This is a genomic window from Kocuria sp. CH-021, from assembly GCF_049716185.1.
Classification (GTDB): Bacteria; Actinomycetota; Actinomycetes; order Actinomycetales; family Micrococcaceae; genus Kocuria; species Kocuria cellulosilytica.
In genome coordinates this window covers 19,177-68,954 of record NZ_JBNAFK010000020.1, presented here as the reverse complement: position 1 = coordinate 68,954, position 49,778 = coordinate 19,177, and the positions used below count along the sequence as shown (strand labels likewise).

The following is a 49,778-nucleotide window of genomic DNA, read 5'->3' as shown; positions in this document are numbered from 1 at the left end:
ACCCGGATCGGACCGCTCGGCCTTGCTCCCGTCATTTAGCTCTGTCAGAAGCACGCCACTTATCGCTGCGGGTCACAACCCGACCGCATCCGCGGACGAGTAGTGGCGACGTGGTCTTACCGCAACGTGCTATCAGTGGTATTCGAGAATTGCGTCGAAGCACCCATCAACGCAACGAGACGGATCCACGAGTTGAGTCGGGGCTACGCCTTAGCCTGTAGCTATGGCTACCCTCCCCGCCCCAAGGCCCTCCATCATCCCCCAGTTGATCGCGGAGTCTGAGGAGCTCGAAAGACGAATGTCTTTGCTCCAAGGGGACGAAGAACCAAGCCATGCCGACATTACGGGTCTGCGTCGCGACTATCGCGCCTGGCATGCCCGCGCCCGCAATGTTCTGCCGGCGGACGTAGCCAAGAAGTTCGACGAACACCGAGATGGAAACTTGTTCAAGTCTGGGATCACCCAGTATCTCGGCGATCCACGCAAGGAGTCCGTCTTCCGGGCGGAGGACGGCACATTTCCCTTGGGCCGGTGGCAGTACAACTTCGATGGCGTGCGAGGCCAATTGGAGAAGCAGCGCAACCTCCTCATAGAGGCTGAGCCTGAGGAGTCGCCCTCCGAACGTGTGGCCACAGATCTTGCCGCCGTGCTACGCAGGTTGCCGGAGTTTCTCCGCGTTCTGCAGCAACGTCGACCAGAGTGGCCCGTCGGTGAGGCCATTAAAGATGAGCGGGAACTACAGGTGGTTGTTGAGGCGTTGCTGCGTACGCTCTTCGACGATGTTCGACCGGAGGACTACGTGCCATCTCGAGGCGGCGCGAACTCACGTGTTGACTTCGTGCTCCCTGAGGTCGGTGTCGTTGTCGAGACCAAAATGACCCGAGCAAGCATGAGTGCTCAAAAGTTGGGCGAAGAACTTCTTATTGACGCCGGTCGATACCCTACCCACCCCGACTGCGATGCCGTCCTCGCCTATGTCTACGACCCAGACCGGCGCCTTGATAACCCTCGAGGCATCGAGCGCGATCTCACTATGAGGACCACATCCGGGCTCTCATTCCTCTGCGTCATCTCCTGAGCGAAGGGACTGAAGGGCTCGAAAGAGCTGGCGAACCAAGCGCACCGGGAAGCCCGCCAACGTATTAGGGCGCCATTAGGGGCATTTTACAAAGAAATGGTCCTTACTGTGTCGACCGACGGCCTAGGTACCAACGGGTGTACGCATTCATATCGGCGTCCGGTGAGAGTACCGTTGCAAGTTCCTGCCGGAGCAGACTGGCGTCGGAGTCGGTGATCCGGAGTAGAGGACGTCGGAGCCGCGCCGACCAGGCGGTATCTGCCCCTTCAAATGCAGCAAGTCTCGTTACCAGGGGTCGCAACTCCACCCCTGCCCCGAACGGAGCCAGCTCTCCAATCCTCAATGGGCATCCCACGGGGAACTCGCGATCGGCGAATCGGACTGGCTCATCAAGCTGTGTTACACGCTCTACAACCTGAGCCGTGCCAATGATTCGACCCCGATGCCGAGCCGGGTTCTTAAATGCTTCACGCGTGGTGTAGATGAAGAGCTCGTCCCCTGGCTTGAGGGCTGCAACCTCAGCACGTTGAGCCCGCGGGAAGGCCATGCGGCTAGTCGTGAGGATCCATCCAAGAGCTTCTCGATCGCTAATCACGAGCAAGTACGCGGTCATAGCACTCAGGGTGACAGGAGATACGGCCCAGGGACCACTAGGTATTAGGGCTAGTTCGGAAGTGGCCGGGTGGGCGCCCTCTACGCGATGTCCGGCTAGCACATGTACTGCCCAGGCAGGCACATGCTCTGGGGCCGCGCCACCCAGTTCGACGCTTCCGAATCGGAACACGCGCTCAGGGCTTTTGGCAGACGGGTCACCTCCCTCGGCAGCCAAGCCTGCGCCCGATCGACGTACAACCTCAGTAAGGACTGAACCTCCTACTGCATAGCCATAGACCTCGCCCGGGCTCGGTAGGCCAGATGTCGTTCCGCGGCACCCTACCCCTCGTAAAAGTTGGACCTGGTTCTTACAAGACGACGCTCGAGTAGGGCGAGCCGTGCTCCGCGAAGCGTGTCCATGACTTCCGGTGTCAGATCTTGGATGAGTGTCCCCACCATGGAGTCTGTGGCTTGAATGAGATCGTTCCCATTCGATGAGGCTCGATAGGCCGCGTCGAGTGCAGGCAGGTAACGGTGCGCCTCAGAAGAGATGGGAACGAGCAGGGAAGCGACCTCACTAGGTACAAGTTCAAGCACACCTCCGCCGAAGCTCCTGCCTTCGATCTCCGCAGACAAGAGCGTTAGCGAGTTGTGGAAGGTAGCGGTGAGGTCGTCAGCGGTGACGCCGCTGTGAGCGACCATCTTGCCCTTGTAGATGGTGTCTGTGGTGATTGCCCCAGCATGGTTGGCGACCATGCGAGGGAACTCGTTCGAGCGCTTTGAGAGTAGTAGGTCGCCGGCGGGGACGATAGGAACCCGATACCACGGTGTACGGATGCGTGTCTTGAACCTCGTGTGGATGCTCGTTGCTTCACCCTCATGGATATAGCGGAGTGCTTTTGGATTGCTCGACGGGTCCGGTCGATTCGCTGCGAAGCTCAGAATCCATGCTGGTTGTGCCCCTCTGGTCAGTTCCTCATGATCCTCGTTGAGGAACACGAGTCCTTTCGCCTGACGAGAACGTCCAAGAAGCGGCAAGGCCCACGCTTCAAGATTATGTTCACGAACTTCACTGCTTGGGAGACAGAAGTATGCGTTCGCTCCAGTGACGGTAGATACAGTAAATCGAGCGAGGGAACTCAGAAGCCGAACAGATTTGCGTGACTGAGCAAAGTGGTAAGCCTCCACCTCACGTGGTGTCAGTAAGTATGCAGTCCACGTCTTCGCATTGGCGTTGATCGAGTGTTCCCAGGTGTGAGTTCCACCATTATGGTCAGTGAACGTGATGCTTGTGCCTGGGTTGGCATGTACGCGCCGACCCGACATCACGAGCACTTCCTGGAGCACGGCAGGGAAAGAACCAGGCTTGAAGAGGTCGATCGAAAGATCTGTCGTGTTGGCAAGTAGCCATGAACGTACTTGAGCTGCGGATACTCCGGTGAGGAATTCTGTGGGAAGTATGACCGAGAACACCCCGCCGTCTCTCAGGGAGTCGAGTGACAAAAGGAAAACTGGAATCCACAGGTTTGAGACCGATGAGCCGGATACACCCAGTTGAGAACTGAGGTCCTTTGCTCTTTGCTTATCTGCATCGTCGATGAACTGGAATCGGACGTAGGGGGGATTCGCGACCACTACGTCGTAGTCGTGCCGGCTAGATGCGCCGTACCACTCAAGTACGTTCTGGTTGACCACTCGGCCGGGGAGGTTCGAGTGCTCCACCGCGGTGGCCAGCTTGGCCGCTTCGGTGTCGAGCAGTTCAACGGCTTCGATGTGTTGTGTCCGTGAGGCAAGAGGATGCGTGGCGAGACCTCTAACGAAGGCTCCGTCTCCGGCTGCTGGCTCAAGGATGCGCAGCTGCTCACGACCGTCGAGGAGCGCCTGAACCCGGTCGAGGCAGAGGCTGACCAGGACATCGGGTGAGTAGAATCCACCTCGCAGTTTTTCTGGACTTACGGCGTCCCGAGTGCGCACTTTGCCATCCTTAGATTGCTTCAGCTACTGAAGCAACTATCCTATCTCATCGACTCGCTCCTAACCGACACCGCGTGCGATCCTTTGCGAATGAAACTGAGATTCGTGGCGCAGCCATTTGATGACGAGAAGAATCTCGCTGACTTTGTGGAGCATGTCACTCGAGGCGGCTTCACTGATGTCCAGGTCGCCGTCGCGTGGGCCAAACGCTCAGGCTTGGGCCGAGTGCGTGATCAAATCGAAGCGTTCCGCGACTCAGGCGGCAAGCTCACCATGATTGTGGGAGTCAGCGAAGGTGGTGCGACGAAGGAAGGCTTGGAGCTGGCGTTAGAACTGGCCTCGGAAGCCTACGTTTTTCATGATCCTCGACGCACATTCCATCCGAAGGTCTATCTCGCTGTCGGGGACTCTCAACAGTCTCTGCTCGTCGGATCCAGCAATCTGACGGCAGGTGGTCTTGCGTGGAACTATGAAGCGTCGCTCTGGCTTGATTGGTCAGGCGTGGAGCCGGACAGCACGGTCGTTGAAGTGCAGGCATGGTTCGAACGCCTTAGGAGTGAAGACAGCGCCTGTAGGCCACTGACCAGCGAACTGATAGAGAAGATGGTGGCCAGTCGCGACATCGTCATCAACTCGGAATTCCGTGCTCGTCGCGTTGTGCGGAAAAATGAAGACGCGCCGGAAGACACGGACGGCACTGAGGTCGGGTCGATCGACGGGCTGTTTACTGGGCTAGCTGCATCACAGTTACGTCAGCTCCCAAAGCTGAGCCCGAAGTCACAGGTTCTGTCACGCGCAAGAGACATAGACGTAGAGGAGATGGGAGAGGCTGGCTCTTCCGAAAAGGGCAGCGATGAGCTGCCACTGAAGGATCAGCGCGTTCTCCGTCGGTGGTACCGAGAGTTGGGCCACACGCAGGCTCAGCAAAAGCGCACCCCAAATACACAGCTCAAAGGCTCTATGACGCTGACGCAGGCGGAAAGCGAAATTGATCACCTAACTTACTTCCATGATTCCTTCTTTGCCGATCTACCATGGTCACCCGTCCCCGATAAGGAAGATCAACTGGAAGTGGAAGTCGCCTTCCATGTGTGGATTGATGGGCATGATCTTGGGGTGCACAATATTCGCATTAGCCATGCGCCACACCGTGCTTCCTCGCAGGGAAACGTCCCCACCTGGCTACACTGGAACACCTTGAATGCATATCTTCGAGCGACGAATTATGTGGGATATTATTCAACGCTAGAAAGATTGCAGAATAACGAGTTCCGGCTGATCATCGCCCCCGAACCGGCCGGACGCTACCTGCTGTAGGCTCTGATGCAACGGCACTAGACCACGTGAATTAAGCTGTCCCAGACTTCCTTGATTCCATCACCGGAATTATGGCCAGCTTCAATTTCTACCCTGCCCCGTGGCTTACTGACCCCGCGGGGCGAGCAAACCACGGGGCAGGGCATTCTGAGACAAATGATCACGACATTAAGGAAAGGTGCTGTGATGGCCCAGAGCGTACAGATCATTTTGGAGGACGACCTTGAGGGCGGCCCTGCGGATGAGACCGTCCAGTTCGGCCTGGACGGCCGGCAGTACGAGATTGACCTGTCAGCCGCCAATGCGGAGAAGCTGCGGGAGGCTCTGCGCCCCTACGCCACCGCCGGCCGGCGAGCCCAAAGCAAGAGCGTCCGGGCCAATGGGACCCGGTCCTCATCCGGTAGCTCGGAGACGGCGAAGATCCGGGCCTGGGCGAAGGAGAACGGATACGAGGTCTCCGACCGCGGCCGCGTCCACCAGTCCGTCAAGAACGCCTACTACGCCGCCCAGTAGACCCCGACTCCCCCACCCGGACAGCACTCGGCCTTCCTAATGTTCGTGACGGAGGGTCCGGTGCTGGCCGGCTATCGCCGGGACATGGCGTGGGAGCGTCTCGGGCTGGGCTCGAGCAGGCGGGCCGTCACCGCGGTGCTTTCCCAGGGGAAGCAGCCAGTGTCGGGCCGATAGTCCTGATCCGGCACAGGGTCGCCCGCTGGTCTACATGTCCCCTCATGCGATTGCACCCTATTTACTCCATTAAATTAATGGAGTAAATGGGGTGTACGGATCCTCAGCTAGTACTTGGGAGGGCGGCCACGGGTCACGGTGCCTGCACCGCCGAAGGGTCGTCCGTCATTGATCTCGTCGCGGTACTGGTGGATCCGGTCGGTGATGATGCCGGCGACGAAGTCGCTGAGGGTCTGCCCGCGCTGGGCGACGTGGTTGTAGGCCGAGCGCAGTTCGGCCAGATCGTCGATGTCCATCTGGACCTGGAGGCGACGGCGGGTGTCCGTGGCGTTCCCCGCCTTCTTCTCGCCCTTCTGCTGCTCGGCCGCGGGCGCCGGCGCCGTCTCCTGTGGTGCGGCGGGTGCTGCGGCATCCGGTGCCGGTACGGGGGCGGTGGTGTCGGTGATGGAGGGGGCGACGGCGTCTTGGCCGGTGAGGAAGGTGGATTTCCGGCGGCGTCCTGTGGTGCTCATGGTCGGGGTCGTTCCTTTCGTGCCGGCGGGTCTCAGCGGCTGGTGATCTTGGCCAGGTGGCGGGTGTAGAGCTCGGCCATGGACTGGCCGCCCTTGATGCGGTCCAGGGCGTCGCCGGTCTCGATGGCGTCGCGGATCACCGCGCGTTTGGGGATGGGCGGGTCCAGCAGCTGCTCCCCCAGGGCTTCTTGGAGGGTCAGGCGCCATTCGCGCCCGGCCAGGGTCGTCGGCTCCCACTTGTTGAGCAGCACCCCGCGGATCGTGAGGTCGGGGTTGTAGTGCTGCTGGACGGAGCCGATGGTGTCGCGCATCAACGCCACCCCGTCGGCGGCGAACAGGCCGGCCTCGGTGACCAGCACGGCCCCGTGGGCGGCCACCAGGGCGTTGACGGTGAGCATGCCCAGGTTCGGGGGGCAGTCGATGATGACCAGGTCGTAGCGCTCCCCCACGCCCTGAAGGGCGCGCTGGAGGGTCCGTGCGCGGTCTTCGGTGCGGGGGGCCTGGGTGAGTTCTTGTTCGATGATCGCCAGGGCCCGCCCCACGGTGGGGGCCAGGTCGACGCCGGGCCAGATGGTCGCCACGATGACATCGGCCAGGGTGACTGGGTCGTCCCCCGGTGCCTGCTGGGGGTTGATGACATCGGCCAGGCTGACCTCGTCCAGGGGCAGCCGTTCGGGGGTCAGGGCGGTGGTGAGGTTGCCCTGCGGGTCCATGTCGATGGCAAGCACGCGCTTGTCCGCGCGTTGGGCGGCGCGGATGAGGTGGTAGGCCGTGGTGGTCTTGCCCACGCCACCCTTCTGCAGCACGGTGGCAAGGATGTCCATACGGTGCCTCCTTTGAGTGTTTGCCTCAGTTTAGTAAATGGAGGCGTTAAGTAAATGGAATGCAGGGGTGTGTCGACGGGTCTCAGGCGGTGATGGAGAAGTACACGCGGTAGAGGTCGTCCCGGGCGCGGCAGGCGGTGGAAGTGACCTCGGCCAGGTGTTCCCCGTCGAGGTGGTCGGCGTTGAGGCACGCCTCGGTGGCGGCATCGGCGAGGCGCTGGGCCTTCCGCGCCAGCACCTCGAGGCGCTGGGCGTGGCGGGTGAGCCACTGGGTGCACTTTTCGCTGTCGGCGGCGGCCTGGGCGGCCGCGCGCAGCTTTTCGATCTCGGCCAGGACCTCCTGGGCGGCGCGGGCCGCTTCTTGGGCGGTCGCCCGGTGCTTGCTGGTTGGGTGTTCGGGCTGGATGGTCATGGCGTCCTCCTGGGGGGCGGGTGGACTTCACGGGGTCCGGGCGTGGGGGGTGCCGTGGATCTACGGGCGACGGGTCAGGTCAGCTGGGCGCGCTGTCGCACCAGGGCGTAGAGCTTGTCCGGGCGCAGGCCGTGCCAGTGGTCGCAGACGGTGCCGACGTCGTCGCGGACGACGGTCACGGGCACTCCCTGGTAGCCCAGGCCGCGGAGGAAGTCGGCGGCCGCGGGCAGGGAGGCGACATTGATCAGGCCGAAGGGGATGTCCTTGCGGTCCATGGCCTGGCCGGCGGCCTGGCAGTCAACACACCCGGGAAGGGTGTAGAGGGTGATGGTGGTCATGATGCCCTCCTGGGCTCAGGGGAAGAGTGGGTCTTGGACGTAGAAGGTGCGCGCCGCGACGGTGCCGTCGTCGTGGAGGTCGGCACCGATTGCGGCGGTGTCGGCATTGAGAACACCGTGGGGATAGGAGCACGTGGGCGACGTCGAAGTTTTGGGACTATCCTCGCCAACCGGTCTGACTTCGGTACTTTTACTTGTAGTTTGCTCCATTACATGAATGGAGTAAATGGCGTTAATGGATGATTTTGAGGATTTGAGAGGATGTTTGGGAATGGCCGGGCGGACAAAAGCTCCCAGCGACGACTAGTCGGCAGGGGGCGTCAGCATCAGCGTGGACACCACGCGGAAGGGTGGCCGTCTAAGAGTCCCTGCGAACGTGGAGCCGCTCGAATCCCTCGGATATGGACGCGAGCAGCTGCACGCGGGCGGCAACGTATTCCTCGCCCTTGGCTTCAACCTCTTGAGTCGCCGTGGATTGGATCATGCCGACGACTTTCATGTTGGGCTCATTCTTCGTGCAGCGACATGCTCACCCTGCTAAAGCTCCAGCAGGGCACACATGCGTCGACGCGCGCGAGGATGCCAACTCACCCCACTCTGCTGCTTCTCGTGGACCCCGGTGCCCACAGAGCGACTGAGTCGTCGACGCTCAGAGGACTGAGCGGACTCCCAAGGCTTCCATCTTCCTTGGACATCTTCACCCCTTCACGCCACACAATCGGAGGATTCACCTCCATTTATTCCAAAACGTCCTTTTATTCCACCACTGTTGTATGCCACCTCGACCGCAAGCAAGGTGCTGGTAGGGATCGCGGTCCAGTCCGGGCTCGGAGGTTCCCGCGGCTTCCCTTCGGCAATCATTTTGGAGGCCCGCCAGGGCCGAGGAAATGTGCGGCAGCCATGGTCTGCCGACACAGCCCCAAGGAGGACTGTCGCCTTGACCTAGTGGGGGAGTAGGTCAGTTCTAGTGCGGACCAGCCAAGAAGCATGTGTCTAGGAGACGGTGCGGAGTTCGTTCCAGTCGGTGGTGTAGCGCGGGGAGAGATCGGCTTGGCGGTTGGACCAGGGAGCGGGGGAGTGGGCACCGAGTCGGCCCAAGGCGAGGGTGCCGGTACCGAAGCGGCGGTTCACCGCATCGATCAGTTCCCCGATCGGGGCCGGCTGCTCGAGCACCCCGGGCAGAACCGGCACCGCGCCTTCGGGGGCGAGGTCCGTGCAGAGGATGCCAGCGCGCATGTACTGCATCCCGTGCATCAGCTTGGGCACCAGGGCCGCCCGGGCCGCGGTCACCAGGGGAGTGGGCTCGTTGGTGGGCACGGCCAGCCGCACCTGGGCGGAGACGTTGTGGGTGGGTCCGGGCCGGTGGGGGGAGGTGCTGGCGAAGACGGTGAGGCGCCCGGCGACTTCGCCTTCCTTCCGTAGCCGGCGGGAGGCGCGTTGGGCGAACTCGGCCACCGCCTGCCCCACGATTTCCGGATCCCAGATCGGGTCCGGGAAGGACCGGGAGACCAGGATCTGGGCCTTGGTCGCGACCTCGTCCTCGACGGGGATGGCGGGGAACCCGTTGAGCTCGAGCACGGTGCGCATCTGCACCACGGAGAACCTGTCCCGGATAGCCACCGGGTCGGCATCACGCAGCTGCGCGATCGTCTCGATTCCTATCGCCTCCAGGCGCTGGGTCAGCCGCCCGGCGATCCCCCAGACCTCGGTGACCGGCAGGGCCTCCATGAGCCGGTCCCAGTACCCGTCGGGGGCCTGGTCCCAGTGCACGACCCCACCGGTGGCGGGCAGCTTCTTCGCGGCCTCGGTCGCGATCTTCGCCCGCGTCTTGGAGCTGGCGATCCCGATGCTCACCGGCAGCCCGACGTTGCGGGCCACGGTGGCTTGCAACCGGCGCGCCCACCGCACCTGTTCTGCGGGTGTGCCGACGGGTGGGAGGAGGAAGCACTCGTCGATGGAGTACACCTCCTGGCCCATCGCGTGGCGGGCCAGGAGCAGCATCACCCGCTCCGACAGGTCCGCATACAACTGGTAGTTAGAGGAACGCTTTTCCAGCCGCCACCGTTTCGCGTCGGCGCGCAGCTGGAACCAGGGATCACCCATCTTGATCCCCAGAGCCTTGGCTTCGGGGGAGCGGGCGACGACACAGCCGTCGTTGTTGGAGAGCACCACCAGTGGCTTGCCGGTCAGGGAGGGCTCGAAGAGGGCCTCGCAGGAGGCGTAGAAGTTGTTCACGTCGACCAGGGCGATCACTGCAGAGCACCGTCCTAGTGCAGCTTCCGCTGGTTGATGTGGCGGATGCCGTAGACCACGACACCCCAGATGTGCAGGGTCGACAGGGAGGGGACCTCCACGTCCGGGTAGGCCGGGTTCTCCGGGTGCAGCACGACCCGGTCGGGGTGGACGTGGAGGGTCTTGATGGTGAAGTCCCCGTCGAGGACGGCGATCACCACGCTGCCGTCTTTGGGGGTCAGGGAGCGGTCCACGAGGACTTCGTCGCCGTGGTAGATCCCGATGCCTTCCATGGAGTCTCCGGTGACGCGGAGGATGAAGGTGGAGGTGACGTCTCTGATCAGGACCTCGTTGAGGTCGATCCGGCCGTCGTCGAAGCTGTCCTGGGCAGGGGAGGGGAAGCCAGCCGGGACTCGGACCAGGACCGCAGAGACCAGCACGGGGCGGTCAATAGTGAGCGGGACTGGATGTCTCATGCCGCCAGGATAGAACACATATTCTAAAGCTCAGCCCATAAACACAATAAACCCGTACACATATACGGGTTGGCTAGTGCCGATGCTGCGGATTCTCCCGGCCCGGCCGGACACGCCAAGGGGCCCGGCTACGGAGCCGAGACGGCCGCACCAGCCGCTTCGTTCTGGCCGGCGGCGATCTGGGCGGCCCAGCGTTGCCGGAACGGCCGGCGGGGGCCAGGCGCAGGGAAGGACGCTGGGGCGGCCGCGGCGGCAGCCGTCCGGGCGGCGTAGCGTTCGGCGGCCGCCCGTGCTGCCGCGCGGCGCTGGGCGGCTTCGGCGGCGACCCGCTGGTCGCGGGACCGCAGGGGTGTGCCGTCGGGGTGGGTCCAGGCGCGCATCCGGGCGCCCAGCCAGGCGGCGGGGTTGTCGATGCCCTCCACGGTGAGGAAGCCGTAGCGGGTGCCCTGAGGCGTCCAGTCCAGGGCGGTGAGCACGTCGGCGATGGTCCATCCGGCCTCGAAGAACGGCTTGCACACGCTCACGACGTGGGCGGTGGTGAGCTGGCGCAGCACGATCGCCTCGTGCTGGAGCTCCAGGGCAGCCGCCCGCTGAGTCTCCTTCCGCGCCCGACGGGTCACCCGCCTCGTCAAAGGCTCCGTCGTTGCATGACGGGGCCACAGCGGGGCTGTACGACGGCTCAGGGCGGCGACCACCTCGCGCCGCTGCGCGGCGCCCTTTCGGGTGCGTCGCGGCGCAGCCGCGTCCTTCGGGGAAAACTCTTCGCGCGCGTGCGGGGAAAGACTCTCCCACTTCGTGGGGACCGGGGTGTCAGTTAGTTCCACAGGCTCAACTGCCGGCTGGACGGTGCTGTGGATGAGTGCGTAGACGGGGGCCTCGCCCTGGGTGCGGCCGGTGGAGCGCGGGGTGCGGGCCGCGCTACGGCCGGTGGCCACCACGGCCAGCAGCCCGCAGTCGCGCAGGTGGCGGATCGCCCGCGCCACGGTGGAGCGGGAGCGGTCGATCTTGTTGGCCACCCAGTCCCAGGTCGTGCGCCAGGTGCGCGAGGCGGGGTCCTGCTGGCGGCAGATGATCTCTACCACGGCCAGCAGGTTCGCTCGGGCATCGGCACGGATCAACTCCAGGCTGGGGTGCTCCAGGACGGCCCGGCGCCAGGCGGCGGCGTGCTTGGCGAGCTGGCACCCCTTGGGCACAGCCCGCAGCACGACGGCCTTGGACTGCTCGTGCTCCACCCGCACCCGCCGGCGGCGTGAGGGGAACTCCCCAGCGGCCTCGAGAGCAGCGTCAGGGGCGGAATGTGACCGAAAATCGGCGTGACTGAGTGAAGAGGGGTCCATTTGCGGACGCGCCTCAGGTACACTAGGGGACACAACAGTCCCCTGGTATTGGATTCATGACAGGTTCCGATTCAGTTAGCTGTTGGAACGGCTGTCGCGAGTTTGGCGACCTGAGACAGCCGAATGACTTCGACGGCCCGCCCTGCCAGGCGGGTCGTCAGTCGTTTAAGCGGAATTAGCCAGCGGTAGGCGCGGCTCCTCCCTGTTGTCGAGCTTGTTGGACCTTCCAGCGTCGCGGTCGATCAAGGCACCGATGTACTCGGCCATGCTGAGCCCCGCCTGATGCGATGCTTCGATCGCCGCGCGGTGTTGTTCTGGAGACACACGCGCCATCAGGGCCACCTTGTGGCCCTGCAACTTCGGCTGCTGGTACTCGGTCATGGGTCGATCATGGCATATCGACACTGCTACCGATAGCGGTATCAGGTGTGTCTCGGTGATTTTTCATCCCTCCGGTACACGAAGCAAGCAGCGATGGCCTGAGTCATCTACGGCCGGGCGCAAAGTGTCGCGCGGCATGCATCCACCCTAATACATGTTGAACATGTTCAACATAAACATGTTCAAGTTCCGGGTAGCCTGGAGGGCATGTCTTGGCTAGGGGGAACAGTTTCCCGTTCCGACTCCGATGTGCTGGCTGAGCTGCCGGACCATCTCACCTGGGAGGGTCTTCATCTAGAGGTGCAACGTCGGCACGGCAAGCCCATCCACATCGAGCCGGCGCCGGCGTGGTTGGGTCAGGACGTCACGGGGTTGTGGTTGGAGAAGGCTGAGCAGTCCTGGATTTTCCATGCTGCCGGTGAGAGCGAGCTGCTGCGCCGGCACGTGATCCTGCACGAGTACGGACACATCCTCCTCATGCACAGTGGCTGCGAGCTGACGCTGGGGAACGCCTTCGCCCACATCGGGGGCTCCCGGCGGATCAAGACCCTTCTCGGGCGTTCCTCGACCTGGACGGCCCAGGAGATCGCGGCAGAGAACGCCGCCACGAGGTTGGCCGCCCGACTGATCCAGCAGGTGGATCCTCTGTTCGAGGCCTTCTGATGAGCCTCGGAGCGGTGTTGAGTCTGCTCAAGGCCGTGGCGTTCCTCTTCGCCGCCGTGGCAGTGGTCGTTCGTCTGCCACGGGTGGCGCGGCGACGCCGAGTGGACTTCGTTTGGGTGGGCACGGCGTTGGCGGCGCTGGCCTTCTCGGCCAATGGGGTCATGGTTTCCGAACGGACCGTGGATGCGTGGCTGGGCGGGGAGAACATCTTCCATTTGGTGCGCAACCTGCTCGCACTCAGCGCCGTATGGTGCCTGCGGTCGGCCCTCGTGCAGTCTCTGCAGCGCAGGGACTGGAGCCGGTCGCGGACATTGCGGGAGGCCGCCATAGGTAGCGCCTTGCTGCTGGGACTGACGGCAGCGTTCTTCTCGATCGACCGGGGCCCGACCTCGGGAGCGTTCATCCCGGACCACCTTGCCCAGGGCGGCACCCTGGTCTACACGCTGCTCATCATGGTGATGGGAGCCTGGAACGCTGCCGATGTTGCCCGTGTCGCCTTCCGGGAACTCACCCTGCGCCAGCACGGGCACGATCGCCTGCTGTGGCCGGGGCTGCTCGGCCTGGGCGTGGGAGGTTCTCTGCTCGTGCTCGGCTGCACGCTCGAGGCCGGCTACGCAGTCCTCGGGTATTCAGGCACGTGGGATGCTGTAGCTGTGGCCCTGCGGGCCTCGTTCGGCCCGGTCTTCCTGCCCGGGGCCGTGCTGGTGTGCTTGGCCGTGGCGTGGCTGGGTGTCTACGCCCAAGGCCGGCGCCTGAAGATGGGTCTGCGCATGGACATCCTGAGGATCGCCCCGGTGTGGGCCCAACTCGGCGCGGACCGGTGGAGCCCTGGTGGACGCCCTCCGGGCTGGTCCAGCGCTCTGTCGGCCGATCCCCAGCAGGTTCTCTACAGTGCCGTCATTGCCGTCGAAGACGCCCTGCGGGCCGAAAACGCGGGCCTGTCGGAAAAGCAACGGTGTGCCCTGCAGGCCGCCGAGAGGAGATTTGAACTCACATCATGAGCACCTCGATCGTCGTCCCCCGCTGGGAGAGAACCGCCACGGAAGCCTTCCAGCCTCCGGTGCTGCTGGCGGCACTGCTCATCGCGCTGCCCTGGGGGGCGAACCCATCTGCGGCCTCGCTGTGGTGGGGAATCAGCGCGGCCCTGATCGTGTGCGGGGTTCCGCTGGCCGTGGTCCTCATGCTGGTGCGCCGAGGGGTGCTCACCGACCACCACGTGAGCGTGAAGGAGCACCGCCGACCGGTGATGGCCGGGGTGCTGGTGCTGGTCCTCAGCTACCTCGCGGCGGCGATCCTGCTGCAGGGACCGATCGAGATCGTGGCGCTGCTCGTGGCCACGTTCCTGGCCGGACTGGTGATCGCTGTGGTGAGTCCGTGGTGGAAGATCTCCGGGCACGGCATGATGATGGGCGGAACTATTGTTGCCCTGACAACATCCTGGGGTGTTGTCGGGCTGCTGTTTGTTCCGGTGGGCCTGGCGGTGTGCTGGAGCCGCATCCGACTCCAGGACCACACCGGTCCGCAGGTGATTTCAGGCTTCATCTACGGGCTGGCCTTCCTGGGCAGCATCTACGCCTGGATCGTGACATGAGGAGAAACCACGTGGGGGACGCCAACCGGGAACGCTCAGCCCAGATCTTGGCCGACAAGATCAACCTGCTGTTGGATACCCTGCGCACCGAAGCCGGCCAGCCCTACGACTTCACCACGATCCAGCAAGGCCTCAAAGACCGCGGCGTGGCCATCTCACGGACGAAATGGCATTACCTGAAAACAGCCGACATCCGGGTGCGTCCCGACGAGAAACTGCTCCGGACGCTGGGGGAAGTGTTCGGGGTGGACCCGAGATACCTCGTGCAGGAAGATGGGCCGCTCCCTCAGCAGGTTGAGCAAGAACTCCACACGGTCCGCGCCCTCCGGCGAGCCGAGGTCCGCAACTTCGCCGCCCGGGCCCTCGGTCAGATCGATCCTGAAGGGCTTCAGGCGATCCTGGACGTCATCGAGAAGAAGGAAAGTTCCTCTCAGGACGACTCCACACAGTAGGTAAAGGAGGCTGGCCCCGCCACAACGGCAGGGCCGGCCTCCTTCGTTCATCTACCTACTCGGCGTCACCCATGTCGCGGGACTGATGGCCGACGACTTCCCACTGGCCGTCGTGCTCCTCAAGGTAGAGGGCGACCTGCCGACGACCCGTTTCGTGGACGGTGGCCCCGTCGCGGGTATTCCAGGTCCATTCCACGGTGTAGGCGCGGATGGCCTTGTCCGGAGCGACGTCCTGATTGACGTCGCCGTGGACGGGGACGATGGTGGGTGCGCTGTACCCCTGGTGCTCAGCGGCCGCGAGCCACGGGGCACCTGCTGCGTTGCGTTCGGGCTCGACCTGATGCGCGGCCCAGTCGGCGGACATCAGCGGCTTGGCCCGGACCGCGGCAGCGGTCTCGGTGCGATCGGTGGCGGTGTCCCAGAAGTGGAGCATCAGGGCGGCGACCTCGGCAGTGGAATCCACGTCGGTGCGGTCAGCGTCGTCCGGGGTGGCGAAAGTTCCCTCGCCCAGCTGTGGCGGAACGGTAGAGACAGTGGCTTCTGGGGAACTTTGCTGGGCCTTGCTGGGCGAGTCACAGGCGGCAAGCGGCAACGCGCACAGCAGCAGTGCTGCGGCGAGGCTGAGTTGATGGCGCATCATCTCGGCCACGCACCTTTCTCTTTGAGGATGGGCTCGGGGTCGAGGTTGTGCCCTTGGTAGGGGAAGACGAGGTCGGGGGCGCCGGGCTTGTAGATCTCAAAGTGCAGGTGGGTGGCCATGCCGAAGCGTCCGTGGTTGCCCTCGACGCCAATGATGTCCCCGCGTTTGAGCTTCTGGCCCTTGGTCACGTCCCAGGAGTGCAGGTGACAGAACGCGAAGCCGAAGTCGGGGTCGGACCCGTTCTCTTTGGCGATAACGCAGCCATCGGCGGCGTTGAACCCGGTGATTCGCAGGCTGGTGGGGGCAACGACGACTCCGCCGCTGCCGTTGCCGGCCCCAGGGGTGGCGATGTCCACGCCTACGTGCTGGTTGACCCAGGACGGGACACCGGCCAGGGCGCGGCCGCCGTAACCGGAGGTGAAGACACCGCCGGGCAGCGGGGTCGTCCATTGCCCGTCACCGAGGTCGCCGTCCCAGGCCCTCGCACCGGTAGGAGCCTTGCAGCCGGCGGAAAAATTGCCCTGGGCGCCGTCGAGGATTTTCTCGATGTACTGCTGGGTCTCCGGGTAGGGCGGGACGCCGTGGTGTTCCTGCACCGCACCGGGTCCGGCGTTGTAGGCGGCTAGGGTCAGGCGCACGAGCTCGTCCGGATCGTCCCCGGCGATGGGCTGAACTTGGCTTTTCAGGGCTGCTATGTAGCGGCCCAGGGCAGCGATGGCATCTTCGGGATCGAAGGGGTTGCCGCCGCGGCCGTAGGTGTTCCAGGTCGCGGGCATGAACTGGGCCAGGCCCTGGGCGCCGACGGGGCTGGTGGTGTCCGGATTCCACCCGGACTCCTGCGCCAGTTGTGCGGCGACCAGACTGGCTGGCAGTCCGGCCTGGTCGGCGGCCGCGTCCACGAGCGGCCCCCAGCCGTTGGGCACGGACACCACATTGGCCTTCTCGTTGGTGCCGACGGCGGTGGCCGTGCAGCTGGTGGACAAGCCTGCGGCGTCTTCATCCTCGGCCAGGGTGGCCACGAGCATGGTCAAAGCCATGGTCATGCCCACCGGCAGTCCAAGGAGCAGCAGGGCCGCGCCGCCGAGGGTTCGGGGGCGGGGTCCGGCCATCAGAAGCTCTGGGAGACCAGGGCTGCGGCGTGCAGCCAGGCCCGTCGGGTGGCGGGGCGCAGTTGTCGGTGGTGAATGCGGCCCTGCACCAGGTGCGGGTCGAAGGGGACGATGGCCACCTCACGCACGAACGGGGCGTACTCCTGGGCGATGGCGTGGGCCTTAGTGCTGTGCGAGGGCATCAGCTCGGAGATGACCACCACGGCATTGCGGGCCATTTCCCCGGCATGGGGGCCTCCGGCGTGCAGGGCTTTGAGGGCGTTGACTCCGCCCTGAGCCTTGTCGGACTCGGTGGTGGTGGCGATGACGATCTGGTCGGTGTGGGCGATCATGTGCGCCCAGTTCTCGCCCCGGGTGGAGTTGCCGCTGTCCATGATGACGAGCCGGTAGTACTTCTCGGCGACCCGGTGCAAGGCGTCCACCTCGGCCCCGGTGATTTCGTGGGTATTGGACGGCGATTCGTCGGAGCGCAGGACGTCGTAGGCATCCTGGGCTTGGTGGTGGACGAAGGCGGCCAGCTCGGCCGCTTTGGCTTCGGCGGTGAGGAAGTGATTGGCGTGGTGGAGAAGGTCCAGTGCGGTGGAGTCGTGGCCGGCGCCATCGGTGCGCCAGCCCAGGGAACCCATGGCTTCGTTGTTGTCCCAGGCGAGCACTCCGGCCCCGCCGTGGCGGGCGAACTGGGCGGCGAGCAGTGCAACGGTGGGGGTCTTGTTGGCACCGCCCTTCTGGTTGACGACCGCGATGGTGCGGGAGCCGATCCAGTGCCGTGAGACCGCGGCCAGGTCTTCTCGTTCGGCTACTTCCCCAGGCCCGGGGGGCAGGTGCATCCCGATGCGGTTGAGCATTCCGCGCCAGCCGTGGGTGGCTGGTGCGTCGGCCAGGGAGCTGTCGGTGGCGATGAAACTGGGGGCGGAGTCGATGTCCCAGACTGTCGTGTCCGATGGTTGCAGCGCCGGGGCGCTGGAGGGCGTTGACTTTGCCTGCATGGGACGGGGCTGTGACGCGTTCTCGAGAGTCGGCGTGACGATGGTGGAAGGCATCGGCTCGGCTTCCTCAAAAGAGGAACTTTCGGGCTCGGTCAGCAGTGGCTCCGGGGCCGACTCGGCGGGCACGAGATCATCGAGGCTGACCGCACGGCTGCCTCGACGCCCGGCCCGAGGTAGGGGAGTGGCCGTCCTGTCGGTGGAGACCTCCCCTTCAGGCCCAACGACCAGGTAGGTCTCCAGTTCGCTGTCCGAAGACGGGTCGATGGCTACGACTTTGACGGGCCGACTCAAGATACGCGCGGTCTCGGTTAGCTGGGCAATGGCGTCGTCCATCGAATTCAGGGGGGTCACCACACCGTCGATGGAGACTTCAACGGTGTCGTCGTCGGTGATCGTTGCGGTGCATCGCGGACGGTCGAGCGCCTGCGCCATGGGGATGCCTTTCGTATCAGTCGGTATCCCCCACTCCGAAGTTGGGCTGCTGAGAGACGTTGTAGTGAGCACGCAGGTGCTCTTTCACGTCGTCCCGGAGGATGATCCAGTGCGAGCCCAGCTGTATGGCTGGCACCCGCCCATCCCTCAGCCACCGGTAGGTCACCGTGGTGCTGGACAGCCCCAGAACCTCGGTCAGCTGGGCCACGGTGAGTCGCTCGGGCAGCCCGTTGAAGAGTCTGTCCAGCGACTCAGTCATGGAGAGCGCTCCGGCGATCACGGCGGCTCCGGTAGATCAGAGTGGGAAAAAGTTGCTTACGGTTGCACACCATAGCTCGAAACCGCCTATAGTTGAACATGTTCAATTCGTTTCCGTGGGTGACCCACGGGGATGCACCTCGGTGCATTGGATTCAACTTAGGAGCCTAGATGGGCAATCGGTGGACGGGGTTCGTCGGACCCGGCACGGGGACCCAGACGGTCTCGCTCCTGGAGGAGATTCATCCTGAGCCGCCCCCGGTGCTTTGTGGGGCGCAGGCGCCCCAGCAGGGGGTTTCCGCACCGGACGGCGACCGACGGCTCGAACGGTTCTCCACGTCCTCTGCTGGTCCGTACTGGTTAGGCGCCCATGGCGGAGCGGGAGAGACCACCTTCCGGGAGCTGCTGGGCGGTGTCGAATGCCGTCACCGTTGGCCTTCTCCCACCCCAGAGGCACCGTCTCCTGTCGTTGTCCTCCTCGCCCGACAGACGCATGGCGGGTTGGAAGCAGCTCGACGTGCCGCCCAGGACTGGGCCTCCGGCCAACACCCGGAGGTAGTGCTCGCGGGGTTGGTGATCGTGGCCGGCACCCCGGGCAAGACCCCGAAACCCCTGGCAGCAGCGACCCGCGTGATTTCCGGTGGTGTCCCCTCCACCTGGGTGGTGCCGTGGATCGAAGAACTCCGACTCACCGGAGCCACGGACTGGGAGTCCATGGCCCGTGAGCCGAGGAAAGTCCTCACCGCCCTCGGTGAGGCAGTCGATGAACTCATCTCCGAGAGGACCCCCCAATGATCGACCTCGTACTTGCCACCCAGGACACCGTGCTGGCGCTGCCGGCCAACCTGCCCGACTCCAGCCCCCTGGCCCCTCCCGGCATCGGCGACACCTGGAACCGCATGGTTGGTGTCGGCAAATGGATCGCCCTGGGCATTGCTGTGCTGGGCCTGCTGGTGGTTGGCGGAAAGATGGCCTTCGACGCCCGCCGTGGAGAGACCACTGAAGAAGTATCCGGGATCATCAAGATCGTCCTGGCCGTGGCTCTGATCTCCGGTGGAGCCTCGATCCTGACCTTCATCGCCGGGGCATAACCACCACCAGACGCAGCCCCCCACACACGAGGAGCAACACGTGACAGACCACATCGAGACCGACGACAACAGCACATGGTGGAAGACCCCCCGCTTCCTCATCTCAGCCGTTCTCGTCGCGATGCTGATCGTGCTGGGCGTGGTCCTGTGGCTGTGGCCCGACGGAGAAGAGCCCACCCAAGCCGCTCCGGCGCCAGCCACCACCGCCGAACCGGTGACGGGCGAAGAATCGGAGTGTGGTTTGGACGCCACCAGCGGCACCACTCTCACGAAAGCGCCGGAGGACGTCGAGTGGACCGCTCTCGGGGCGATCTACGCACCGTCCTCTGAGGAGCACGGACCGGGCACCGTGGACGAGTCGACGGGTGTGCGCTCCTGCTACTCCCACACTCCTGAAGGGGCATTGCTGACGACGGCGAACATGCTGGCCTCGAGCAACGATCCCCAGCTTCTGCTGGACACCCTCAAGGAGCTTGCCGTTGAGGGCCCCGGTAAGGACATCGCCGTGGGACAAGTCCAGCAGCGGGTCTCCGCAGGGGATGCTTCCACGGTCCCGGTCGAGGTTGCCGGCTTCCGACTGCTTTCGTACACGGGCGAGCGAGCCACGGTCGAGGTCGTACTGGCAGGAGACGACGGGACCGAGAAGACATACATCACCAGTAGCGCAGACCTCATGTGGCAAGACGGCGATTGGCGCTTCGCCCTGCAGGACAACGGCGACACAGGCCCCGTCTCCGGCCAGGTGTCAGACCTGAACAGGTACATCGAGTGGGGACCCCACGATGGCTGAGGAAGAGAAGTGCTTCGCACTCGATGGCTTCTGCAAGGTCAAGGAAGGAGTCAGCGACGCACTCACCGGAGCGGCCGGTGATGCGCTGGATCAGATCGCCGACGGTGTAACCGCTGCCGTGGTCGACACGATCGCCTCCCTGGGGTCAATGTGGACTCGGATCGGCAGCGCTAACCTCACCAGCAACAGTGCACCCGCCTCCCAGGCTCCGGCGCGTGGGGAGTTCAACGCCTACATCGACCTGTTGCTGAGCTACGCGAGCTGGATCGGGCTGGGGGTGTGCGTGTTCGGGGTGCTGTTCCTGGGCATCGTGTTGGCCACCAACGCCCGCCGGGGCGACGGGGCCGGCCTGGTCAACACCGCCACCCTCCTGGCCTCCGGGGCGGCACTGATCGGTGGGGCCACCAGCCTGATCGGCTTCCTCGTCCCCGCCCGAGCGAGGAACCTGTCCGGGTCGGTGGGCTTCATCCAGGACCAGACCTTCTACCTCACCCTGGCCGTGGCAGCGCTGAGCGTGATGATCGCCGGGGCCCAGATGGCCTGGACCCAGCGCGCTGAACCGGCCCGGGACCTGCTGAAGAATCTGCTCACCCTGGCCGTGGTGACCGCCTCGGGGGTGACGATCCTCAACGTCTTGGTGGCCGGCACCGACGCCTTGGCCGTGCAGATCATCGACTCCGCCATCGGGGAGGACTTCCAGACCGACGTGCTCAAGCTCCTGGCTCTGGACAACGCCACCAGCGCCGGGGCGGCGGATCCGGTGTGGTTGGGCGGCAACGTCATCCTGATCATCGTCGGTGGGGTCGTGGCGATCATCGTGAACATCATCCAGTTGATGCTGATGGTGCTGCGCACCGGGATGCTGTTTTTGATGGCCGGGATCCTCCCCTTATCCGCTGCGTTTCTGAACACCGAGACGGGGAAGAACTTCTTCCAGAAGGTCATCGCCTGGACCCTGGCCTTCGCCTTCTACAAACCGGCTGCGGCCCTGATCTACGGGCTGGCGATCAAGATGTCCACCACCGGGGTGTGGGAGGACGCCGGCAGCGGGCTGATCCAGTTCGCCGCCGGACTGATGATGATCGTCGCCTCCGTGTTCGCCCTGCCCGTGCTCATCGGGTTCCTCAGCCCCGTGCTGGGCTCGATGTCCTCCTCCGGCGGTAGCAGCGGCGGGGCGCTGGGCATCGCGGCGATGGGCGCGGCGATCCCGCAGGGAGCCTCCCACCTGGCCCGCTCGGGACGCGGGTTCGGCTCTGATTCATCCTCCGCATCGCCGTCGCAGCCCTCCGTCTCCTCGAAGGGCGGGCCGGGTTCCGCACCTGCCGGTCTGTCCTCACCTGCCGCTGGGGCCAGCGGCGCTACTGGGGCCAGTGCCACGGGCACGGCGGGCACCGCTGGTACTGCGGCGGCGGGGGCAGCAGCTGCACCGGTGGCTGCGGGCATGGCGGCCGCCAACGCCGTGCAGAAGACCGGGGAAGTCGTCTCCCAGGCCACCGAGTCCAGCGCAAAGGCTGGCACCTCCAGCACCGGCGGTAGCACCGGAGGCACTGGAGTGGCGGGCGCGTCCTCGACAGGTACCCCTGGCCAGGACGGTGCGCAGAAGTCCTCTGCGGGGACCGGGGCGCAACCGGCCCCCGGCACCGAGGCGGTCGGGGCAGCACCGTCCACCGGGGCTCGTCCCACGCCGGGGTCCGGTGCTGGTGCAGCACCGCCGCGCTCTGGGGCACGACCCACGGGACCCACCGGCCCAAGACAGGCGGCGAAGGCCGTCCAGCAACAGGCACGTGCGTTCAAGGCGCAGATCGCCAACGAGACCGGAAACGAGGGCCGCCCTGATGGCGCAGACCGAAGCTAAAACCGAGAACCGTCCGCGGGTGTACGGCAACTTCCGCACCCCCACTTCCAAGGGTCTGGCCGGGCTCTCGACCGCCGGGACCGTGTTGCTGATCGGTGGGGTGGTCGGCGGGATCCTGCTGATGATGCTCAACCTGTGGCTGGTAGCCCTGGCCTTCGAAGCGGTGATCCTGACCTTGATCGCGCTCTCGATGCAGAAGAACAAGCACGGGCGCACCCTGATCGAGCGCATCGTCCGGCGCGCCGGGTGGGCCAACGCCGTCTACGCCGGGGCCAACGTCTACCGTGCCGGCCCGATCAGCCGGGTGCCGGAGGGCACGACGAAGCTGCCCGGGGTCTCGGCACGGTCCAGGATCACCGAGCACGTCGACGGCTACGGCCGCCCCTTCGCCTTGGTCGAGGTCCCGCAGAAGCACCACTACACCGTGGTGTTCTCCTCCGAGCCCGACGGCGGGGGCATGGTCGATCAGGAGCACATCAACCGGTGGGTGGACCGCTGGGCGCACTGGCTGGGCATGCTCACCGACGAACCGGGGCTGACGGCGGCTTCGGTGACGATCGAGACCGCCCCGGACTCCGGGTACCGGCTGGCGCGGAAGATCGAGGCCCGCATGAGCCCCGACGCCCCGGCCTTCGCCCGCGACGTGATCAACGAGACCGTGCAGATGCTGCCCACCGGGGCCACCGTCACCCGGGCCTACATCGCAGTGACCTTCAAAGCCTCCGTGCGGGCCGGCGGCCGCATCCGCAACGCTCAAGAGGTCGCCGATGACCTGGCGGCGCGGTTGCCCAACCTCACCCTGTCGCTGAACGACACCGGGGCGGGTGTGGCCGCTCCGCTCACGGCCCAGCAGCTGTGCGAGGTCATCCGGGTGGCCTACGACCCGGCCGAGGCAATCCTCTTCGACCGGGCCCACGCTCAGGGGGTGGCCCCGGAACTGGACTGGAGTGAGGTCGGCCCGCAGGCCGCCGACACCTTCTGGGACTGCTACCACCACAACAACTCCTGGTCGAAGTCCTGGGCAATGTCCGTGCCCCCGCGCTCCACCGTTCAGGCCAACGTGCTGCAGGGGTTGATTGCCCCGAACCCGGAGCTGGTGCGCAAGCGCGTCACCCTGCTCTACAGCCCCATCGACCCCGCCCGGGCCGCGCAGATGGTGGAGAACGACATCAACACCGCCACCTTCAACGCCTCCTCCCGCAACCGCGCCACCGCACGGGACACCCGCGAAACCCGCGCCGCCCAGGCCACCGCCGCTGAGGAGGCCGACGGAGCCGGGCTGCTGAACTTCGGGCTCGTCGTCACCGCCACAGTCCGTTCCAAAGGCGAGCTGGATGAGGCCGAAGCCATCATCGAGAACCTCGGCACGTCGGCGAGGATCCGCCTGGAGGAGGCCTACGGGGCCCAGGACTCCACCTTCGCCGCCGGCCTCCCGCTGGGCGTGGTGATCCCGGACCACCTGGCCCTGCCTTCGACCGTGAGGAACGCCCTGTGATGAAGCAGAAGCAGCGAGACCAGATCATCCTCCCGGCCAGCCGGGGCAACGCTTCGACCACCGTGCTGGACCGGGCCTTCGCCCGGGTGAAGGGCGGCAAGGTGTTCGCCAGACCGAAGCGCACTGGCAGCACCTCTGTCACTGCCAAAGCGCTGAGTCGTCCGGGCCCGCGGGGACACAAGGGCCGGGGACTGGGCGAGGCGCAGCTGCTGCACCCGATCCGGGAAATGCGCGGCACCAACTACCAGGTGTGCGGACTGCTCCCCTTCCCCATGGGCGGGGGTTCCCCCCTCGAAGGAGTCCCTCTGGGGCGGAACCTGCTCTCGGGGGAGCCGGTGTGCTGTGACCCGATCTCCTGGTTCTTGAAGCTGCGGGTGATCTCCAACCCCTCGGCCTTCGTGATGGCCAACCCCGGGCTGGGCAAGTCTTCGCTGCTGCGCCGCATGGCGATCGGGCTGGCCGCCTTCGGGGTGTGGCCGATGGTCCTCGGAGACATCAAGGGCGAACACGTCGCCATGATCGAAGCCCTCGGCGGGGCCGTGTTGCCGCTGGGCCGCGGGGTGGGGCACATCAACCCGCTCGATGACTGCGGAGCCGTGGCGGCCGCCAAACTGCTCTCACCCGCCAGAGCCGAGGAACTGCTGGATGAGCTGCATTCGCGGCGCCGGTCGCTGATCGCCTCGTTGATTGCGATCCTGCGCAAGAAGCCGCTGGACGAGCGGGAGGAGTCGATCCTGGACCGGTGCCTCACCGTCCTCGAGGCCCGCCATGCTGAGTCGGGCACGGTGCCGGTGATGGCGGATCTGCGACAGGTGCTCAAGGACAAACCGGTCGAGGTGCGCGAGGTCGCCCTGGACCGGGGCAATGATGAGCGCTACGAGGACATCACCGAGGGGCTGGAGTCCTCGCTGAACTCCCTGTGCGGTTCCGGGGCCTTCGGGCAGATGTTCGCCCACCCCTCCACCAACCGGATCGACGCCTCCCGGCCGATGGTCTTCGACCTCTCCCGGATCTCCCAAACCGAGTCCGACCTGCGGGCCGCAACTCTGATGGCGTGCTGGTCGGCCGGGTTTGGGACCGTGACCACCTCGAACATGCTCGCTGATGACGGGGTGATCGAACGCCAGCGGTTCCTGGTGATCCTCGATGAGCTGTGGAACACCCTGGCGGCCGGGCCCGGCATCGTCGACCAGGTCAATGCCCTGACCCGCTTGAACCGGGAATGGGGGGTGGGCCAGATCATGGCCTCCCACACCCCCTCCGACCTCATGGCCGTCCGGGGAGAGGAAGACAGGGCGAAGGCCAAAGGCATCATGGACCGTTGCGGCATCAAGATCCTCGGCGGGCTGGCCAAGTCCGAGATGCCGCTGCTGACCGAATCGGTACCGCTGTCCATGCGTGAGCAGGAGCAACTGGCGATCTGGCAGGACCCGCCCGCCTGGAACCGCCGCGGCGATGAAGCCCTGGAGTACACCAACGACGATGTGTACACCCCTCGAGACGAGCTCACGGTCAACGACGCCGAGCTGCGGGCCTGGTTGGAGGACCCGGCGAACCGGGAATGGTTCTTCGATGACCGCACCACGACCCCACCGCCGGGGCAGGGGAAGTTCTTCATCAAGGTCGGCTCGAGGGCCGGGATCCCGTTCTCGATGGAGTTCACCCCCACCGAGCGTCGGTCCCAGGTCCACGACACCGAGAAGAAGTGGCATGAGGCCAAGTCCCGCGCCGCTCAGGAGAGGGGCGAACGATGAGCTCCCTGGACCGCAAGTACAAGGCCGGCGGCGGGGAAGTCGCCCTGCTGCTGACCCTGCTCCTCATTCTGGTCGGCATTCCGGCCATCCTCTACGTCCTCGCCAGCGCCGGCCACGCGTTCACCCCGCGCACCGACCCGCTGCCCACCGGCTACTGGGAACGGTCTCTGGGTGTCTTCACCGGTGACCTTCCGTGGCGCACCACCGAGATCGTCCTAGCCGCCACCCTCGGGCTGGTGGCGACGGCGCTGTTGGCGCTGTGGGGCTTCAAGCGCCACCAGAAGGCCCAGAAGATCGTCAAGCACGACCGCGCCGCACCGCGCATGGCCTCGGTGCGCGACGTCGCCCCCTTCACCGAGAAGCAGGCGCGCGCCAAAGCGGATCGCTTCGGCGTCGACACCCCGGGGGTGATGATCGGCAAGATGGTCCGGGGCGGCCACACCCTCTACGCCTCCTGGGAGGACACCCTCCTGCACATCTGGGGCACCCGCACCGGCAAGACCACCTCCCAGGCCGCCCCGTCCATCATCGAGGCCCCGGGGCCGGTGATCGCCACCTCCAACAAACGCGACCTCTCCGATCTGACCCGCGACCTCCGCGCGGAGAACGGTGACGTGTGGGTCTTCGACCCCCAGGGCGTGGCCGGGGAGGCCCCGACCTGGTGGTGGAACCCGCTGAGCTACGTCACCGACAGTGAACGGGCTGCGGAGATGGCCACGAACTTTTCCATCGGTTCCCGCCCGGCTGGGGCGAAGATGGGCGATGCGCATTTCGACTCCGCCGGCAAGGACCTGCTGGCCGGACTCCTGCTCGCCGCTGCTGTGGGTGGGGAGCCGATTGAGCGCGTGCACTACTGGCTGACCCGCTCCACCGATGACACCCCTGCCAAACTGCTCGATGAGCACGGGTGGGGCAAGGAAGCCGACTCGGTGGCCAGCACGATCCGGCAGCCCGAGAAGTACCGGGGCAGCGTCTACTCCACCGCCCTGCAGATGGCCGCGTGCCTGAAGAACGAGAAGATCGCCGCCTGGGTCAACCCCACGGGTCCCGACGATGACCGCCCGCAGTTCGAGCCGGAGGCGTTCGTGGCCGGCAAGCACACCCTCTACGCCCTCTCCAAAGAGGGTGCGGGCACCGCCGGGCCCCTGGTGACCGCTCTGACCGTGGCCACCGTGACCGCGGCCGAGGAGCACGCCGTCACCCAGGCCGGGGGCCGGCTGTCCACCCCCATGGTCTGCGTGCTCGATGAGGCCGCCAACGTGTGCCGCTGGGCGAACCTGCCCGACCTCTACAGCCACTACGGGTCCCGCGGGATCGTGGTCTCCACGTTCTTGCAGTCCTGGTCCCAGGGCGTGGACGTGTGGGGGGAGTCCGGGATGCGCAAGCTGTTCTCCACCGCCAACGTCGTCACCTACGGCGGCAACGTCAAGGAGGAGGGCTACTTGGAGATGCTTGTCGAATTGATCGGCAAGTACACCTACACCTCGGTCTCCTCCTCGAGGCAGAAGGACAGCGGGTCCACCTCCCGTCAGGACGCCACCGACGACATCTTCTCCGTCGCCGACCTCGCTGCCCTGCCCAAGGGCAGGGCGGTGATGCTCGGGTCCGGGGCTCGGGCCGTGCTGCTGCGCACCGTCCCGGTCAGTGCCCGCCCTTACGCCGACGCGGCCGCGGCCTCCGAAGCCGCACACAACGCACCCGCCGACACGCTTGCCTTAGAAGGGCATGCACCCGCGGTCCAGGCTGCTGGGCCGGGCTCGGCCGAGCCCACCGGCAACCGGTGGGCGGCTTTGGTGAAGGAGTAGACCGATGGACATCGGTACCCGCCGAACCCACAACCACGACGACATCGACGACGAGCCCCTCGAGGAAGCCAAACCGGGGGAGGGGGAGCGGGAGCTGGTCTACGCGAACGTGGCCGAGTTCGTCACCGAGCACCTGGCCTACCAGTACCGGCGCGACATCGACCTCGCCGGCCGGGCCACCACCTTCACCTGGTGCGCCCAATGGTGGCGCCACGAAGAAGCCGTCAGCCGCCTCACCGGCCTCTGGCGGGCCTGGGAGAACCTGCGCACCGACCCCACCACCGGGCTCGCGGTGTGGTGGCGCGACTACGCCGACCCCACCATGCGAGCACTTTTCGAAGAAAAGGGACCCTTCCACGGCTGCACACCCAGGACACATAGCCCGAAAGGGATACCGCTTCCGTTAGATCCGCCACCAACTGGGCTTTTCGAGTGAGCGGCCTGCCACTGCTTTCCGCCACGGTCACAGGTTCCTGAACCTCCATGTCTCGTGGGGTCATCACATCATCCATAGGTATACCTCCCAGATCGAGGAGATACACCAAAACCGTATAGTTCCGGCCGATTGGCACCTCAAGGCAAGGACTATGACCACCACCCCGACCGAGCTGGGGGAGAAGATTCTCTGGATGCGCCAGCAGTACCATTATATTGGTAGACTATCTGGCGATAAGCGACCGTGAGTAGCGCCATCCATGTGGAAAAATTATAGACACCAAGCAAAAGGACAGCGGGCCGGGACCTGCAATCAATGCCCAACAAGTTTCACTTGCTTAAGTTTTACCCCAAAAACAACAGTGAATGAACCCATGGTGATTAAAATGGTGGCGAAGCTTATCCACGCAAACTGAGTGGGCGTGCTATCGATATCGATGCTCTGCAATGTTGCCACTCCAACAGACGCTACGAAAGCGATGGCAACAGAAAGACTAGCGAAAAATTGCGATTGTCGCCAAGTGATATTTGATTCCTTCTTGGTAAAAGCCCAAATAATCGCTAATACATGCCAAAAAACAGAAGCTAAAATAATCAGCACCAGAATTGTTAGCCCAATGCCGCCTGTGGCATTCTGCGCTTGAATAGCTCCTTCGCCCACATATATAGTAGAAACTGCAGGGGCACCCATTCCGATGGTAACTCGCGTCCATGAAGACACACTGGGAAAAAGATCCTGGATTAACACATGCACCGCAGCCAAAAGGGCCAAAGCTGATACGGCGAATCCACTACCAGCTAATACGTGTTGCACTGCCGCCAGCTCGTTGGATGACGTCTCGCCCGCAATTATTGCATAAGTAAGTGAACTTATGCTCAAGCCAAGGAAAGCGGACAAAAGGAGCACCAGTGATGCCTGCCTGCGGTCTTGAGGGGGCGATTTTTCTTGTGAGCCAGCCTTGGGCGTCGAGATCCTTTCTGTGGCGATAAGAAGAATCCCGGCAAAAGCAAATCCTGCTAGGACGCCTGTGAGAGCGGAGTACAAGGATGCAACAGTAGTTGCGTTATATACTAGAGTCATTTTTAATACTAGCATTCTCGTGTGAAATTTACTTGCTCTTTGGCAATTCTGACCATGCAATAAACCAACCAAGCATGTATATCAGGAAACTTGTAGTGCCAAGCCCAAAACCGATCGTCATTACGTTCATCGTTAACTTTGCATCTTCGATCGTGCAGTGATCGGGTGACTCATTAAATGAACAAGCGTCTACCAGATTCGAGCCAATTTCGCGAGATGCCCATATGCAAAAAAGGCCGAAAGCAAATATTGTAAAAAGTAGGGCGGAGACGAGCCAAAACAGTGCACGCTGCTTGAAGCGGCTCATACTCTTGACGTCGGTTTTTTTGATCCACAATGCTCCGATTACTGTCGCTCCGAGAACGGTAGCGGAGACCCACCATGTCATGCCAGCAGTTCCGAGCATGTTGATAAATCCGAAAAGTTCCGTGCTTCGGGCAGACATGCCAAGATACTAATCGACAAACTGCAATTTTTGCTTATGTGAAGGGACAATCTCCTCATGGAGTCCTTCTTCTGGGCTCTTGATAGCAGGAGCCCAGCGTGGACCCGGGACTCGGTAGAGGCCGTCAATGGCCAGCCGCCGCCACTTAACTCGATAGGGAATGCTGCCCACATCAACGGCGAAGAGACGACAACCTCGAGGCGGAAGCCGTCCACGGTCGGTGGAATCGGGAGTGTTCCATCCGGCCGTGAGGTTTACTGTCAGATGTGCGCGGGTGAGCAAAAAACCCTGACTTAACATAATCACGATTATCGGACAACGGTCACAGGGGAGTTCTCGCATCTGATGCAAGTACTCGTCCCACTCTGCCTACGGGCGTCTGCCAGGGCCACGAAAGAGTGCGCGGCGAATCGGCTGGGTCGCTGAGCCCGCGCGTTGCGGTGCGTCCGTGCTGGTCAGCGCGGCGATCTCTCGTTTAATGAGAGATTCGCGCGCACAGCTGGGCTATGGAACGGCTCCTGGTCGTGTTCCTGGGCTCTTCGTCGACGAAGGCATCGCATGGTTGCGGGCTGAAACTCGGGCGCCCAGGACGAATGCGCGGCCGCTCCAGCGACTGGCCTGCCGGCGCAGCAGGAAACGACTCGTCCTCCCTCAACACGTCTCGCTACCGGTTCAGCCATGGGAGTTGTGGCGGGTGGCGTCGTTGACCGTAGCTGTCGTAAGTGTCCCCGGGTAGGACATCGTCTCTGTGCTGGATGTGGTTGCCTGCGGCGGAGGCGTTAGTGGATGGTTGGTTCCGACTCCTGGTCAAATCTGTAGTGATGCGAGGGGCGGGGGATGTTCTCTGCCGTCCGCCTCGAGACGGACGGCAGAGAACCAGTTTTAGTTGGGCGTGACGTAGGCGCCGGAGATTCCCCCATCCACCAGGAAGGTGGAGGCTGTCATGAAGGATGAATCGTCGCTGGCGAGAAAGGCCACTGCCGCGGCGATCTCTTCCGGTTCCGCGAACCGCCCGGCGGGCACGTGCACGAGCCGGCGCTGGGCCTGCTCCGGGTCCGCGGCGAACAGGTCCTGGAGCAGGGGGGTGTTGACCGGCCCGGGGCACAGCGCGTTGACTCGGATCCCCTCCCGGGCGAACTGCACGCCCAGCTCCCGGCTCATCGACAGCACCCCGCCCTTCGACGCGCTGTAAGAGATCTGGGAGGTCGCCGCCCCCATGATGGCGACGAAGGACGCGGTGTTGATGATCGAGCCTTTGCCTTGATCCTGCATGTAGGGCAGGGCGTACTTGCAGCAGTAGTAGACGGAGGTGAGGTTCACGTCCTGCACCTTGCGCCAGGCGTCGATGCCGGTGTCGAGGATTGAGCCGTCGTCGGTGGGGTTGATGCCAGCGTTGTTGAAGGTGATGTCGACGCTGCCAAAGGCTTTATGGGTTTCGGCGTAGAGGTTTTTGACGTCGTCGGGGTTGGTGACGTCGACCTTGACGAACAGACCGTCGACCTCGGAGGCGGCTTCCTGGCCGGTTTTTGGGTCGATGTCTGCGATGACGACGCAGGCTCCTTCGGCGGCCAGGCGCCGGGCGGTGGCCAGGCCGATGCCGCTGGCTCCTCCGGTGATGACGGCGCTGCGGCCGACCAGGCGGCGGGCGTTGACGTCCATGGAATCTCCTTAGGTCTGGTGTGGGTCGCATGCCAGGGGGCATGCGAGTGAGGGTGTGGTCAGTCAGTGGAGAGGAAAACGTTCTTGGTCTCGGTGAACGCCTGCGGGGCGTCCGGGCCGAGCTCCCGGCCGAAGCCGGACTGCTTGAAGCCGCCGAACGGCGTCCAGTAGCGCACCGAGGCGTGCGAGTTGACGGAGAGGTTCCCGGCGTCGACAGCGCGGGACACCCGTAGCGCCCGCCCGACGTCCCGGGTCCAGATCGACCCGGAGAGCCCGTACTCGGTGTCGTTGGCGATCCGGACGGCGTCCGCCTCGTCCTCGAACGGCACCACGGCGAGCACGGGGCCGAAGATCTCCTCCCGGAACACCCGGGAGTCCGGGGACGGGGTTAGCACGGTCGGTGGGAACCAGTATCCCGGGCTCGTCGGGGCCGATCCCTGGAAGGCGATAGGTGTGTTGTCGTCCAGGAACGAGGTCACCGATTCCCGGTGTGCGGCCGAGACCAGCGGGCCCATCTGGGTGTCCTCCTGCCATGGGTCACCGCAGGTGAAGTTCTTCACGGCCGGTTCCAGCAGCTCAAGGAACCGGTTTAGGGCGGAGCGCTGAACTAGGACCCGGGAGCGGGCGCAGCAGTCCTGGCCGGCGTTGTCGAAGGCACCGGCCGGAGTGGTGGCGGCGGCTTGTTCGAGGTCGGCGTCGGCGAAGACGATGTTGGAGTTCTTGCCCCCCAGCTCCAGGGTGAGGCGCTTGATCTGGTCTGCGCAGCCGGCCATGATCCGCTTGCCCACGGCGGTGGAGCCGGTGAACACGATCTTGCGGACGGCGGGGTGGGTCACGAAGCGCTCCCCCACCACCGAGCCCTTGCCAGGTAGCACGGTGAGTACGCCCTCGGGCAGCCCGGCTTGCAGGGCCAGCTCGGCCAGGCGGATGGCGGTCAACGGGGTGATTTCCGCCGGCTTGAGCACCACCGTGTTACCTGCCGCGAGGGCAGGGGCAAAACCCCAGGCGGCGATGGGCATCGGGAAATTCCAGGGGACGATGACGCCAATCACCCCCAGTGGCTCATGGAAGGTGATGTTGACTCCGCCGGGGACCGGGATCTGGCGTCCTGACAGTCGCTCCGGGGCTCCGGCGTAGTAGGTGAGCACGTCCCGGACGTTGCCGGCCTCCCAGCGGGCGTTGCCGATGGTGTGCCCGGCGTTGCGCACTTCCAGGGCTGCGAGGTTTTCTAGATCGGCCTCGACCGCGTCGGCGAAGCGGCGCAGCAGACGGGCACGGTCGGCCGGGGCGACGGTACGCCAGGTTTCGAAGGCTTGCTGAGCGCCGGCGATGGCGGCGTCGGTTTCTTCCAGGGAAGCCAGTGTGACGGTGTCGATGATTTCTTCGGTGGTGGGGTTGATGATCTGAGTGGTGGTCACGAGATGAACGTGTCCTTTCGGTCGTGGCCGATGCGGGGGCCAGCGTCTCGGTCGTCGGCGAATCGGCGGGCGACCTCGATGAACCCTTCGAACAGGCGTGGATCCTTGCGGTTTTCTTCGGGGTGGAACTGCACGCCCAGGACCCAGGGCCCGCTGGTGGTCTCCACGGCTTCGATGGTGCCGTCGGGGGCCCGGGCGGTGACCTGCAGGCCTTCGGCGACCTGGTCCAGGGCCTGGTGGTGGTAGCACGGGGACCAGGCCGTCTCTCCCAGCAGCTCATGGCACCGGCTGCCGGGTGTGGTGGTGAACTGGACCTTCCCGTACAGTCCGGGCCCGGGCCGGTGCTGGTCGGCTTCGGTGTTGACGTCCGGCAGGTGCTGGATGAGCGTGCCGCCCAGGGCGACATTGAGGATCTGGGCGCCACGGCAGATGGCGAACAACGGCAGGCCCTGGTCTAGGGCAGCCCGGGTGAGGGCGAGGTCGTGCTCGTCGCGGGAGGGCTGGGAGTAGGTCTCCTCGTGCCGGTCGGCCCCGTAGAAGTCGGGGTCGACGTCGGTGCCGCCGATGACGATGAGCCCATCGAGCAGTTTCAGCACGCTGGGATCGGTCCCGACCGGGGGCAGCAGCACAGGGGTGCCTCCCGCGGCGGCGACCGCCTCGACGTAGGCGCCCGGGACGATCGCGGCCACGGAGCTCCAGACCCCCCAAGTGCCCTCCTGGTAGTAGGTGGTCAGCCCGATCCGGGGCCGGTACCCGGTGCCGCCCGGCTCAGAGGCGCTCGAAGCCACGGCGCAGCTCCCAGTCGGTGACGGCGGCCTCGAAGGCCGCCAGCTCCACGTCGGCGTAGTGCACGTAGTGCTCCACGACGTCCTCGCCGAACAGCTCCCGGGCGAGCTCCGAGCCGGCCAGCAGGTCCCGGGCCTCGCGCATGGTCGAGGGCACCACGGGGGCGTCGGACTCGTAGGCGTTGCCCTCCATCATGGGCTCCAGTTCCATCTGGTGCTCGATGCCGTATAGGCCTGAAGCGAGCATCGCCGACAGCGCCAGGTACGGGTTCACGTCGCCGCCGGGGAGCCGGTTTTCCATCCGGGCGGACTGGCCGCTGCCGACCAAGCGCACGGCGCAGGAGCGGTTGTCGATGCCCCAGGCCACGGCGGTGGGGGCGAAGCTGCCCTCGACGAAGCGCTTGTAGGAGTTGATGTTCGGGGCGTAGAAGATAGACATCTCCCGCATGCCCTTGAGCACCCCGGCGATGAAGTGGTCGTAGGTGGCGCTGCGGGTACCCCGCTCCTGGTCCCAGAAGACCAGCTCGCCGTCGAGCCCCCGCAGGGACATGTGGATGTGGCAGGAGCTGCCCTCGCGCTGATTGGGCTTGGCCATGAAGGTGATCGACTTCCCCTGCTGATGGGCGATCTGCTTCGAGGCCAGCTTGTAGACCACGTGGTTGTCCGCGGTGACCAGGCCGTCGTTGAAACGGAACGCGATCTCGTGCTGGCCGAGGTTGCACTCGCCCTTGGCGTTCTCCACGGTCATGCCAGCTGTGTACATGGCGTTGCGGATCTCCCGCAGCAGCGGCTCGACCCGCTGGGAGCCCAGGAGGTTGTAGTCCACGTTGTACTTGTTCGCAGGGTCCAGGTTCTGGTAGTTGGAGTCCCAGGCGTCCTCGTAGCTGGTGTTGTAGATGCAGAACTCCAGCTCGGTGCCGGTGAGCATCTGGAAGCCCATGTCCCGGGCCCGGTCGAGCTGGCGGCGCAGCATGGCCCGCGGCGACATCGGGATCAGCCGGCCATCGTGGCCGGTGAGGTCGCACTGGATCATCACCTGCCCGGGGTTGTGCGGCATCAGCCGGATCGTGTCCAGATCCATGGCGAAGCTCATGTCCCCGTAGCCAGAGTCCCAGCTGCTGATGGCGTAGCCGGCCGGGGTGTTCATCTCCGTGTCCACGGCCAGCAGGTAGTTGCAACCCTCGGCGCCCTCGTCGAGCACCGAGTCTAGGAAGAACTGGCCGTGACACAGCTTGCCTTGGAGCCGGCCTTGCATGTCGGTGAAGGCCAGGACCACGGTGTCGATCTGTCCGTCCGTGATTTTTTGCCGCAGCTGCTCGACGGTGAGCATCCGGTCGTTGCGGGCGTGCTTCGGTGTTGTCGTCATCGGTTGATTCCTTGGGTGCGGGGACAGTGAAAGGTGTGACCGAGATGAGTGCGCTTCGGTCTGGTCGGTCTCCAATGGGGCTTTCTCCTAGGTGGAGTCCGTCAGGAAAGAACGGCTGGAGGACCTGAGAGATGAAGTACCTCCCCTCGCCAGCGCTGGGAGATAGCGACGCGTCGATGTGGGCCGCAATAGCTTCCTCGTGGGGACAGCGGTGAGGACTGCCCGTACCAAAAGTGCTGGCGTCTATTCCATCAGCGTGGAGGTTGGCGAACTGGTGGTCTGTGCAATCTCCCGCAGGACGGCGTCACGCAGCTCGAGCGTCGCTGCGGCCACTCCGACGCCGGAGTGGATCGACTCGACACCGTCGAAGTCGGTAAAGACTCCGCCGGCTTCGCGCATGATGACCGGCATGGGGGCTACGTCGAAGGGGGAGACCGTGAAGTCGAGCATGGCGTCGGCTTGTCCGGCGGCCACGAGGGCGTATCCGAACCCGTCTCCCCAGGTGCGGATGACACCGTCTTGATTTTGGAGACGGTTGATGAGTTCCAGTGGCCAGTCCTCGAGCCAGGTGGACAGGACGTAGGCGTCGTGAACTTCCCTGCGCTCTGAGGTGGTGAGTTGCCGGCCTTGTCCATCGAAGCATCCGCGGCCGGACTGGGCGTAGACCAGGCGGCCCAGGCTGGGCAGGGCAATGGCCCCAAATTCGAGTCCTTGCGCGGACTCGTAGGCCAGGAGGGTGGAATACAAGGGCACCCCATGGATGAAGGATTTGGTGCCGTCGATTGGGTCCATGATCCAGCGTCCGCCAGAGGTCCCCTCGACCTCTGCGAATTCTTCGCCTAGGAGGCCGTCTTCGGGGAAGTGTTTGGAAAGTTCATCGCGCAGGTGCCGCTCGACACTGCGATCGGCTTCCGTGACAGGCGTTCCGTCGTCTTTGCGTTCGACACGGAAGTGAGCGTCGTCGAACCAGGATCGCGCCATCCCGGCACCCGCCTCGAGGATATCGAGGGCGTTCTGAAAGCGGGTATCGATGGTCATTCTGAGCCTCTCGTGGAAGTGTGTGCGTCCTGGCTGGTCCTGGGCCACTGGTGTGTGACTGCGAGAAGTTCCTCTACGCGCTGACCGATGTCCAGCAGCCATTCGTCCTGACGGCGTCGTCCGATCAGTTGCACACCGATCGGCATCCCGTCGGCGGAGAACCCCATGCACAGGCTCAGCGCCGGCTGGCCCGTTTGGTTGAACCAAGCCGTGTAGTTGGTGTGGTAAAGCAGCGGCATGGTGGTATCGGGGCCGAACTGATCAGCCCGGAACTGATGGACGCCCATCACAGGGGACACCAGGAGATCAAAGTGAGAGCTGGCAGCTAACAGGTGCGCCGCCCGAGCTGACAGGCGCTCCAGACTGTCGTAGTAGTCAGCGGCGCTACGGATTGGTGCGGATGCTACCCACTGGGCCACGGCCGGCAGTAGCCTTGACTGGCGGTCAGCGGGGGCTGCACGTACCTCGGCTTCACACCGGGTCTTGAGGCACAGGTCCAGTTCCATGAAATCTGCCTCGCTGAGGCCAGGACCGTGTTCGGACAGACGCGCGCCAGCGTGGGCAAGCAGGCCCAGAAACCGCTCGAAGAGCTCATGAGTCTCGTCATCCATTTGCGGCCCGTACCCAGGCCACTCCATGACGCCGACCCGCAGTCCTTCCAGCTCATCCGATGCGTCACGGGCCGCCGGCTTCCCCAGATCGTAGGCAAAGGACCACTGATCAGAAACGTCGGTGCGGGAGACCACACCGAAAATCTCTCGGACATCGGCGACAGTCGTGGCCATGGGACCGGCCGAACGCCAATTACTCGCCGGGGCGTACGGGATGGCGCCCTGCGTGGGCTTGAACCCGACAATGCCGCATTGGGCAGCCGGCAAACGCACACTGCCCGCAATGTCCGTGCCCAGACCTACCGGAGTCACCCCGTAGGCGATTGCCGCCGCGGTGCCAGAACTAGAGCCCCCCGGTGACATGTCCGGGTTCCACGGGTTCAAAGTGTCCCCGAACTGGGAGTTGTTGCCCGAAGCCAGCAACCCCAACTCAGACATCGCCGTCTTCCCCACGATGACCGCCCCTGCTTCACGCAAGCGGGCAACCGGCGCCGAGTCCGCATCCGATAGATGACCCGGATGAATGGCGCTGCCATGCCACCGCGGCAAGCCCGCGACGTGGAAACTGTCCTTCACCACCACCGGCACACCTTCCAATGGTCTATGTTGATGAACCATTTCGGGGGCGTCTGACTTAGTTGGACTTCCGGCCGTATCCGCATCATCCACTACACAGGTCATAGCGCGGAGATCGCGCATGGCCTCCCGCGCGACAGCCACCGAAGCGGGGATGACGGACCGACAAACCCCCATGTCAGAAGGATTTTTGTCGCGCATTTCGGCCAATGAGCGCGGTAGGGCTGCGGTCATGTCGACTCCTCGTGCGGTGAGTGGGGGTAAAAAAAGACCTAGACAACTGGTGTGCTCTGGATCATATAGTGGGCTTCAGCTGCGCGAAACCCGCCAAAGGGGAATGAAATGGTCCAAGTCGATGAACCAAATAAGGTGGACGTCATCGTCGATCGCTTGTTGATGCTGATGGCCGAACTGCGTGATCGCGGTGAATCACGGCTTCCGTCTGAGCGTGACTTGGCGTCTCAGCTGGGTGTGGCCCGCGGGACCTTGCGCAAGGCTCTGGAGCGGCTGCAGGACGAGGGAATCGTGGAGCGCCGGGTGGGCCGCAACGGGGGCATCATGATCCGGCAGGAGCATCCGGTGATGCAGCTCGAGGGCCTCAATCCGCATGCGCCGTTCAAGGTGCAGCGCCAATTGCACCGGATCCAAGGTGTCCCGGCGTTGTTGAGCGGGCAGGGCATCGAGTCCGCCACCCGTGTGCTCAAGACCGAGGAACGCGGGGCCAACAATCTTGAGGCCACGAAACTGGGGCTGACTGCCGGCTCACGTGTCCTGGTGATCCTTCGTCTGCGCCTGGCCAACTCAGAGCCGCTGTCCCTGGAGCAGATGACGTTGCCCGCCGCACGGTTTCCGGGACTGCTGGATCGATCGTTGAACTCCTTGTACGAAATGTTCGAGCGGGACTACGACGTGACTCTGGCGTCAGTGGATGAAGACATCAATATCTCTCGAGCCAGCGCGAGTGTGGCCCAGCTGCTGAAGATCACCATCGGGACCCCGCTGTTCGACATCGAACGGGTATCCCGGGATGAGGCCGGCATACCCGTGGAGCTCTCTCATGACCTGTTCAACGCCACTCTCACCACTCTCACCCACACCGCCGGACGTAGCGTCAACGACGCCGGCCTCAACCTTCATGGGGAGCCACATGTATCAGCGCAACTCCGTTAGAAATGCGTGGTTTGACCGCTACACCGGGACGTTCTCCCTGTCGCAGAACCTCCCGGAGCAGTCCCAGGCCCTCTCCGTCCTAGATGGCACGCTGCGGGGCGTGGGGCAGATTTTCCTGATGAACAATCCGCTCTCTGGTCTGCTGCTGGTCGTGGCGGTGGCCACCGCCTCCCCATGGGGTGCGTTGTTGTTTCTGGGTGGGTCGCTGGTGGGTACCCTGACAGCGGTCTTGCTGGGGATGCCTCGGGATGTCTGGCGGGCCGGACTCTACGGATTCAACGGTGCACTGGTCGGCATTCTGGGAGCAGTTTTCCTGGCCGGAGACTGGAATCTGTGGGTCGCGGTCTTCACTTTGCTGGCAGCTGCGCTGAGCACCCCCATCATGCACACCACCATCATCATTTTTGTCGAGAAGCTGGGCGTGCCGGCCCTGTCGGTCACCTTCGGCGTCCTGGGGATTTTGTTGCTGTTGCTGGCCCCCTCCGTCGCTTACGGCCGTGCCGACCCCGCGCTCATCGTTCCGGTCGAGCGTCTCGCGGTTCCGGCCGACCCGGTCCTACGCAGCGCCGCCACTGGTGGTGACGTCTCTGTCGGTGAAGGGCTGCTGAATGCGACCTTGCGAGGGTTGAGCGAGGTCTTCCTGCAGGACAGTGTCCTGGTGGGACTGCTGGTGATCATCGCCATCGCACTGTGCTCGCCCATCGCCGCGGGACTCGCGGTGGCGGGCTCACTCACGGGAGCGCTGACCGCCATGGTCATGGGCGCAGACGGGTACGAGATCTACCTGGGCCTGTGGGGCTACAACGGTGCGGTGGTGGCCGTGGCCTTGGGTGGCATTGCCTTGGAGGCGCAGTGGCGTTCCGTGGCGGTCGCGATCGTCGGCGCCAGCGCGTCCGCGCTTCTTTTTGGAGCGTTGAGCGAGTTCCTTGGGCCCTACGGGGTGGTACCGCTGAGTCTGCCGCTGGTCATGGTGATCATCGGGACGGCCTTGGCGGCCCAAGGGATGTCGCGTGTTCACGACGTCGCCCCCGCTGACTATTCCACCGCAGAACAACGACTCCGGATCCAAGCCTGACCAACCGAGGAGACACCATGCCTATTCAAGAACGACTTGCAGAGTTCACGCGGTTGCATGACCTGGACGATGTTCAATGGTCCGACCCCATCCCCCAGTTGCCCTCCCCGAGCTGGTGGGCTTCTGACAACATCCTCATCCGCGGGGACAGCAAGAAACTCGGCCGCGTCATCGCCAAGGTCATGAGCCGCCACGCCTGGTCCTGGCGCAACCGCCACAGCATGATTCAGGCCGCGGTGGCCGCCGGTGAGAACGGCGTGGGCCCTGTGGTCCACGCCCACGACCAGGAGATCGGCATTGTCCTGGTGGAGGAGCTCACCGATGACTGGCGCGTTGTCCGCCTGGACTACTACGCCGACCCGGACTTCCGCTCGAACCTCCTCAGCACGCGTCGTGCCTTCGCTGCACTCGATCTGAACCTCACTCCCCGCAGTCCCATCGTGGAACTGACTCAGCTCGAAGAAGAGTGCCGGGATCGTGGCATTCCCCTGGACCCACGAGTCACCTCCTCGCTCGAGCAGGTGCTGCGCTTCAAAGAGGCACTGCTCGACTACCGCTCCAGCGTGGAGTTCCAGCCCTCCCAAGGCGAGGCCACCTCGTCCAATCTCATGGTCCATCGGGACGGTCGGGTCAAGATCGTGGGCTGGGGCTCCGCAGCACAGCTGTCCCAAGTCCATGACACAGCCCTTCTGGTTTCCGAAGCCTGCCCGACGGTGCTCAACTCGGAAACCTTGATCCGCGAAGTCCTGCCGGAATCCACGGCGAAGGACATCGCCGTGATCCAGCTCATCTCCCTTATCGAGCACCTGCGGTGGTCCCTGCTCGCCTCCCTGCGGGCGGCCACCGACCCGGACGAGAACCTCGACTCCATCAAGTACGGGCTCTGGCGTATGACCCTCGCCGAGATAGCCCTCGCAGACCGTGAGCTCATGGCCGGACTAGAGAAGGAACTGTCCTAATGACTACCCAAACCAACCTCGACGCACTGCTGGATAGCTGCAACCGCAACCCGGAGTGGGAGGGCAACCCCCCGTCCATCAACCCCGTCCCGGGAGGCCTGACCAACCACAACTTCCGGCTGTCCATCAGCGGCGTCGGGCCCGAGATCTTCGCCAAGATCCCCGGCCCGGGCACTGAGGCGTTCATCGACCGTTCCGTGGCCAACGCCGCTGCCCGTCAGGCCGCCGAGGCCGGCATCAGTCCGCAGGTGATGTTCTTCGACGAGCAGACCGGGATCGAGTACTCAGAGTTCATGGGGAAAGGCTTCCGGACCGCCACCACCCTCGACTTCCAGAACATGGATCTTCTCGAGCGGGTCATAGACGTCTACCGGGCCTGGCACAAGACCCCACCGCTGCCCCAGACGAAAACGATGTTCGACATGGTCGATGAGCACCTGGACCAGGTCCGCGGCTCCGCAATCGACCTGCCCTCCTGGGCCGATGATGTCATCCACGCTTACGGTCGAGCCGCTGAGCGATTCCGAGACTCTGGGCTGGACATCGTCCCCGCGCACAACGATCCGATGCCGGGCAACTTCCTCATCGGCGATGACGGCTCGGTCAAGCTGATCGACTTCGACTACGCGGCCAACAACGACGTTGCCTACGAACTGGCCCTGATCTTCGCCGAGATGTTCGTCAGCGAGGAAGACGCCCGGGCACTCGTCACCCGCTACCGCGGCCACGACGACGAACGATTCTTCGCCCGTGTCATGGTCTGCCGGATGATCGCGGACACCAAATGGGGACTGTGGGGTCTGATCAACAACGCGGTCCGTGATGAGGAGTTCGACTACTACAAGTACGGGACCTGGAAGCTCTACCGGACCTTCCTGATCTCCAGGCACCCGCGCTTCGAAGAATGGCTGGAGCTGATCTAATGATCAGCTCCAGCCACCGGGACGGGTTCCTCCACACCTTCGGCGCCTTCTCTGAGATCGGATCGAAGAACGGTGGTCTTCACCGCCTCACCGGAACACCCGAAGATGGCGCAGCCCGGGCCCTGCTGGTCTCCGCCTTCCAGGAACACGGATACACCGTGGCGCGCGATGCGGTGGGGAACCTATTCGGGTTCGTCCTTCCCCCCGATGACCGACCGACGATCCTGCTGGGCTCACATCTGGACTCCCAGCCGGACGGCGGACGCTTCGACGGGCAGACCGGCGTGGTCACCGCACTATGGGCAGCACACGTGCTCGAGGACCGGATCCGCTCCGGCGAGCTGCCCTTCAACCTGGGGGTGGTGAACTGGACAAACGAGGAAGGCGCACGGTTCCAACCCAGCGTGCTGGGCAGCAGCGTCTTCACCGGCCGCGTCCGAACCGAAGCTGCCCTCGACGCCACAGACTCCCACGGCACCACGCTCGGAGAGAGCCTGGCGGCGATCGATGCGTTGGGGACCGACGATGTCCCCCTCCCTGCTGCCTACCTGGAGGTACACGTGGAGCAAGGGGCGGTCCTGGAACGCGAGGGCGTGGACATCGGCATCGTCGAAGGCGCCTGGGGCGCGGTGAAACTGGACATCCGCATTGAGGGAAGTCAGACACATACCGGGCCGACACCCATGGCAGAGCGCGTGGACGCCCTGTACGCGACTGCACTGCTCGTCACCGCAGTACACCGGATGGGCCTCGACCACCCCGCGGGGCGACTCCACACCACGGTGGGATCCCTGCGCATCACCCCCGACTCCCCCAACTGCACCCCCTCCGAGGTCCGTTCCAAGGTCGAGCTGCGATCTGATGACCCTGAAATCCTGACCGCGGCGAGGGCAGAGCTAGAAACTGTCCTCGCCGAGATCGGTCGTGAAACAGGGGCCGGAGTGGAGGTTACCGGCGAATCACTGCGCGAGACCACCAGCATGTGGCCGCACGGACCCCAGATCCTGGAGCAGGCGGCGGACAGGTGCCAATTGTCCAGCCGGCGGATGAAGACCATCGCCGGTCACGATGCCCTCGTGCTGAACGCAGCCGTACCCAGCCTGTTCTTCTTCATCCCCAGCGTGGCCGGGTACACCCATAACCGCCACGAACTGACAAAGGACGAAGACCTGGTAAACGGGCTTCACCTGATGATCAACGCGGTAGAAACGCTAGGAGCGCACCTAGAAGAACATTTCTTGGCGACCCCGTCTCCGTAAGGCTCGATTGATTCCGAACCTAAGCGATAGTCCTATTCTTCATTGTGACCATCGAACGATTCCCAACCAACCCCTAAAAAAAGTTAGGAGATGTCATGCTCGACTCTTCTTCGTGTTTCCAGAGGTGCTGTCGATGACCGGGCTGGGGGGCCTGAACCCTTCAGAGGGCGCTTTGGTCTTGGGCATGGTTCAACAGCAAGTGCCCATCGTCAATGAGCCTGCGGACCTGCAGAGCACCGCCCATAAGATCGCCGGCATGGTGAAGGAGGCCAAGGCAGGCTTGCCGACGCTAGATCTGCTGGTGTTCCCCGAGTACAGCTTGAACGGACTCAACCCCAAGATGTGGGCGCGAGACGAAATGCTGTGTGACTTGGACGGACCCGAGGTGGCAATCCTGCGTGCTGCCTGTGCGGACAGCAGCGTTTGGGGGTGCTTCTCCCTGATGGAACGCAACCCTGACGGCGCTCCGTATAACAGCGGCATCATCGTCGATGCCACGGGCGAGATCGTCTTGTACTACCGAAAAATGCACCCCATGGTTCCGTTGGAACCCTGGGAGCCAGGAAATCTGGGCATCCCGGTGTGCGACGGGCCTGCCGGATCCAAGCTGGCCCTGATCATCTGCCATGACGGGATGCTGCCCGAGATGGCTCGTGAAGCGGCCTACAAGGGCGCCAACGTCATCCTGCGCACGGCAGGCTACACCGACCCTGTCCGTCATGCATGGCGGATCACGAACCAGGTCAACGCTTTCACGAACGTTGCCTACACCGCCTCCGTGGCACTGACCGGAGGGGACGCAACCGGCATCTGGTCCATTGGCGAGGCCATGATCTGCGACATCGACGGCACAGTCCTGGAGCACGGCGACAACTCACCGGATCGCATCGTGACCGGCGAGGTGGTTCCGGCCCGAGCCGATCAAGCTCGCCGGAGCTGGGGCGTAGAGAACAATATCTACCAACTCGGGCATCGCGGGTACGTCGCCGTGCGCGGTGGAGCCCAGGACTGCCCATACACCTACATGACCGACCTCGCCGCGGAACGCTACCGGGTGCCCTGGGAGGACGAAGTCGAGATCACTGATGGCACCTCCATGGGATATGGCCCACCCCGCGAGCCCGAAAGCACTACGGAAACAGATCTGTCCGGGGCCCCTCGCCAGACCACCGGTGGGTAGGACGGTAGAGATTCCAGTGCCACAGCGGCGCTGGAATAAACCCCCCGACCCGTAGGTCTCAGTCTGGGGCCCGCTGAAAATAATGAGGCAATAGGGCCACGGCGCGTGCTTCGACACTTCACGTGTCGAAGCACGCGCCGTCGCCCTACTCAAGGACTGAGGAACTACGCCTGGGCCTGAATCGACGACGTCGGCACTGAGTACGTCGCCTCTGCTGTGGCCGGGCTTCCGGACGCCCCGCACACCGTCACCGTCAGCAACGGCGCGGATAGCCCAGCCTGGCCACCACCACTATCAACGACTGACCACCACGAAAGATCCGTATCTGCTCATTCCCCGGCCCAGAACCAACCCCTCACGGATGCATGAGGGCCAGAGATGGCATTGCGGCACCCGGGGAAGCAGGCATCGCCGCGGGTAACAGCAGCGTGGGCGCCACCCTTCACGGATTGCGCCCTCTCGCCGATGCGCTCAGCCCAGGCCCATATCTCTCTCGCGCCCCGCGCCGCTCCCAGGGCTCTTCCGCGCCTTGGGCCCACGCTTAGTGGAGCGCACAGCGTCGACCGGCGGCGTGCCCTGGTCCCGCTCAGCGGCCAGACGGGCCTGCACGCCGTCGCGGCCTTCCTCGGTGCCATCCAGGACTGCCATGAGCGTCTTCGCCAGACGTGCTCGACGGTCTCCAGAGTCCCAGAGCTCTTCGGCTTCTGCGGCCGCGTGGCGGGTGTCCGTGTCGTTCAGCATGTCCCCTTGTGCTGCCACCGCGGCGTTACGGGCGGCCTCGGCGTGGTCGCGCTGGGCGTCTCTCCCTTCACGGGCGGCCAGCTCGTGGTCGGAGGAGTCGGTGCGCTGCTGTTCCGGGGCGTGGTCGGTCAGGTAGTCCTCCACGGGTAGCCCGTGGCGGTCCTTCACCTCCGACTCGATCCGTCCTCGAGCGGCCCGGGCGACCTCGTCGTGGTGCTCCCACTGGCGGGCCAGTCCGTAGTGTCCGGCGATGTCCTCGGCTTTCGCAGACTCCCAGAACCGGTCTTGGTCTACGGGGGCGAGCTCGGTGCGCATCACGGCGCGTTCGGCCTCGAAGCGTTCCTCGAGCTCCCGCCGCCGGTGCTGTTGCTCCATGACACGTTGGCGGAGTCGCTCGGCGCGTTGGCGGGCCATCATTTCGCCCCAGCGCCCGGCCACGGCCATCGCTGCTTGAAGGTCCCGGGAGAGCATGTCGTTCACGCCGTCGGGTTGTGTGCTCATTGCTACAGCTCCATTCCGTGCTCGTCTCGGGTGTGGTCCATGTAGGGGCGCACCGTGGCGGTGGGTCCCTGGGTTTCCCGCAGCGCACCGCGCTCACGGGCGGGCCCGGCGTGGGAGACCGAGTGTGTGGGGGCGGAGGTCTCGACCTCTGGCAGCGGCTGGGCCACGACGGCCAGATGCTGTTCGAAGGCGTCGTTGATCAGCTGGGTCTCGCGCAAGTCCTTGTTGGCCTGATGCATCTCGTAGAACGCCTGGGTCATCCGCAGCATCTGGTTCATGATCAGCGCCTGAGCCATCGGAGACGGGGCCTTCGTGGCCGCCAAGAGGAACGCGGTGGTGCCGCTAGTGCGCAGCGGCGCCTCCAACGGGGCGGTGATCTTCGCCCCGGGTCGGTGCGCGGACCGGGCGAGCACCCGGGCGGTGCGTCCCAGCGGCCCTTGTCCGTCCTCGGTCGCATGGGACCACGCCGCGAACACACCGGAGGCTTCACGGGCCGCGTGCGCCCACGACTGGTGGTCGTCCGGGGCGATCTTGACCAACCGCCGACGCACCTCCTTTAGTTCCCCGGCCAGCCGTCGGGCGGTCTCCTCATCCAGCACCGCACCGGGGGCGTCGGGGTGCACGATGCGGCGGTGCCGCTTGGCCGCCATCCACTCCTCCGACGCCTCCTGCGCCGAGCCTGGGGTATCCGGCCAGCGAGTCCGCAGAGAGGGGAGGGTGAGGTCCTGGGCGAGCTTGCCGCCACCGAACCACAGCGGCCGCATCCCCTTCGGGGGACGCTCCGCCACCGAGTACCCGGTCACCACCGAATCAGTGCCGGCGGCGAACCTTGGGTGCACGAGCATGTTCGCCCGACGCATGGAACGGACGAACTGGGCCTCGGTGTCGGCGGCCACTGCGCACGCGCGCACGGTGCGCTCCAGCGCGAACCGGGTCGGTTCCCGGGTGCTGTCCCGCCGCACCTCGCCCTGCTGCAGCCAGCGTTCGGAGTGGTTGCCGAGCTGGATGAGGTTGAAGTCCTTCTCGATGCCCCGAGTGACTTTCTGCGCACGGGAGAAGTCGTTGCCATCGGCCCACTTCGTCCCGTCGCTGCGGATCTTGGAGGCCATGATGTGGATGTGGTCGTTGCCCTTGGTGGAGCGTCCGTGGTGGACCGCGACCCACTGGCAGGGGGCCTTGGCCTGCGCGTCGGTGAAGTCCATCTCGTCCATGAATCGGGCGGCGATGTCGGCCCATTCCTGGTCGGTGACCTCACGGTCCTGGTACGGGATCGACAACGAGCAGTGCCAGATGTGCTTGGCGTCAGCGTCCACCCCGAAGGCACGCCGGTTCAGGTCGATCTCGCGGGCGATGGACACCGCAGCTTCCTCGTTGAGCTGGACGTCGTCGTGCCACGCCATGATGAGCGGGGAGCCGTTGATCAGGTGCGGGTCGGTGTGCTCGTTCGCCCGGCCCGGACCCACGAGGTACTTCATCAAACCGACCGGCTTGTCGCCCTTGGTGATGTTCGGGATCACGGGATCAACTCTTCGATTTTGGCCAACACGTCCGCACCGAATCGTCGGGCTTCCTGCAAGGTCTCGACCGTTTCGGGGAGCACCTCGCCGGTGCTGTTGGCGTGCCGAGCGATCTGGTTGACGTTGTTGGCGATCGTGGCCATCAACTGTCGCATCTGGATCAGCTCGGCCAGCTGGTTCCGCCGCAGCTGCACCGCCACCGGATCGGCAGAACCGAACACGGCTTCGACCATCAGCGCCGAGGGTGAGAGCCCGGTCTGTTGCTCCAGCACCATCAACTGAGCACGCTCAGACTCGGACATGGACACCCGGACGTACTGGGTTTTGCCCTCGATCCGCTTACGACGGGACTTCCACACCCGACGCGGATTCTCGCCCTCCACCACAGCACCTCCCTCCTTTCCGGCCCAGCGCAGCGCCCCCACTTCGTGGGCCCCGCACGACCAGTGTGCCACCGCAAAACCGGCAGGGCCAGCGGTGAACCCATTTTATGGCACATAAAACATAGCTTTGCTCCGCTGGGGCACCACGGGTACGAAGCGCCGGCGGAGCGCCCGTGACCTGTGGAACGCGCGATGTGCGTCCGTTAAGGTGGGGACATGGCGAAGCTCACCGACCCCCAGCAGGCAGAGGAAGCCGCGCAGCGGCTGCTCAACGACCGGATGGACTACGTCCGTCGGGCAATCACCGCGCGTGGCGCCCTCGACGAGGCCCGCGAGGCCCTCAAGGAAGCGGAGAAGAACGACGTCCAGGCGTTCCAGGCCGCCGTCAACAACGGCGGTTGGACCGCCGAAGAGCTACGCAAGATCGGACTGACCGCACCCGAGAAGGTCCAGCGCGTACAGCGGCGTAAGGCGGCTAGAAATGGTGCCGGCTCTTCGTCGGACAGTGCACAGGAGCAGTCGACGGAGTCGGCTGACGCCACCTCCTGACGGAGTAAATCGTGGTGCAGGCACTGGCCCCGTGCCCACATGGGCACGGCAAAAGCTCTCTCGCTCCGCGGCTTTTCCCGCACCCATGATGGACAGCGAGGACCCCCACCGACCACCCGACCACAGCCGGCAGGTCACCTCACGTCCGACCGTGACACTTCCGCTTCCGCCGACTGTGGACGGCTTCCCGCACACGTGGTCACCACACAACAACGGTGCCCGCTCCCCCAAATGGGGAGCGGGCACCGTCCGTCTGAACAGACCAAGCTGAGCGAGTATTTACAGCTCCAAGCCGCCCTGCTGGGGACGCTGCTCGTCGTGCCGCCGCGCCACCTCGAGCGGACGCCCGGAGCCGTTTCCACCACGCCCGGCAGTGCTGCGGCCCGCAGTGGGAGCGTCGGGGAAGTTGATGCGCATCCGTTTCTTAAACGCCTCCAGCTCCGGGTCCAGGGTCAGCTGCGGCGTCTCCTCACCGCGCATAGCGCACCTAATCCGCTCCACCTCCCACCGGGGGCCTCCAGTGCCTCCTGGGCGACGACGACTTTCTGCCGGACGGAGGCCAGTCACGCTTCACGCTTGGTGGAGTGACTCGGAGGCTTATTGTTGTGGAACAGCGGCAAAGCAGCCGTGGCAACGCTCCTGAAGGTGGTGTGTGATGGATCCTGTCTCATTGGTCGTCGCGGCGTTGATCGTAGGGGCCAACAAAAGCCTGGAGGGCGTTGCTGAGGACAGCCTGAAGGACGCCTACGCTGGGTTGAAAGGGCTGGTGCAACGATTCTTCGCCGATCGACCCGTTGCCAAGGATGTGCTGGAGAAAAGCGAAACTGCTCCCCAGAAGTACGAGCCTGTGCTCAAGGACTACGTAGAGGAGTCCGGGGCCGCCCAGGACACAGAGGTTCAGGAGGCGGCGCAGAAACTCATGGCCTTGGCAGATCCCGAAGGCACTCGGAACGGGCAGTACAACACCACCATCTCGGGGAGCATCCACGCCGACCGCGGAGGCGTTGCGGGTGTCCATATGAACGACGTCCAGGCGGGGTTTCACGCTTCGGGAGGCGGTTCACCAGACCCTCATTAGCGGGTCCGGACTCCACTCCCACACCTGACCCGCTACCCACCTCGCACCAATTGTTCCCTGGGCCTTTGGACTCGTCCGTGTGGAGGGAGCACAGTCGAGGGACGTTCGCCGATCGCGGTGCAGTGGCGGCTGAGAGTATCGGCAGGGTCACCGTGCTCGGTGACGCCCACGTCGTGATGCCGGCCCGGCCGGTGAGCTGGCCGGTCCAAATCGGCAAGCCACCAAATCTGGCAGCCAGCTTTCAACCGCGGCACCACGCGCGGGAACAGGTTCACGCCCGATGGCAGGACACATCACGGGCCCAGGGAACCGATGGTGCTTGCACCGTGCTGATTACCGGCCCCAGCGGTGTGGGAAAAACCCAGTTGGCCGCCCGCCTTTTCCATGAGGCCGGAGCAGAGGGCACAGATTTGCGGATGTGGGTGCGAGCCGACTCTCGGGCATCTGTGATGGCATCGTTCATGGAAGCCGCGGAGCGGGTGCAGGCCCCGGGGTGGGACAGTTCTGAAGCAGAGACGAAGGCTGAGGCGTTTCTGAGCTGGCTGTCCACCACCGATCGATCCTGGCTGGTGGTGTTCGACAATGTGGTCACCCCGGCGGAACTAAAAGGGCTGTGGCCGACAGGTCGTGGACGGGTCCTGGCGACCACGTTCGTGCAAAGTCTCGCTGTGCTCCCCGGAGCCGACGCGAGGGTGAAATTGGGGGTATTCGCCCCTGAAGAAGCCCGCTCCTACATGGTGCGGCGAGTACAGGAAGCCGTTCAGAACGGGGAAGACACAACCCCAAACGTATTAGAAGGCGCTACGGGCCTTGCTGAGGACCTCGGGTTCCTCCCGGTCGCGCTGGCCCAGGCCATCTCCGTAGTCCTCCATGAGGCCGCCAGTTGCGTGGACTACCGGAAGGACTTCGCCGACCGCAGCAATCGCTTGGAAGATCTGTTTCCCGAAAGATTGCCGGCGGATGAGTATGAGCGCACGGTCGCCACCACCTGGTCGTTGGCCATGGAACAAACCGAGGGCATCGTCCCGGTGGGCCTGGCATCTGGACTCGTGCAGTTGGCGGCCGCCGCTGACCCTGGCGGCGCACCGGACGTGGCCTTTTTGGCGGAGCCGTCGTTGGTTTACCTTGCCGACAGGTTGACCCCACGAGAGGGAACAGTCCCTTCCGTCACGGCTAAGAAGGTACGCTCCGCACTTCGGCACCTCCATTCGCTGTCTTTAATCGAGCATCAACCAGGTGACGTCGCGATCGTCCGGATGCATATGCTGACCCAACGTGCCGTGCTCGAGTCGGACTCTACTTATGGCAGAGAAGGAAAGTGCCTTGCTTTAGCTGATTCGCTCGAGACTGTCTGGGACACCGTGGAAATTCCAGCCAAAACCCTGCTTTTGGCTAATGCAGAGCACCTGATCAAGACATCCCCCGAGGACATCTGGTGGCACGACGGCCCCCATCCCATGCTTCACCGGGCTGTAGGCAGCATGCTCAACTCCGGGATGGCGACCAACGCCATCGAACACCTCCAATGGATGCTCACCCATGCCACAGAACAACTCGGCCCTGAGTGTCCCGTGACCCTGGCCATCCGCAATAATCTGGCCTACGCCTACCAAAGTACCGGGCAGCTCGACGAGGCGATCATCCAATACGAAGCGGTACTCGACACCTACCAGCGCGACCTAGGCCCCGACCATCCTCCAGCCCTGATCACCCGCAACAATCTTGCCTTGGCCTACCGGGAGGCCGGGCGGCTGCAGGAAGCCATCGCCGAGCACGAAGCGGTACTCAACGACTGCCAGCGAGTCCTGGGCCCTGACCACCCCGACACCCTGATCACCCGCAACTTCCTTGCTTACGCCTACCAAAGCGCCGGGCGGCTGCAGGAAGCCATCGCCGAGCACGAAGCGGTACTCAACGACTGCCAGCGAGTCCTGGGCCCTGACCAC

General features: G+C 64.5%; 50 protein-coding genes. 24 read left to right on the top strand and 26 right to left on the bottom strand.

All coding sequences use genetic code 11. The features are described from left to right. Positions 1–223: 223 nt before the first annotated feature. Positions 224–1,078 (top strand): hypothetical protein, encoded by an 855-nt coding sequence (locus ACPYN7_RS14690; RefSeq protein WP_424348155.1) that lies wholly within the window; start codon positions 224–226, stop codon positions 1,076–1,078. Positions 1,079–2,011: 933 nt separating this feature from the next. Here ACPYN7_RS14690 and ACPYN7_RS14685 read toward each other — a convergent pair. Next, positions 2,012–3,646, bottom strand: coding sequence for an Eco57I restriction-modification methylase domain-containing protein (locus ACPYN7_RS14685; protein ID WP_424348154.1), 1,635 nt, complete (start codon positions 3,644–3,646; stop codon positions 2,012–2,014). Between the two features lie 90 nt (positions 3,647–3,736). Between ACPYN7_RS14685 and ACPYN7_RS14680 the strand changes: the two genes are divergently transcribed. Further along, positions 3,737–4,963, top strand: coding sequence for a phospholipase D-like domain-containing protein (locus tag ACPYN7_RS14680; RefSeq protein ID WP_424348153.1), 1,227 nt, complete (start codon positions 3,737–3,739; stop codon positions 4,961–4,963). Between the two features lie 186 nt (positions 4,964–5,149). After that, entirely contained in the window at positions 5,150–5,476 is a 327-nt protein-coding gene (locus ACPYN7_RS14675; RefSeq protein WP_424348159.1) for a histone-like nucleoid-structuring protein Lsr2, read from the top strand. A gap of 281 nt (positions 5,477–5,757) precedes the next feature. Here the strand turns inward: ACPYN7_RS14675 and ACPYN7_RS14670 are convergent, their stop codons facing one another. From ACPYN7_RS14670 to ACPYN7_RS14630, 9 genes are all read right to left on the bottom strand, one after another. Further along, entirely contained in the window at positions 5,758–6,162 is a 405-nt protein-coding gene (locus tag ACPYN7_RS14670) for a hypothetical protein (RefSeq protein WP_424348152.1), read from the bottom strand. A 32-nt stretch (positions 6,163–6,194) separates the two neighbouring features. Next, entirely contained in the window at positions 6,195–6,986 is a 792-nt protein-coding gene (locus ACPYN7_RS14665) for a ParA family protein (RefSeq protein ID WP_424348151.1), read from the bottom strand. 82 nt (positions 6,987–7,068) lie between these two features. Next, positions 7,069–7,398: a hypothetical protein gene (locus tag ACPYN7_RS14660; protein WP_424348150.1), complete on the bottom strand. Its 330-nt coding sequence runs from the start codon at positions 7,396–7,398 to the stop codon at positions 7,069–7,071. Positions 7,399–7,472: 74 nt separating this feature from the next. Beyond that, positions 7,473–7,736, bottom strand: a complete 264-nt coding sequence (locus tag ACPYN7_RS14655; RefSeq protein WP_424348149.1) for a glutaredoxin domain-containing protein — start codon at positions 7,734–7,736, stop codon at positions 7,473–7,475. A 358-nt stretch (positions 7,737–8,094) separates the two neighbouring features. Beyond that, on the bottom strand, positions 8,095–8,235 hold the full coding sequence (locus ACPYN7_RS14650; RefSeq protein ID WP_424348148.1) for a hypothetical protein: 141 nt from the start codon (positions 8,233–8,235) through the stop codon (positions 8,095–8,097). Positions 8,236–8,729: 494 nt separating this feature from the next. Continuing rightward, a complete protein-coding gene (locus ACPYN7_RS14645; RefSeq protein WP_424348147.1) occupies positions 8,730–9,989 on the bottom strand; it encodes a Y-family DNA polymerase in 1,260 nt (419 codons plus the stop codon). Positions 9,990–10,003: 14 nt separating this feature from the next. Further along, on the bottom strand, positions 10,004–10,444 hold the full coding sequence (locus ACPYN7_RS14640) for a LexA family protein (RefSeq protein WP_424348146.1): 441 nt from the start codon (positions 10,442–10,444) through the stop codon (positions 10,004–10,006). Between the two features lie 128 nt (positions 10,445–10,572). After that, positions 10,573–11,676 (bottom strand): hypothetical protein, encoded by a 1,104-nt coding sequence (locus ACPYN7_RS14635; protein WP_424348145.1) that lies wholly within the window; start codon positions 11,674–11,676, stop codon positions 10,573–10,575. Positions 11,677–11,946: 270 nt separating this feature from the next. Next, complete coding sequence (locus tag ACPYN7_RS14630) at positions 11,947–12,162, bottom strand: hypothetical protein (RefSeq protein ID WP_047802221.1); 216 nt, start codon at positions 12,160–12,162, stop codon at positions 11,947–11,949. Positions 12,163–12,462: 300 nt separating this feature from the next. Between ACPYN7_RS14630 and ACPYN7_RS14625 the strand changes: the two genes are divergently transcribed. Genes ACPYN7_RS14625 through ACPYN7_RS14610 form a run of 4 tightly spaced genes read left to right on the top strand, consistent with a single transcriptional unit; the run spans position 12,463 to position 14,868 of the window. Next, complete coding sequence (locus tag ACPYN7_RS14625; RefSeq protein ID WP_424348144.1) at positions 12,463–12,825, top strand: hypothetical protein; 363 nt, start codon at positions 12,463–12,465, stop codon at positions 12,823–12,825. After that, positions 12,825–13,826, top strand: coding sequence for a hypothetical protein (locus tag ACPYN7_RS14620; protein WP_424348143.1), 1,002 nt, complete (start codon positions 12,825–12,827; stop codon positions 13,824–13,826). The genes ACPYN7_RS14625 and ACPYN7_RS14620 overlap by 1 nt, the downstream gene beginning before the upstream one ends. Further along, the gene (locus tag ACPYN7_RS14615; protein WP_336650597.1) at positions 13,823–14,416 is read left to right on the top strand and encodes a hypothetical protein; all 594 of its coding nucleotides are present in this window, start codon (positions 13,823–13,825) and stop codon (positions 14,414–14,416) included. The genes ACPYN7_RS14620 and ACPYN7_RS14615 overlap by 4 nt, the downstream gene beginning before the upstream one ends. Before the next feature lie 11 nt (positions 14,417–14,427). Next, positions 14,428–14,868, top strand: a complete 441-nt coding sequence (locus ACPYN7_RS14610) for a hypothetical protein (RefSeq protein ID WP_424348142.1) — start codon at positions 14,428–14,430, stop codon at positions 14,866–14,868. Between the two features lie 55 nt (positions 14,869–14,923). Here the strand turns inward: ACPYN7_RS14610 and ACPYN7_RS14605 are convergent, their stop codons facing one another. The 4 genes from ACPYN7_RS14605 to ACPYN7_RS14590 form a co-directional block, all read right to left on the bottom strand. After that, positions 14,924–15,508, bottom strand: a complete 585-nt coding sequence (locus ACPYN7_RS14605) for a hypothetical protein (protein ID WP_424348158.1) — start codon at positions 15,506–15,508, stop codon at positions 14,924–14,926. Further along, entirely contained in the window at positions 15,505–16,551 is a 1,047-nt protein-coding gene (locus ACPYN7_RS14600; protein ID WP_424348141.1) for a transglycosylase SLT domain-containing protein, read from the bottom strand. Before ACPYN7_RS14600 ends, ACPYN7_RS14605 begins: the two co-directional genes overlap by 4 nt. A gap of 65 nt (positions 16,552–16,616) precedes the next feature. Then, entirely contained in the window at positions 16,617–18,035 is a 1,419-nt protein-coding gene (locus ACPYN7_RS14595) for a chromosome partitioning protein ParA (RefSeq protein ID WP_424348140.1), read from the bottom strand. 16 nt (positions 18,036–18,051) lie between these two features. Beyond that, positions 18,052–18,294 (bottom strand): helix-turn-helix domain-containing protein, encoded by a 243-nt coding sequence (locus ACPYN7_RS14590; RefSeq protein WP_424348139.1) that lies wholly within the window; start codon positions 18,292–18,294, stop codon positions 18,052–18,054. A 170-nt stretch (positions 18,295–18,464) separates the two neighbouring features. Between ACPYN7_RS14590 and ACPYN7_RS14585 the strand changes: the two genes are divergently transcribed. The 8 genes from ACPYN7_RS14585 to ACPYN7_RS14550 are packed head-to-tail and all read left to right on the top strand — an operon-like array spanning position 18,465 to position 27,519. Then, positions 18,465–19,088, top strand: a complete 624-nt coding sequence (locus tag ACPYN7_RS14585) for a DUF6668 family protein (protein ID WP_424348138.1) — start codon at positions 18,465–18,467, stop codon at positions 19,086–19,088. Continuing rightward, on the top strand, positions 19,085–19,384 hold the full coding sequence (locus ACPYN7_RS14580) for a hypothetical protein (RefSeq protein WP_290468098.1): 300 nt from the start codon (positions 19,085–19,087) through the stop codon (positions 19,382–19,384). Before ACPYN7_RS14585 ends, ACPYN7_RS14580 begins: the two co-directional genes overlap by 4 nt. 40 nt (positions 19,385–19,424) lie before the next feature. Then, positions 19,425–20,174, top strand: a complete 750-nt coding sequence (locus ACPYN7_RS14575) for a hypothetical protein (protein ID WP_424348137.1) — start codon at positions 19,425–19,427, stop codon at positions 20,172–20,174. After that, positions 20,167–22,029: a type IV secretion system protein gene (locus tag ACPYN7_RS14570; RefSeq protein ID WP_424348136.1), complete on the top strand. Its 1,863-nt coding sequence runs from the start codon at positions 20,167–20,169 to the stop codon at positions 22,027–22,029. Before ACPYN7_RS14575 ends, ACPYN7_RS14570 begins: the two co-directional genes overlap by 8 nt. Further along, positions 22,010–23,524 (top strand): SCO6880 family protein, encoded by a 1,515-nt coding sequence (locus ACPYN7_RS14565; protein WP_424348135.1) that lies wholly within the window; start codon positions 22,010–22,012, stop codon positions 23,522–23,524. The genes ACPYN7_RS14570 and ACPYN7_RS14565 overlap by 20 nt, the downstream gene beginning before the upstream one ends. After that, positions 23,524–25,278, top strand: a complete 1,755-nt coding sequence (locus ACPYN7_RS14560; RefSeq protein ID WP_424348157.1) for an ATP/GTP-binding protein — start codon at positions 23,524–23,526, stop codon at positions 25,276–25,278. The genes ACPYN7_RS14565 and ACPYN7_RS14560 overlap by 1 nt, the downstream gene beginning before the upstream one ends. Continuing rightward, a complete protein-coding gene (locus ACPYN7_RS14555) occupies positions 25,275–27,083 on the top strand; it encodes a type IV secretory system conjugative DNA transfer family protein (protein ID WP_424348134.1) in 1,809 nt (602 codons plus the stop codon). Before ACPYN7_RS14560 ends, ACPYN7_RS14555 begins: the two co-directional genes overlap by 4 nt. Positions 27,084–27,087: 4 nt before the next feature. After that, positions 27,088–27,519, top strand: coding sequence for a DUF4913 domain-containing protein (locus ACPYN7_RS14550; RefSeq protein WP_424348133.1), 432 nt, complete (start codon positions 27,088–27,090; stop codon positions 27,517–27,519). Between the two features lie 312 nt (positions 27,520–27,831). Here ACPYN7_RS14550 and ACPYN7_RS14545 read toward each other — a convergent pair whose 3' ends face one another. The 8 genes from ACPYN7_RS14545 to ACPYN7_RS14510 all read right to left on the bottom strand — a co-directional run bounded on the left by ACPYN7_RS14545 (position 27,832) and on the right by ACPYN7_RS14510 (position 36,731). Then, on the bottom strand, positions 27,832–28,563 hold the full coding sequence (locus ACPYN7_RS14545; protein WP_424348132.1) for a hypothetical protein: 732 nt from the start codon (positions 28,561–28,563) through the stop codon (positions 27,832–27,834). Between the two features lie 64 nt (positions 28,564–28,627). Beyond that, on the bottom strand, positions 28,628–29,044 hold the full coding sequence (locus tag ACPYN7_RS14540) for a hypothetical protein (protein WP_424348131.1): 417 nt from the start codon (positions 29,042–29,044) through the stop codon (positions 28,628–28,630). Between the two features lie 882 nt (positions 29,045–29,926). After that, the gene (locus tag ACPYN7_RS14535; RefSeq protein WP_017834379.1) at positions 29,927–30,703 is read right to left on the bottom strand and encodes a 3-oxoacyl-ACP reductase; all 777 of its coding nucleotides are present in this window, start codon (positions 30,701–30,703) and stop codon (positions 29,927–29,929) included. A 59-nt stretch (positions 30,704–30,762) separates the two neighbouring features. Continuing rightward, on the bottom strand, positions 30,763–32,121 hold the full coding sequence (locus ACPYN7_RS14530; protein ID WP_424348130.1) for an aldehyde dehydrogenase family protein: 1,359 nt from the start codon (positions 32,119–32,121) through the stop codon (positions 30,763–30,765). Further along, entirely contained in the window at positions 32,118–32,909 is a 792-nt protein-coding gene (locus tag ACPYN7_RS14525; RefSeq protein ID WP_424348129.1) for a gamma-glutamyl-gamma-aminobutyrate hydrolase family protein, read from the bottom strand. The genes ACPYN7_RS14530 and ACPYN7_RS14525 overlap by 4 nt, the downstream gene beginning before the upstream one ends. Beyond that, positions 32,890–34,272, bottom strand: coding sequence for a glutamine synthetase family protein (locus tag ACPYN7_RS14520; RefSeq protein ID WP_424348128.1), 1,383 nt, complete (start codon positions 34,270–34,272; stop codon positions 32,890–32,892). Before ACPYN7_RS14520 ends, ACPYN7_RS14525 begins: the two co-directional genes overlap by 20 nt. 243 nt (positions 34,273–34,515) lie before the next feature. Beyond that, positions 34,516–35,310: an inositol monophosphatase family protein gene (locus ACPYN7_RS14515; RefSeq protein WP_424348127.1), complete on the bottom strand. Its 795-nt coding sequence runs from the start codon at positions 35,308–35,310 to the stop codon at positions 34,516–34,518. After that, positions 35,307–36,731, bottom strand: coding sequence for an amidase (locus tag ACPYN7_RS14510; protein ID WP_424348126.1), 1,425 nt, complete (start codon positions 36,729–36,731; stop codon positions 35,307–35,309). The genes ACPYN7_RS14515 and ACPYN7_RS14510 overlap by 4 nt, the downstream gene beginning before the upstream one ends. A 135-nt stretch (positions 36,732–36,866) precedes the next feature. On the opposite strand from ACPYN7_RS14510, the gene ACPYN7_RS14505 reads away from it, so the two are divergent. The 6 genes from ACPYN7_RS14505 (at position 36,867) to ACPYN7_RS14480 (ending at position 43,063) form a co-directional block, all read left to right on the top strand. Further along, positions 36,867–37,667, top strand: coding sequence for a GntR family transcriptional regulator (locus ACPYN7_RS14505; RefSeq protein WP_424348125.1), 801 nt, complete (start codon positions 36,867–36,869; stop codon positions 37,665–37,667). Then, the gene (locus ACPYN7_RS14500; RefSeq protein ID WP_424348124.1) at positions 37,645–38,742 is read left to right on the top strand and encodes an urea transporter; all 1,098 of its coding nucleotides are present in this window, start codon (positions 37,645–37,647) and stop codon (positions 38,740–38,742) included. Before ACPYN7_RS14505 ends, ACPYN7_RS14500 begins: the two co-directional genes overlap by 23 nt. Before the next feature lie 17 nt (positions 38,743–38,759). Next, positions 38,760–39,701: a hypothetical protein gene (locus tag ACPYN7_RS14495; RefSeq protein WP_424348123.1), complete on the top strand. Its 942-nt coding sequence runs from the start codon at positions 38,760–38,762 to the stop codon at positions 39,699–39,701. Continuing rightward, positions 39,701–40,624: a phosphotransferase gene (locus tag ACPYN7_RS14490; protein WP_424348122.1), complete on the top strand. Its 924-nt coding sequence runs from the start codon at positions 39,701–39,703 to the stop codon at positions 40,622–40,624. Before ACPYN7_RS14495 ends, ACPYN7_RS14490 begins: the two co-directional genes overlap by 1 nt. Further along, the gene (locus tag ACPYN7_RS14485) at positions 40,624–41,883 is read left to right on the top strand and encodes a Zn-dependent hydrolase (RefSeq protein WP_424348121.1); all 1,260 of its coding nucleotides are present in this window, start codon (positions 40,624–40,626) and stop codon (positions 41,881–41,883) included. Before ACPYN7_RS14490 ends, ACPYN7_RS14485 begins: the two co-directional genes overlap by 1 nt. Before the next feature lie 112 nt (positions 41,884–41,995). Then, positions 41,996–43,063, top strand: coding sequence for a formamidase (locus tag ACPYN7_RS14480; protein WP_424348120.1), 1,068 nt, complete (start codon positions 41,996–41,998; stop codon positions 43,061–43,063). A gap of 471 nt (positions 43,064–43,534) precedes the next feature. Here the strand turns inward: ACPYN7_RS14480 and ACPYN7_RS14475 are convergent, their stop codons facing one another. From ACPYN7_RS14475 to mobC, 3 genes are read right to left on the bottom strand one after another with little or no spacing between them, the layout of a single operon-like run. Continuing rightward, complete coding sequence (locus tag ACPYN7_RS14475) at positions 43,535–44,305, bottom strand: hypothetical protein (RefSeq protein WP_424348119.1); 771 nt, start codon at positions 44,303–44,305, stop codon at positions 43,535–43,537. 2 nt (positions 44,306–44,307) lie between these two features. Then, on the bottom strand, positions 44,308–45,822 hold the full coding sequence (locus ACPYN7_RS14470; RefSeq protein WP_424348118.1) for a relaxase/mobilization nuclease domain-containing protein: 1,515 nt from the start codon (positions 45,820–45,822) through the stop codon (positions 44,308–44,310). Further along, positions 45,819–46,208, bottom strand: coding sequence for a plasmid mobilization relaxosome protein MobC (gene mobC / locus ACPYN7_RS14465; protein ID WP_424348117.1), 390 nt, complete (start codon positions 46,206–46,208; stop codon positions 45,819–45,821). Before mobC ends, ACPYN7_RS14470 begins: the two co-directional genes overlap by 4 nt. A 213-nt stretch (positions 46,209–46,421) precedes the next feature. On the opposite strand from mobC, the gene ACPYN7_RS14460 reads away from it, so the two are divergent. Beyond that, positions 46,422–46,754 (top strand): hypothetical protein, encoded by a 333-nt coding sequence (locus ACPYN7_RS14460; protein WP_424348116.1) that lies wholly within the window; start codon positions 46,422–46,424, stop codon positions 46,752–46,754. A gap of 279 nt (positions 46,755–47,033) precedes the next feature. Here ACPYN7_RS14460 and ACPYN7_RS14455 read toward each other — a convergent pair whose 3' ends face one another. Continuing rightward, the gene (locus ACPYN7_RS14455; RefSeq protein ID WP_424348115.1) at positions 47,034–47,234 is read right to left on the bottom strand and encodes a hypothetical protein; all 201 of its coding nucleotides are present in this window, start codon (positions 47,232–47,234) and stop codon (positions 47,034–47,036) included. A gap of 175 nt (positions 47,235–47,409) precedes the next feature. Between ACPYN7_RS14455 and ACPYN7_RS14450 the strand changes: the two genes are divergently transcribed. Both ACPYN7_RS14450 and ACPYN7_RS14445 read left to right on the top strand, forming a co-directional pair. Next, complete coding sequence (locus ACPYN7_RS14450; RefSeq protein ID WP_424348114.1) at positions 47,410–47,832, top strand: hypothetical protein; 423 nt, start codon at positions 47,410–47,412, stop codon at positions 47,830–47,832. Positions 47,833–47,954: 122 nt separating this feature from the next. Further along, the coding region (locus ACPYN7_RS14445; protein ID WP_424348113.1) for a tetratricopeptide repeat protein at positions 47,955–49,778 on the top strand (1,824 nt) is incomplete at its 3' end.

What these genes read in the sequence shown, in the direction of transcription:
- ACPYN7_RS14460 (WP_424348116.1), top strand. Translation starts at nt 46,422, where the DNA reads ATGGCGAAGCTCACCGACCCCCAGCAGGCAGAGGAAGCCGCGCAGCGG.
- ACPYN7_RS14670 (WP_424348152.1), bottom strand. Translation starts at nt 6,162, where the DNA reads ATGAGCACCACAGGACGCCGCCGGAAATCCACCTTCCTCACCGGCCAA.
- ACPYN7_RS14585 (WP_424348138.1), top strand. Translation starts at nt 18,465, where the DNA reads ATGGGCAATCGGTGGACGGGGTTCGTCGGACCCGGCACGGGGACCCAG.
- ACPYN7_RS14535 (WP_017834379.1), bottom strand. Translation starts at nt 30,703, where the DNA reads ATGGACGTCAACGCCCGCCGCCTGGTCGGCCGCAGCGCCGTCATCACC.
- ACPYN7_RS14595 (WP_424348140.1), bottom strand. Translation starts at nt 18,035, where the DNA reads ATGGCGCAGGCGCTCGACCGTCCGCGATGCACCGCAACGATCACCGAC.
- ACPYN7_RS14450 (WP_424348114.1), top strand. Translation starts at nt 47,410, where the DNA reads ATGGATCCTGTCTCATTGGTCGTCGCGGCGTTGATCGTAGGGGCCAAC.
- ACPYN7_RS14515 (WP_424348127.1), bottom strand. Translation starts at nt 35,310, where the DNA reads ATGACCATCGATACCCGCTTTCAGAACGCCCTCGATATCCTCGAGGCG.
- ACPYN7_RS14510 (WP_424348126.1), bottom strand. Translation starts at nt 36,731, where the DNA reads ATGACCGCAGCCCTACCGCGCTCATTGGCCGAAATGCGCGACAAAAAT.
- ACPYN7_RS14485 (WP_424348121.1), top strand. Translation starts at nt 40,624, where the DNA reads ATGATCAGCTCCAGCCACCGGGACGGGTTCCTCCACACCTTCGGCGCC.
- ACPYN7_RS14500 (WP_424348124.1), top strand. Translation starts at nt 37,645, where the DNA reads ATGTATCAGCGCAACTCCGTTAGAAATGCGTGGTTTGACCGCTACACC.
- ACPYN7_RS14600 (WP_424348141.1), bottom strand. Translation starts at nt 16,551, where the DNA reads ATGACCATGGCTTTGACCATGCTCGTGGCCACCCTGGCCGAGGATGAA.
- ACPYN7_RS14655 (WP_424348149.1), bottom strand. Translation starts at nt 7,736, where the DNA reads ATGACCACCATCACCCTCTACACCCTTCCCGGGTGTGTTGACTGCCAG.
- ACPYN7_RS14665 (WP_424348151.1), bottom strand. Translation starts at nt 6,986, where the DNA reads ATGGACATCCTTGCCACCGTGCTGCAGAAGGGTGGCGTGGGCAAGACC.
- ACPYN7_RS14540 (WP_424348131.1), bottom strand. Translation starts at nt 29,044, where the DNA reads ATGTCTGCCCGAAGCACGGAACTTTTCGGATTTATCAACATGCTCGGA.
- ACPYN7_RS14570 (WP_424348136.1), top strand. Translation starts at nt 20,167, where the DNA reads ATGGCTGAGGAAGAGAAGTGCTTCGCACTCGATGGCTTCTGCAAGGTC.
- ACPYN7_RS14455 (WP_424348115.1), bottom strand. Translation starts at nt 47,234, where the DNA reads ATGCGCGGTGAGGAGACGCCGCAGCTGACCCTGGACCCGGAGCTGGAG.
- ACPYN7_RS14580 (WP_290468098.1), top strand. Translation starts at nt 19,085, where the DNA reads ATGATCGACCTCGTACTTGCCACCCAGGACACCGTGCTGGCGCTGCCG.
- ACPYN7_RS14495 (WP_424348123.1), top strand. Translation starts at nt 38,760, where the DNA reads ATGCCTATTCAAGAACGACTTGCAGAGTTCACGCGGTTGCATGACCTG.
- ACPYN7_RS14630 (WP_047802221.1), bottom strand. Translation starts at nt 12,162, where the DNA reads ATGACCGAGTACCAGCAGCCGAAGTTGCAGGGCCACAAGGTGGCCCTG.
- ACPYN7_RS14640 (WP_424348146.1), bottom strand. Translation starts at nt 10,444, where the DNA reads ATGAGACATCCAGTCCCGCTCACTATTGACCGCCCCGTGCTGGTCTCT.
- ACPYN7_RS14615 (WP_336650597.1), top strand. Translation starts at nt 13,823, where the DNA reads ATGAGCACCTCGATCGTCGTCCCCCGCTGGGAGAGAACCGCCACGGAA.
- ACPYN7_RS14680 (WP_424348153.1), top strand. Translation starts at nt 3,737, where the DNA reads ATGAAACTGAGATTCGTGGCGCAGCCATTTGATGACGAGAAGAATCTC.
- ACPYN7_RS14550 (WP_424348133.1), top strand. Translation starts at nt 27,088, where the DNA reads ATGGACATCGGTACCCGCCGAACCCACAACCACGACGACATCGACGAC.
- ACPYN7_RS14560 (WP_424348157.1), top strand. Translation starts at nt 23,524, where the DNA reads ATGAAGCAGAAGCAGCGAGACCAGATCATCCTCCCGGCCAGCCGGGGC.
- ACPYN7_RS14605 (WP_424348158.1), bottom strand. Translation starts at nt 15,508, where the DNA reads ATGATGCGCCATCAACTCAGCCTCGCCGCAGCACTGCTGCTGTGCGCG.
- ACPYN7_RS14675 (WP_424348159.1), top strand. Translation starts at nt 5,150, where the DNA reads ATGGCCCAGAGCGTACAGATCATTTTGGAGGACGACCTTGAGGGCGGC.
- ACPYN7_RS14690 (WP_424348155.1), top strand. Translation starts at nt 224, where the DNA reads ATGGCTACCCTCCCCGCCCCAAGGCCCTCCATCATCCCCCAGTTGATC.
- ACPYN7_RS14475 (WP_424348119.1), bottom strand. Translation starts at nt 44,305, where the DNA reads ATGAGCACACAACCCGACGGCGTGAACGACATGCTCTCCCGGGACCTT.
- ACPYN7_RS14590 (WP_424348139.1), bottom strand. Translation starts at nt 18,294, where the DNA reads ATGACTGAGTCGCTGGACAGACTCTTCAACGGGCTGCCCGAGCGACTC.
- ACPYN7_RS14565 (WP_424348135.1), top strand. Translation starts at nt 22,010, where the DNA reads ATGGCGCAGACCGAAGCTAAAACCGAGAACCGTCCGCGGGTGTACGGC.
- ACPYN7_RS14620 (WP_424348143.1), top strand. Translation starts at nt 12,825, where the DNA reads ATGAGCCTCGGAGCGGTGTTGAGTCTGCTCAAGGCCGTGGCGTTCCTC.
- ACPYN7_RS14660 (WP_424348150.1), bottom strand. Translation starts at nt 7,398, where the DNA reads ATGACCATCCAGCCCGAACACCCAACCAGCAAGCACCGGGCGACCGCC.
- ACPYN7_RS14490 (WP_424348122.1), top strand. Translation starts at nt 39,701, where the DNA reads ATGACTACCCAAACCAACCTCGACGCACTGCTGGATAGCTGCAACCGC.
- ACPYN7_RS14650 (WP_424348148.1), bottom strand. Translation starts at nt 8,235, where the DNA reads ATGAAAGTCGTCGGCATGATCCAATCCACGGCGACTCAAGAGGTTGAA.
- ACPYN7_RS14555 (WP_424348134.1), top strand. Translation starts at nt 25,275, where the DNA reads ATGAGCTCCCTGGACCGCAAGTACAAGGCCGGCGGCGGGGAAGTCGCC.
- ACPYN7_RS14520 (WP_424348128.1), bottom strand. Translation starts at nt 34,272, where the DNA reads ATGACGACAACACCGAAGCACGCCCGCAACGACCGGATGCTCACCGTC.